Origin of the sequence: Planosporangium mesophilum (genome assembly GCF_016863255.1) — a bacterium.
Lineage (GTDB): Bacteria > Actinomycetota > Actinomycetes > Mycobacteriales > Micromonosporaceae > Planosporangium > Planosporangium mesophilum.
The window spans coordinates 1-56,013 of the sequence record NZ_BOON01000028.1 but is presented as its reverse complement, the minus strand read 5'-3'; the positions used below and the strand labels follow the sequence as shown (position 1 = coordinate 56,013).

At 70.4% G+C, this 56,013-nt stretch carries 52 protein-coding genes and 1 pseudogene (1 of these 53 only partly in view); 32 read left to right on the top strand and 21 right to left on the bottom strand.

Going from position 1 to position 56,013, the window contains the following annotated elements:
- On the top strand, nucleotides 1-1,428 hold the 3' portion of the coding sequence (locus Pme01_RS14750) for a Xaa-Pro dipeptidyl-peptidase (protein WP_168115933.1). It extends 426 nt beyond the left edge of the window; 1,428 of the gene's 1,854 nt are visible here — the last part of the coding sequence; its start codon lies off the left edge, out of view; its stop codon occupies nucleotides 1,426-1,428.
- A 68-nt stretch (nucleotides 1,429-1,496) separates the two neighbouring features.
- Here the strand turns inward: Pme01_RS14750 and Pme01_RS14745 are convergent, their stop codons facing one another.
- Nucleotides 1,497-2,258: a hypothetical protein gene (locus tag Pme01_RS14745; protein WP_239088237.1), complete on the bottom strand. Its 762-nt coding sequence runs from the start codon at nucleotides 2,256-2,258 to the stop codon at nucleotides 1,497-1,499.
- Nucleotides 2,259-2,420: 162 nt separating this feature from the next.
- Between Pme01_RS14745 and Pme01_RS14740 the strand changes: the two genes are divergently transcribed.
- Both Pme01_RS14740 and nudC read left to right on the top strand, forming a co-directional pair.
- On the top strand, nucleotides 2,421-2,813 hold the full coding sequence (locus tag Pme01_RS14740) for a cupin domain-containing protein (RefSeq protein WP_168115934.1): 393 nt from the start codon (nucleotides 2,421-2,423) through the stop codon (nucleotides 2,811-2,813).
- 28 nt (nucleotides 2,814-2,841) lie between these two features.
- Nucleotides 2,842-3,786, top strand: coding sequence for an NAD(+) diphosphatase (gene nudC / locus Pme01_RS14735; protein WP_239088236.1), 945 nt, complete (start codon nucleotides 2,842-2,844; stop codon nucleotides 3,784-3,786).
- 80 nt (nucleotides 3,787-3,866) lie between these two features.
- Here nudC and Pme01_RS14730 read toward each other — a convergent pair whose 3' ends face one another.
- Entirely contained in the window at nucleotides 3,867-4,535 is a 669-nt protein-coding gene (locus tag Pme01_RS14730; RefSeq protein ID WP_168115935.1) for a GOLPH3/VPS74 family protein, read from the bottom strand.
- 692 nt (nucleotides 4,536-5,227) lie between these two features.
- Here Pme01_RS14730 and Pme01_RS14725 point away from each other — a divergent pair.
- The gene (locus Pme01_RS14725; RefSeq protein ID WP_168115936.1) at nucleotides 5,228-6,814 is read left to right on the top strand and encodes a Na+/H+ antiporter; all 1,587 of its coding nucleotides are present in this window, start codon (nucleotides 5,228-5,230) and stop codon (nucleotides 6,812-6,814) included.
- A gap of 125 nt (nucleotides 6,815-6,939) precedes the next feature.
- A pseudogene (locus Pme01_RS14720) lies at nucleotides 6,940-8,285 on the top strand (fused MFS/spermidine synthase).
- Between the two features lie 75 nt (nucleotides 8,286-8,360).
- Here the strand turns inward: Pme01_RS14720 and Pme01_RS31490 are convergent.
- Both Pme01_RS31490 and Pme01_RS14715 read right to left on the bottom strand, forming a co-directional pair.
- Nucleotides 8,361-8,486: a hypothetical protein gene (locus Pme01_RS31490; RefSeq protein WP_275408528.1), complete on the bottom strand. Its 126-nt coding sequence runs from the start codon at nucleotides 8,484-8,486 to the stop codon at nucleotides 8,361-8,363.
- A gap of 443 nt (nucleotides 8,487-8,929) precedes the next feature.
- Nucleotides 8,930-9,628, bottom strand: a complete 699-nt coding sequence (locus Pme01_RS14715) for a TetR/AcrR family transcriptional regulator (protein WP_239088235.1) — start codon at nucleotides 9,626-9,628, stop codon at nucleotides 8,930-8,932.
- A gap of 53 nt (nucleotides 9,629-9,681) precedes the next feature.
- Here Pme01_RS14715 and Pme01_RS14710 point away from each other — a divergent pair, with 53 nt between their 5' ends.
- The 3 genes from Pme01_RS14710 (at nucleotide 9,682) to Pme01_RS14700 (ending at nucleotide 11,335) form a co-directional block, all read left to right on the top strand.
- Complete coding sequence (locus Pme01_RS14710) at nucleotides 9,682-9,975, top strand: DUF4287 domain-containing protein (RefSeq protein ID WP_168115938.1); 294 nt, start codon at nucleotides 9,682-9,684, stop codon at nucleotides 9,973-9,975.
- Nucleotides 9,976-10,137: 162 nt separating this feature from the next.
- On the top strand, nucleotides 10,138-10,911 hold the full coding sequence (locus tag Pme01_RS14705; RefSeq protein WP_168115939.1) for a transposase family protein: 774 nt from the start codon (nucleotides 10,138-10,140) through the stop codon (nucleotides 10,909-10,911).
- Between the two features lie 31 nt (nucleotides 10,912-10,942).
- Nucleotides 10,943-11,335, top strand: coding sequence for an OmpA family protein (locus tag Pme01_RS14700; protein WP_168115940.1), 393 nt, complete (start codon nucleotides 10,943-10,945; stop codon nucleotides 11,333-11,335).
- Nucleotides 11,336-11,428: 93 nt separating this feature from the next.
- On the opposite strand, the gene Pme01_RS14695 is transcribed toward Pme01_RS14700, so the two are convergent.
- Nucleotides 11,429-12,565: a DNA polymerase III subunit beta gene (locus Pme01_RS14695; RefSeq protein ID WP_203935634.1), complete on the bottom strand. Its 1,137-nt coding sequence runs from the start codon at nucleotides 12,563-12,565 to the stop codon at nucleotides 11,429-11,431.
- A gap of 214 nt (nucleotides 12,566-12,779) precedes the next feature.
- On the opposite strand from Pme01_RS14695, the gene Pme01_RS14690 reads away from it, so the two are divergent.
- Genes Pme01_RS14690 through Pme01_RS14670 form a run of 5 tightly spaced genes read left to right on the top strand, consistent with a single transcriptional unit; the run spans nucleotide 12,780 to nucleotide 19,412 of the window.
- Nucleotides 12,780-13,949: a bifunctional glycosyltransferase family 2/GtrA family protein gene (locus Pme01_RS14690; protein ID WP_239088248.1), complete on the top strand. Its 1,170-nt coding sequence runs from the start codon at nucleotides 12,780-12,782 to the stop codon at nucleotides 13,947-13,949.
- On the top strand, nucleotides 13,949-16,117 hold the full coding sequence (locus Pme01_RS14685; protein ID WP_168115943.1) for an ArnT family glycosyltransferase: 2,169 nt from the start codon (nucleotides 13,949-13,951) through the stop codon (nucleotides 16,115-16,117). The genes Pme01_RS14690 and Pme01_RS14685 overlap by 1 nt, the downstream gene beginning before the upstream one ends.
- A 56-nt stretch (nucleotides 16,118-16,173) precedes the next feature.
- Nucleotides 16,174-17,112, top strand: coding sequence for an FAD:protein FMN transferase (locus Pme01_RS14680; protein WP_168115944.1), 939 nt, complete (start codon nucleotides 16,174-16,176; stop codon nucleotides 17,110-17,112).
- Nucleotides 17,113-17,128: 16 nt separating this feature from the next.
- Complete coding sequence (locus Pme01_RS14675; RefSeq protein WP_275408532.1) at nucleotides 17,129-17,875, top strand: response regulator transcription factor; 747 nt, start codon at nucleotides 17,129-17,131, stop codon at nucleotides 17,873-17,875.
- Nucleotides 17,853-19,412, top strand: a complete 1,560-nt coding sequence (locus Pme01_RS14670) for a sensor histidine kinase (protein WP_168115945.1) — start codon at nucleotides 17,853-17,855, stop codon at nucleotides 19,410-19,412. The genes Pme01_RS14675 and Pme01_RS14670 overlap by 23 nt, the downstream gene beginning before the upstream one ends.
- Nucleotides 19,413-19,579: 167 nt before the next feature.
- Here the strand turns inward: Pme01_RS14670 and Pme01_RS14665 are convergent, their stop codons facing one another.
- The 3 genes from Pme01_RS14665 to Pme01_RS14655 form a co-directional block, all read right to left on the bottom strand.
- Nucleotides 19,580-20,266, bottom strand: coding sequence for a YoaK family protein (locus tag Pme01_RS14665; RefSeq protein WP_168115946.1), 687 nt, complete (start codon nucleotides 20,264-20,266; stop codon nucleotides 19,580-19,582).
- Nucleotides 20,267-20,339: 73 nt separating this feature from the next.
- Nucleotides 20,340-20,987 carry an HD domain-containing protein gene (locus Pme01_RS14660; RefSeq protein WP_168115947.1) on the bottom strand — a complete coding sequence of 216 codons (648 nt, stop codon included), beginning with the start codon at nucleotides 20,985-20,987 and terminating at the stop codon, nucleotides 20,340-20,342.
- Nucleotides 20,988-21,033: 46 nt separating this feature from the next.
- Nucleotides 21,034-21,738, bottom strand: coding sequence for an MIP/aquaporin family protein (locus Pme01_RS14655; RefSeq protein WP_168115948.1), 705 nt, complete (start codon nucleotides 21,736-21,738; stop codon nucleotides 21,034-21,036).
- Between the two features lie 248 nt (nucleotides 21,739-21,986).
- On the opposite strand from Pme01_RS14655, the gene Pme01_RS14650 reads away from it, so the two are divergent.
- Nucleotides 21,987-22,448 carry a class F sortase gene (locus Pme01_RS14650; RefSeq protein WP_203935633.1) on the top strand — a complete coding sequence of 154 codons (462 nt, stop codon included), beginning with the start codon at nucleotides 21,987-21,989 and terminating at the stop codon, nucleotides 22,446-22,448.
- Here the strand turns inward: Pme01_RS14650 and Pme01_RS14645 are convergent.
- The 8 genes from Pme01_RS14645 to Pme01_RS14615 form a co-directional block, all read right to left on the bottom strand.
- Nucleotides 22,432-22,992, bottom strand: coding sequence for an NAD(P)H-dependent oxidoreductase (locus tag Pme01_RS14645; protein ID WP_168115949.1), 561 nt, complete (start codon nucleotides 22,990-22,992; stop codon nucleotides 22,432-22,434). The two genes, Pme01_RS14650 and Pme01_RS14645, sit on opposite strands and share 17 nt — an antisense overlap.
- The gene (locus Pme01_RS14640; protein WP_168115950.1) at nucleotides 22,992-23,486 is read right to left on the bottom strand and encodes a flavin reductase family protein; all 495 of its coding nucleotides are present in this window, start codon (nucleotides 23,484-23,486) and stop codon (nucleotides 22,992-22,994) included. Before Pme01_RS14640 ends, Pme01_RS14645 begins: the two co-directional genes overlap by 1 nt.
- Nucleotides 23,483-24,814 (bottom strand): LLM class flavin-dependent oxidoreductase, encoded by a 1,332-nt coding sequence (locus Pme01_RS14635; RefSeq protein WP_168115951.1) that lies wholly within the window; start codon nucleotides 24,812-24,814, stop codon nucleotides 23,483-23,485. Before Pme01_RS14635 ends, Pme01_RS14640 begins: the two co-directional genes overlap by 4 nt.
- Nucleotides 24,811-25,548, bottom strand: a complete 738-nt coding sequence (locus Pme01_RS31005; RefSeq protein ID WP_168115952.1) for an ABC transporter ATP-binding protein — start codon at nucleotides 25,546-25,548, stop codon at nucleotides 24,811-24,813. The genes Pme01_RS14635 and Pme01_RS31005 overlap by 4 nt, the downstream gene beginning before the upstream one ends.
- Nucleotides 25,524-26,375, bottom strand: coding sequence for an ABC transporter permease (locus Pme01_RS31000; protein ID WP_168115953.1), 852 nt, complete (start codon nucleotides 26,373-26,375; stop codon nucleotides 25,524-25,526). Before Pme01_RS31000 ends, Pme01_RS31005 begins: the two co-directional genes overlap by 25 nt.
- A gap of 3 nt (nucleotides 26,376-26,378) precedes the next feature.
- Complete coding sequence (locus Pme01_RS14625; protein WP_203935632.1) at nucleotides 26,379-27,440, bottom strand: ABC transporter substrate-binding protein; 1,062 nt, start codon at nucleotides 27,438-27,440, stop codon at nucleotides 26,379-26,381.
- A gap of 468 nt (nucleotides 27,441-27,908) precedes the next feature.
- Nucleotides 27,909-28,973, bottom strand: a complete 1,065-nt coding sequence (locus tag Pme01_RS31485; RefSeq protein ID WP_275408527.1) for a GH12 family glycosyl hydrolase domain-containing protein — start codon at nucleotides 28,971-28,973, stop codon at nucleotides 27,909-27,911.
- 191 nt (nucleotides 28,974-29,164) lie between these two features.
- The gene (locus Pme01_RS14615; protein WP_168116001.1) at nucleotides 29,165-31,207 is read right to left on the bottom strand and encodes a transglycosylase domain-containing protein; all 2,043 of its coding nucleotides are present in this window, start codon (nucleotides 31,205-31,207) and stop codon (nucleotides 29,165-29,167) included.
- Nucleotides 31,208-31,636: 429 nt separating this feature from the next.
- On the opposite strand from Pme01_RS14615, the gene Pme01_RS14610 reads away from it, so the two are divergent.
- From Pme01_RS14610 to Pme01_RS14590, 5 genes are all read left to right on the top strand, one after another.
- On the top strand, nucleotides 31,637-33,304 hold the full coding sequence (locus Pme01_RS14610; RefSeq protein ID WP_168115955.1) for an ABC transporter substrate-binding protein: 1,668 nt from the start codon (nucleotides 31,637-31,639) through the stop codon (nucleotides 33,302-33,304).
- Nucleotides 33,305-33,382: 78 nt separating this feature from the next.
- Nucleotides 33,383-34,390 carry an ABC transporter permease gene (locus Pme01_RS14605; protein WP_168115956.1) on the top strand — a complete coding sequence of 336 codons (1,008 nt, stop codon included), beginning with the start codon at nucleotides 33,383-33,385 and terminating at the stop codon, nucleotides 34,388-34,390.
- Nucleotides 34,387-35,340, top strand: a complete 954-nt coding sequence (locus Pme01_RS14600; protein ID WP_168115957.1) for an ABC transporter permease — start codon at nucleotides 34,387-34,389, stop codon at nucleotides 35,338-35,340. Before Pme01_RS14605 ends, Pme01_RS14600 begins: the two co-directional genes overlap by 4 nt.
- 5 nt (nucleotides 35,341-35,345) lie before the next feature.
- Complete coding sequence (locus Pme01_RS14595) at nucleotides 35,346-36,332, top strand: ABC transporter ATP-binding protein (protein WP_168115958.1); 987 nt, start codon at nucleotides 35,346-35,348, stop codon at nucleotides 36,330-36,332.
- Nucleotides 36,329-37,423: an ABC transporter ATP-binding protein gene (locus tag Pme01_RS14590; RefSeq protein WP_168115959.1), complete on the top strand. Its 1,095-nt coding sequence runs from the start codon at nucleotides 36,329-36,331 to the stop codon at nucleotides 37,421-37,423. The genes Pme01_RS14595 and Pme01_RS14590 overlap by 4 nt, the downstream gene beginning before the upstream one ends.
- A gap of 55 nt (nucleotides 37,424-37,478) precedes the next feature.
- Here the strand turns inward: Pme01_RS14590 and Pme01_RS14585 are convergent, their stop codons facing one another.
- Both Pme01_RS14585 and Pme01_RS14580 read right to left on the bottom strand, forming a co-directional pair.
- Nucleotides 37,479-40,553 (bottom strand): GH92 family glycosyl hydrolase, encoded by a 3,075-nt coding sequence (locus Pme01_RS14585; protein ID WP_239088234.1) that lies wholly within the window; start codon nucleotides 40,551-40,553, stop codon nucleotides 37,479-37,481.
- Between the two features lie 294 nt (nucleotides 40,554-40,847).
- Complete coding sequence (locus tag Pme01_RS14580) at nucleotides 40,848-41,825, bottom strand: extracellular catalytic domain type 2 short-chain-length polyhydroxyalkanoate depolymerase (RefSeq protein WP_239088233.1); 978 nt, start codon at nucleotides 41,823-41,825, stop codon at nucleotides 40,848-40,850.
- A gap of 187 nt (nucleotides 41,826-42,012) precedes the next feature.
- Here Pme01_RS14580 and Pme01_RS14575 point away from each other — a divergent pair, with 187 nt between their 5' ends.
- The 3 genes from Pme01_RS14575 to Pme01_RS14565 all read left to right on the top strand — a co-directional run bounded on the left by Pme01_RS14575 (nucleotide 42,013) and on the right by Pme01_RS14565 (nucleotide 43,733).
- Nucleotides 42,013-42,222 (top strand): hypothetical protein, encoded by a 210-nt coding sequence (locus tag Pme01_RS14575; protein ID WP_168115961.1) that lies wholly within the window; start codon nucleotides 42,013-42,015, stop codon nucleotides 42,220-42,222.
- A gap of 18 nt (nucleotides 42,223-42,240) precedes the next feature.
- Nucleotides 42,241-42,960: a hypothetical protein gene (locus Pme01_RS14570; RefSeq protein WP_168115962.1), complete on the top strand. Its 720-nt coding sequence runs from the start codon at nucleotides 42,241-42,243 to the stop codon at nucleotides 42,958-42,960.
- A gap of 197 nt (nucleotides 42,961-43,157) precedes the next feature.
- Nucleotides 43,158-43,733 carry a class IV adenylate cyclase gene (locus Pme01_RS14565; RefSeq protein ID WP_239088232.1) on the top strand — a complete coding sequence of 192 codons (576 nt, stop codon included), beginning with the start codon at nucleotides 43,158-43,160 and terminating at the stop codon, nucleotides 43,731-43,733.
- A gap of 27 nt (nucleotides 43,734-43,760) precedes the next feature.
- Here the strand turns inward: Pme01_RS14565 and Pme01_RS14560 are convergent, their stop codons facing one another.
- Nucleotides 43,761-45,191: an NsdA family TPR-like regulatory protein gene (locus Pme01_RS14560; protein ID WP_168115963.1), complete on the bottom strand. Its 1,431-nt coding sequence runs from the start codon at nucleotides 45,189-45,191 to the stop codon at nucleotides 43,761-43,763.
- A 454-nt stretch (nucleotides 45,192-45,645) separates the two neighbouring features.
- Between Pme01_RS14560 and Pme01_RS14555 the strand changes: the two genes are divergently transcribed.
- The 4 genes from Pme01_RS14555 to Pme01_RS14540 all read left to right on the top strand — a co-directional run bounded on the left by Pme01_RS14555 (nucleotide 45,646) and on the right by Pme01_RS14540 (nucleotide 49,335).
- Nucleotides 45,646-46,320 (top strand): GOLPH3/VPS74 family protein, encoded by a 675-nt coding sequence (locus Pme01_RS14555; protein ID WP_168115964.1) that lies wholly within the window; start codon nucleotides 45,646-45,648, stop codon nucleotides 46,318-46,320.
- Between the two features lie 19 nt (nucleotides 46,321-46,339).
- The gene (locus Pme01_RS14550; protein ID WP_168115965.1) at nucleotides 46,340-47,773 is read left to right on the top strand and encodes an APC family permease; all 1,434 of its coding nucleotides are present in this window, start codon (nucleotides 46,340-46,342) and stop codon (nucleotides 47,771-47,773) included.
- 21 nt (nucleotides 47,774-47,794) lie between these two features.
- Entirely contained in the window at nucleotides 47,795-48,688 is an 894-nt protein-coding gene (locus Pme01_RS14545) for an NAD-dependent epimerase/dehydratase family protein (RefSeq protein WP_239088247.1), read from the top strand.
- A 128-nt stretch (nucleotides 48,689-48,816) separates the two neighbouring features.
- Nucleotides 48,817-49,335: a hypothetical protein gene (locus Pme01_RS14540; RefSeq protein WP_168115967.1), complete on the top strand. Its 519-nt coding sequence runs from the start codon at nucleotides 48,817-48,819 to the stop codon at nucleotides 49,333-49,335.
- A 33-nt stretch (nucleotides 49,336-49,368) separates the two neighbouring features.
- Here the strand turns inward: Pme01_RS14540 and Pme01_RS14535 are convergent, their stop codons facing one another.
- Nucleotides 49,369-50,007, bottom strand: a complete 639-nt coding sequence (locus Pme01_RS14535) for a LysE/ArgO family amino acid transporter (protein ID WP_168115968.1) — start codon at nucleotides 50,005-50,007, stop codon at nucleotides 49,369-49,371.
- 72 nt (nucleotides 50,008-50,079) lie between these two features.
- Here Pme01_RS14535 and Pme01_RS14530 point away from each other — a divergent pair, with 72 nt between their 5' ends.
- Nucleotides 50,080-51,030: a LysR family transcriptional regulator ArgP gene (locus Pme01_RS14530; protein WP_168115969.1), complete on the top strand. Its 951-nt coding sequence runs from the start codon at nucleotides 50,080-50,082 to the stop codon at nucleotides 51,028-51,030.
- Nucleotides 51,031-51,108: 78 nt separating this feature from the next.
- Here Pme01_RS14530 and Pme01_RS14525 read toward each other — a convergent pair whose 3' ends face one another.
- Nucleotides 51,109-51,696, bottom strand: a complete 588-nt coding sequence (locus tag Pme01_RS14525; RefSeq protein WP_168115970.1) for a GNAT family N-acetyltransferase — start codon at nucleotides 51,694-51,696, stop codon at nucleotides 51,109-51,111.
- Between the two features lie 181 nt (nucleotides 51,697-51,877).
- On the opposite strand from Pme01_RS14525, the gene Pme01_RS14520 reads away from it, so the two are divergent.
- From Pme01_RS14520 to Pme01_RS14500, 5 genes are all read left to right on the top strand, one after another.
- Nucleotides 51,878-52,822, top strand: a complete 945-nt coding sequence (locus Pme01_RS14520; protein WP_168115971.1) for an XdhC family protein — start codon at nucleotides 51,878-51,880, stop codon at nucleotides 52,820-52,822.
- Nucleotides 52,823-52,981: 159 nt separating this feature from the next.
- Nucleotides 52,982-53,242 (top strand): hypothetical protein, encoded by a 261-nt coding sequence (locus Pme01_RS14515; RefSeq protein WP_168115972.1) that lies wholly within the window; start codon nucleotides 52,982-52,984, stop codon nucleotides 53,240-53,242.
- Between the two features lie 8 nt (nucleotides 53,243-53,250).
- Nucleotides 53,251-54,126 (top strand): AAA family ATPase, encoded by an 876-nt coding sequence (locus tag Pme01_RS14510; protein WP_168115973.1) that lies wholly within the window; start codon nucleotides 53,251-53,253, stop codon nucleotides 54,124-54,126.
- A gap of 22 nt (nucleotides 54,127-54,148) precedes the next feature.
- Nucleotides 54,149-55,279: a vWA domain-containing protein gene (locus Pme01_RS14505; RefSeq protein ID WP_168115974.1), complete on the top strand. Its 1,131-nt coding sequence runs from the start codon at nucleotides 54,149-54,151 to the stop codon at nucleotides 55,277-55,279.
- A 110-nt stretch (nucleotides 55,280-55,389) separates the two neighbouring features.
- Nucleotides 55,390-55,836, top strand: coding sequence for a hypothetical protein (locus Pme01_RS14500; RefSeq protein ID WP_168115975.1), 447 nt, complete (start codon nucleotides 55,390-55,392; stop codon nucleotides 55,834-55,836).
- Nucleotides 55,837-56,013: the final 177 nt, after the last annotated feature.

Below are 56,013 nucleotides of genomic sequence, written 5' to 3'. Positions count from 1 at the left end.
GACAGCCTCGGCACCGGCGGTTCGGACGGCTGCCCCACCTCCGGCGCCCCGAACGAGACGCAGGGGATGAAGGCCGTCGTCGACTGGCTCAACGGGCGGGCGGCCGGCTTCGACCCGGCCGGCCAGCCGGCGCGGGCGCAGTGGTCGACCGGGCGGGTCGGGATGATCGGCGTCTCGTACAACGGCACCCTCGCCAACGCCGTGGCGAGCACCGGCGTGAAGGGCCTGGAGACCATCGTGCCCATCGCGTCGATCTCCAGTTGGTATGACTACTACCGCTCCGACGGGGGTGTGGTCGCACCCGGGACGTTTCAGGGCGAGGACACCGACGTGCTCGCCAAGGCGGTGCTGACCCGGCGCAGCCCGGAGGCGTGCGCCGATGTCATGGCGTCACTCGAGCGCGACCAGGACCGGGAGACCGGTGACTACAGCCGGTTCTGGCGGGACCGCGACTACCTGCGCGACGTCGACAAGGTACGGGCCAGCGTCCTGGTCGTGCACGGGCTCAACGACTGGAACGTCAAGACCCGGCAGTTCGGCCAGTGGTGGGACGCCCTCGCCGCGCGCGGCGTGCCGCGCAAGATCTGGCTGCACCAGGCCGACCACACGGACCCGTTCAACGTACGGCGGACCGTCTGGCTGGAGACCCTGCACAAGTGGTTCGACCACTGGCTGTACCGCATCGATAACGGGATCATGCAGGAGCCGATGGCCGACGTGGAGACCGCGCCGGGTCAGTGGAGCACCCACCGGTCCTGGCCGGTGCCGGGTACCCGACCGGTGCCGATGTTCTTCGGGCCGGCGGCCGACCAGCGCCCCGGCACGCTGACTCAGTGGCCCGCGCTCGGCGGCGGCAGGCAGACCTTCACCGACGACCCGGCCCAGACCGCGGAGCAGCTGACCGACAACGAACTGGCCGCCGACCCCAACCGGTTGGCGTACCTCACCGCGCCGCTCGACCGGACCGTACGCCTCTCCGGTACGCCCCGGGTCACCGTCCGGGCGTCGCTGGACGGCGCCTCGCCGTACCTGACCGCGCTGCTGATCGACTACGGCCCGGGCATGCGGTTCACCGGGCTGCGCCGACTGACCGATGTGGACTGTGTGGCGCCGGGGGTGCCGGAGGACCCGGGATGCTTCGCGCGTCGGGAGTACGTCACGGCGCAGACCCCGTACCAGATCGTCAGCCGGGGATGGCTCGACGTGCGGAACCGGCACTCCGCCGACCGCACCGAGCCGATCGAGCCGGGACGCGCGTACACGTTCAGCTGGCAACTGCAGCCGCAGGACCATGTGTTCGCGCCGGGTCACCGGCTCGGGCTGGTGCTCGTCTCCACCGACCGCGACTTCACGCTGCGGTACCGGGCCGGCACGACGGTCACGACCGAGCTCGGCCTCAGTAACGTCGTGTTGCCGCTCGCCGGTTAGGGCCGGCTCCGGTCAGGCCGGCCCAGCCGACGAGGCGGGCGCCCACCGAGGACGATCGCTCCATCCGCTCAGGCGTCGGCCGGCACCGGCTCATGTTCGGGCTCGGCTGAGTGTTCCGCCCGACGCCGCCGCGGTGCCGGTACGAACCCGCTCGGCGTCCCGGGCTCCGGCTGCTCCGCCGGTACCGGCTCGGCCGGCAGTTCGGCGTCAGGTTCGTCGAGCTCGCCGGTCACCTGCGGCTGGTCGACCCAGAGCGCCCGCAACTGGTTCTGCATGAACGAGGTCAGCCGCGCCCGGTACTCGCGGTCGAACCGCTCCAGGGCCTCGATCTGCTGCTGGAGCCCCTCGCGCCTGGTGGCGAGGCTGCCCACGACGTCGTCGTAGCGTCGCCGGGCCTGCTGCTGCAGCTCCTCGGCGTTCTGCTCGGCGTTGACCGCGATAGCCTCCGCCTGGGCCCGCGCCTGCGCCGTGATGCCTTCGGCGTTCCGCTGCGCCTCCTCGACCCGCGTCTGGGCCTCCCGGATCGCCCGCTCGGCCGCGGCACGGGCCTCGGCGAGCGCCGTCTCCGCCTCGCGCCGGACGTTCTGCGCGTGCGTGTCGGCGTCCCGGGCGATCTGCTCCGCGGCCGCCAGCGCATCCGCGCGGATCTTGTCCGCCTGCTGGTGCGCGATGCGGACATGCTCCTCGGCCGTGCGCTGGGCCATGGTCAGCACGTGCAGAGCCTGGTTCGTCGGCGGGGCACCCAGAGGGTCCTCGGCGGCTGCGAGTTCGGGAGTCGTGAGTCCGTTGAGCACCACTTTGGCGCGACCCTTCATCTGGTTGTCGGTCACGAAAGGCCTCCGTAGGTTCGGGCTCCCCCCGGCGAGGACTCCGGCCATGGTCGGCGGCATGTTACCAAGCTGCGACGGAGAAACGCGAGATCGATTTCCGGTGATCGAACGACCGCGACACGTCACTTGCCGCGATGAGTGCCGTCCGGGAAGATTCGGGACATGTCAGAGCCGGTCCGGGTCATTGCCGCAGGCGAGCTTGCCGACGCCGATCCCACCCCCGGGATGCGCCGCCAACGCGCCATCGACGTGACCGGGCTGTGGTCCGGGCTCGTCCACACCGAGCCCGGCGCCACCTCGGGCTGGCATCACCACGGCGACCACGAGACCAGCCTGTACGTCGTGTCCGGGGCGATGCGACTCGAGTTCGGAACGGGCGGCCAGGAGGTGGTCGACGCCGGACCGGGCGATTTCATCCACGTACCGGCGGGTGTCGTGCACCGCGAGTCGAACCCGACGCAGCAGGTCGCCACCGCGGTCATCGCCCGCGCGGGCACCGGGACACCCACGGTCAACGTGGAAGGCCCCGACGCTGCCGTAGCGGGGGAGCGATAGGGGCGGCGGGTGGGGCAGGATCTGCGGCATGACGTTCGACGGCATGGCTCTTGAGGGCTCGGCTCTTGAGGGCTTGGCGTACAGCGCGACACCGCACGACCGGATGCCCGGCCGCCGCGGTGATCCGGGGTGGGTCGCCGACCAGCTGGTCCGCCCCGACTCGCGGGTGATTCCACTGTGGCGTGACCGCTGCCTGCTGGCGTCGGGCGGGGGACCGGTGACGCTCACCGGTCCGGTGGGGAAGGCCGCATCGACGGCGGCGGTACAGGTCGCCCTGCTGGGCATGGACGGTCCGACCGCCGTCTTCGCCGCCGACCTGGACCATCCCGACGAGGCCGAGGCCCTGCGGCTCTGCGACGCGACCGGCGCCGCCGACCTGCGTACCCTGACTGCCGCGCTGCCGGCTCCGGTCGCCGCGACCCTGGCGTACGCGCGGGGCCTGCTCTACTGGAACCGGCATGCCCGGTTCTGCGGTTCGTGCGGCGGGCCCACCGACAGCGTCGACGCCGGCCACGTACGGCTGTGCGTCAACCCGGACTGCGGCCGGGAGCTGTTTCCCCGTATCGAGCCGGCGGTCATCGTCCTGGTGGAGAGCCCCGCTGCCGAGCCCCGCTGTCTGCTCGCCCGCCATCGCGGTGCCGGTCCGGACGGGTTCTCGCTGCTGGCGGGCTTCGTCGAGATCGGGGAGAGCCTGGAGGGCGCGGTACGGCGAGAGCTTGCCGAGGAGGCGGGGGTCGCGGTGGGAAAGGTGACCTACCGGGGGTCGCAGGGGTGGCCCTTCCCGGCCGGCCTCATGGTGGGGTTCGTCGCCCGCGCCCTCGACGAGCGGATCGACGCCGACGGCACGGAACTGCAGGAGGCGCGCTGGTTCACCCGGGCCGAGATCCTCGACCGCATCACCGCCGGTCCGGGATCGGGTCCCGTCGACTCCATCGGTGGCTGGCTGCTGCGCTCCTGGGCCGGCGTGAACTGACCACGGCTAGGGCCGGCCGAGCGGCGTTCCCGTCTTCGTCAGTGAGCGTACGACGTTCCCGATCGACGACTCGCCCGTCGTCAGGTGTTGGTCGCGGTCGTGGCGATTGCCGCGGAGGTGATGACAACCGCGACGGCCGCCTGCATCTCCCCGATCGCCTTGCGCACCGCCGTGCTCGCCCAGTCGCCCTCGGCGATCACGCCGAGACGCTTGCGTACCTCCTTGGCGGGCCGGTCGGGGAAGGCGCGCTCCAGACCGACCGCCTTGATGAGCGCGCACAGGGCGGCGGTACGCGCGTCGACCGGGCCGGTGCCGGCCAGGGCCGCTTCCACCCGGTGCCGTGCGTCGGCCTCGACGGCCGGCTCGCCGCCGGTGGTGGACGGGTAGCGGGTACGCGGGAAGACCCAGAGCACCTTGTCCTCGTCCCGGCGCAGGACACCCGCGTCGACCAGGCGGCCGAGCAGCTGCTGCCGCAGCCCGCCGTCGAGACGGTTCACCCAGTCCTCAGGTTTGCGGCGCTTGGCGTCGGCGGCGATCGTCGCGAGCGCGGCGTCGGCGATCGGCTCTCCGGTCGGCAACGGATCGGTGACGACCACTCGCTTGTCCACCACGCCCACCCGACCGGCGAGCGCCAGCTCGACGAGCAGCGCCCCGGCCAGGCCGAGGTCGAGGGACGACGTATCGATCACGGCCGAACCGGCGTCGTCGTAAGCCAACAGGAGCAGTTCATCGGCGAGGGTGACTGTCATCAGGCCACGGTAACCGGCCCTCGCACTCCCGGCCGGCCGTGGTGAATTCGCGTCCGGCCGCCACCGGCAGGCTGTCATCGGCCGGTTGACGGGACGGCCAGGCCGACGGCGGGAGCCTGGACAAGTGACGGAGTCTCCTCGTCGTGAGGCGTTATCCGGATGGCCGCACGGGTAGCCGCAGAGTGACCCCGACGGGAGCGCCGCTATGACCGATCCCTGCCCCGGCCGACGACCGGCGTTCATGAGCCACCGAGACCGGGCTGCTCGCAGACGATCAGGACTGAGCTGACTGCGGAAGCCGTCTCGGCGCGGTACCCGACACCGCGCCGGACCTCGGTGGCGATGCCCCGGTCCGGCGTCGGCGGCCACGGAGGAGGGCGTTGACCTTCCCGGCCAGGGCCGGCTCGCGCGGACCGATCACGACAGCACGCAGCGATGCCGCGCCGTAGGCCGAGCCGCGTCCCGCGGCGGCGAACGGTCCGAGGGACCCGGAGCGAATCCGTAGCTGGGACGCCGTGGTCCGACCCGGGCACGCAGGTCGTCGTCGGGTCGTCACCGGTTGGTGGGTGCGGGCGCCGGTGCGGGAGTCCCGGACGGCCGGCGGTCACGTCGGTTTCCGCTCGGATCCGGTCTCCCGCGCCGGCGGAGTCGGTACACAAGGGCTGCTCGTCGCTCGTCGCGAGGAGGACATGATGCCCGGCTTGAAACTGCTGATCGTGTTGGGCTTGGCCGTGCTGGTGTGCGGAGCGCTCTCGCAATGGTCGGGGCTCGCCCTTCCGGTGCTGCTGCTGGCCTGTGGCGTGCTGCTGGGATTCGCGCCGTCCCTGCGCGACGTGGGGTTGCCACCCGAGGTGATGCTGCTGCTGTTCCTGCCGGCGTTGCTGTACTGGGAGAGCCTGAACACCTCGGTACGGGAGATCCGGGCCAACCTGCGCACGATCGTGCCGCTGTCCACCGTGCTGGTCATCGTCACCGCCGGGACCGTGGCCACGGTGACGCACGCCCTCGGCCTACCCTGGGGGCCGGCCTGGGTGCTCGGCGCGGCGGTCGCCCCGACGGACGCCACCGCCGTGTCGGCGCTGGCCCGCAGGTTACCCCGGCGACTGGTGACCGTGATCCGCGCGGAGAGTCTGGTCAACGACGGTACCGCCCTGGTCATCTACTCCCTCGCCGTCAGTATCACGGTCCACCAGTCGCGGGTCGGGCCGTTCGAAGTCGCCTGGCGGTTCGTGCTCGCCTACGCCGGCGGGGTTGCCGCCGGGCTGCTGACCGCCTGGGCCACCCTGCGGGTCCGCCGGCTGCTCGACGCCCCGCTGCTGGAGAACACCGTCAGCCTGCTGACCCCGTTCTCCGCGTTCCTGATCGCCGAGCTGGTGCACGCCTCCGGGGTCCTCGCCGTCGTCGTCTGCGGGCTCGTCCTGAGCCAGCTCGGGCCGCGGGCCATCCGCGCCGACACCCGCCAGCAGTCGTTCGCGTTCTGGCGGCTGTCGACGTTCGCGCTCAACGCCGCGCTGTTCGTCCTGGTCGGCCTGCAGTTGCAGGTCACTGCGCGGACCCTGATGCCGTTCATCCGGCCGACCGCGTACGCCGCCGTCGTGGTCGTACCGGTACTGCTGATCGTTATCCGGTTCGCCTGGCTGTACAGCGTGCCGTACCTGACCCGGCTGTGCGGCTGGTGCAGCGGCCGTCGGTTCGACTCGATCGGGTTGCGGCCGCGCATGGTCATCGCCGCCGCCGGGTTCCGTGGCGCGGTCTCGATGGCCGCCGCGCTCGCCGTGCCCGAGCGGCTGGCCTCAGGCGCCGAGTTCCCGGGCCGGCGCACGATCGTGTTCGTCACCGCCGGCGTCATCGTGTTCACGCTCGTGGTCCAGGGGCTGGCGCTGCCGCTGGTCGTCCGCTGGGCGCGGCTCCCCGAGGAGACCGAGATCGACGAAGAGCTGCGGGCGGCCGAAGTCGCCGCGACCGAAGACGCCCTCGCCCGGATGGACGGGAGCGGCTCCGACCTCGGTGTCGACCGCAGCGTGGTCGACCGGATGCGGCGGGAGTACGAAAAGCACCTGGCGGTACTCCGGGCGCACCGGCACGAGGACGACGACAACCCCGGACGCCGCGCCGAGCAGGACTTCCGCAAGCTGCGCCTGGCGCTGATCGGCCGCAAGCGCGACGCCGTCGTCAAGCTGCGCGACGAGCACCGCATCGACGACACCGTCCTGCGTCAGATCCAGGACCAACTCGACGCCGAAGAGCTTCGCCTGTCGCGCCGCGACCTCTCGGAGTGACCGGGACCCTCGCCGGACGGCCCTTGCCGGCGGGGGAGGGGGACCCCAGTTCCGGCCCAGCGCGATCACCGGGACCATGGCGGCGCTGCGCGAGGCGGCTGGAGCGGGCCGCTTAGCATGCGGGGATGTTGGCTGGGCGAAGTGTGCTCCCGGACCGGCTCGCCGGGGCGTTGGTGTTCCTGACCAGCGGTGCGGTCCTGGTCCTCGAGATCGTGGGGCTGCGGCTGGTCGCGCCGTACGTCGGCACGTCGGCGTGACGCTGCAGACCTCCAGCGCGGTCATCGGGGTGGCGCTCGCGGCCATCGCGTACGGGGCATGGTGCGGCGGGTTCCTGGCCGACCGCCTGGACGCGTCCCGGTTGCTGGTACCGGCGCTGCTGCTGGCCGCGGGCGCGACGGCGCTCACGCTGCCCGTGGTGCGGTGGGCGGGGGAGTTCCTGCGGGGCGCCGCGGCGTCCGGCGTCCTGCTGCTGGCGATGCTGGCGCTGTTCGTACCGGCGGCGCTGCTGGCGGCGGTGACGCCCCTGGTGATCAAGCTGCAGCTGTCCGACCTGAGCCGGACCGGTACGGTCGTCGGCCGGCTGTCGGGCGTCGGCACGGTCGGCGGGATCACCGCGACCCTCGCGACGGGTTTCGTGTTCGTCGCCGCGCTGCCCAACACCGTGATCGTGCTCGGCCTGGCCGGGTTGCTGGCGGCCGCAGGGATCGGGATGGCCGTCTACCTCGGCGCGGGTAGGGCCACCCTGGGCCGGCTCGGCGGCTGTGCGGCCATGCTCGGCGTGGCGGGCGCCGGTCTGACCGCGGTCGCGCCCGCGGCGTGCGACGTGGAGACGGCGTACCACTGTGCCCGGATCGCCGCCGATCCGGCGCGCGAGGGCGGCCGTACCCTCTGGCTGAACGCGGCCGAGCATTCCTATGTGGACATCAACGACCCGACGTACCTGAAGTTCGAGTACGTCCAGACCATCGGTTCGCTGCTCGACGTCGTGGCACCGGCCGGTACGCCGGTCGACACCCTGCACCTCGGCGCGGGTGGACTGACGCTACCGGGTTACCTCGCCGCCACCCGCCCCGATTCACGCTCGCGCGTCCTCGAGATCGACGGGCGGCTGCTGGCGCTGGACCGCGCCACGCTACCCGTACCGGCGGACCTCGAGACCTGGACCGGCGACGCCCGGCTCGGGGTGGGCGCCGAGCCGGCCGGCGCCTGGTCGGTGGTGGTGGGCGACGCGTTCGTCGACCTGGCGGTGCCGTGGCACCTGACGACCCGCGAGTTCGTGACGCAGGTACGCCGGGTGCTGCGCCCCGGTGGGGTGTACGCGCTGAACGTGATCGATGCTCCCCGCGGCGGGTTCGTACGGGCCGAGGCGGCCACCCTCAGGTCCGTGTTCGGGCACGTCGCGGTGGTCGCCGCCGGGGCCAGGCCGCTCACCGACGACTACGCACCGGTCGACCAGCTCCTCGGCCGCTGATCTGACGCGGTCCGGCCTGGATGCCCACCAACGCGTCGACCGACAGCTGTAACGGACCCCGACGAAGGATCGCCATCACCACCTGGCCGTCCGGTCCGGGCACCGTTCCGACCGGACGAAACCGAAGCTCTCGTACAACGCCGCAGCCGCGCTCACGTCCTTGGCCCGCAGTCCGACCCGCACCGGAGCCTCGTCACTCATGGCCACGACCGTACCGAACGCCCCACCGGGCGAACACCATTCAACCTGGCCTTTCAAGATCTGTATGTGCGACGGCCACGGGAAGAGTGGCCGATCCCCGACAGGAGCCGTGTTCGCTAAACCTTCAGTCGTAGGTTGAATGCGCGAAATGCATTCGGCGCTGGAGAAAGTCGACCAGGAGACATCGGTGGCAAGGGAGACCCGCTGTGCGTGAACTAGTCGAGATACCGGTCTCGGGATACGTCTCACATGATATTGATTTTCCAGCGCTACTGAAGCGCCAGAGTCAGGGACTGAGCCATTTCCAACCTCGGTGGCGGGCGCCTTCGAGACGCTGGAGTACGAGGATGGCCCGGGTGAGCGCGGTGGCTTTCCGCGGTATGTCGGTGAAGCGTGTCTCGGAGTGACAAGGGGTGCGCCGCGCCGTCACGGCGGTGGCATGTTCAGTCGCCACTCGAAGGGCGACGACGGCGGAAGACTCCGGCCCGCGCGGCCGCAACGGCTGAGTCGGCTGCGAGTTCAGCCGCCTCGCTCGTCACCGCCTCGGCTGTGACCAGGAGGCGGTAGTAGAGCGGTGCCCCCACGTGCTTGATGACCTCGTCGGCATCGGTGTCGGTCGGTAGCTCGCCGCGTCCGATCGCACGCTCGACCATCGGACGGACCTGGGCAAACCGTCCGGCCCAGAAGCCGTGGAGGAAGTCCCGTACTTCCGAGGACTCGGTGGCGCCGCTGAACAGCCCCCGTACCACCGCACCGCCGTCGTGGCCGGTGATGGTGGTGGCGATGGTGCGGGCGAACGAACGCAGGTCTTCGGCAAGGTCGCCGGTGTCCGGAACCGAGATCTTGGTCTCGGCGAGAGTGGCGATGGCATCCATCAGTAGGTTCGGTTTGGTGGCCCACCGTCGGTAGACGGTGGTCTTGTGGACACCGGCCCGCTGGGCGACGCTCTCGACGCTCATTCCGGCGTACCCGCGCTGTGCCAGTTCCTGCAGGGTGGCCGTGAGCACGGCGGCGCGGACGCGGGCGGTGCGCCCGCCTGGCCGCTGAGTGGCATCGTCGATCATCGATGGTCCCCTTCGCCTCGCATGCAGAGGCAGCAAAGGCAACAGGTAGTTGCAATAGCGGTGAGCTGGTGTCAACATTAGCGCAACAGTAGGTTGCATTAGGCACCGCTAATTGCGAGAAGGAATGTCACATGTCGTTCCAGGCATACCTCGACACAATCGAGGGTAAAACCGGACAGACGCCGCGCCAGTTACTCGAGCTTGCCCGCGGCAAGGGGTTTGACGCGCCGAACATCAAGGCAGCCGAGGTCGTGGCCTGGCTTAAGGAGGACTACGGGCTCGGGCGCGGCCACGCGATGGCGTTCTGGCATGTGCTGAGGAACGGTCCCACCATAAGCGACAAGCACGTGGGATCCAGCGGTAGCCACCGCGACGACTCCCAGACCCTCTGGCTCGACGGCAAGGCCACCCGCCCAGCGAACTGAGCGACGCTACGGCCCTGGGTCAAAGCAATTGAGACGGTCAGCCTCTTTTGTCGTAATGATGCTGGTCATGGTTGTGGTGGCGCAGGCAAGTGATCGACGTGAGGGGAGGCTCCCGGTAAGACAGCGGTCGACCAAGACCTGATGCCCCAACCGGGAGCCTCGTTGCTGTCCTACCCTGCCGCGATTCCGCTGTCCAGCCGCACCCTGACCCAGCTAGCCGACATCATCAGTAGCCACCGCCGCGAACGCCGATCCCGCTGGCGGCGCCTGTCGCCTGGCCGGCAAGCCCTGCTCGCCCTCGCGCACCTGCGCAACGGCGACACCTACACCCTGCTCGCCGCCGGCTTCGCCATCGGCACGGCCACCGCCTGGCGCTACGTGCGCGAGGTCGTCGACCTGCTCGCCGCGCTCGCCCCGGACCTGCACGCCGCGGCCACCCACACACAGCGGCTGGCGTACGCGATCCTCGACGGCACGCTGATCCCGATCGACCGGGTCGCCGACCAGCGGCCCTACTACTCCGGCAAACACAAGCGCCACGGCGTCAATGTCCAGGTCTTATCCGATCCCGCCGGCCGGCTGGTCTGGGCGTCGCCAGCCCTGCCCGGCGCCGTACACGACCTGACCGCCGCCCGTGTTCACGGCCTGATCGGCGCCCTGACCGACTGCGGGGTGATGACGCTGGCGGACAAGGGCTATCAGGGGGCCGGTGCCACGATCCGGACCCCGTTCAAGCGCCACCATCCACGGCCGCGACTGTCCCACAGGCAGAAGGCGGCCAGCCGTTCCCACGCCAGGCCGCGCGCGCTCGGCGAACGCGCCGTGGCCACCCTCAAGGGCTGGAAGATCCTGACCAAACTGCGTTGCTGCCCCCGCCGCGCCACCGTGATCGTGCAGGCCATCCTCGTCCTGCATGACATCGAGGCGAACCGCTAACCACGATGGAAAAGGCTCACTGCAAGATCTGGTGCAGACCGAGGTGATCGCGCCCCTGGCCGACGCGGAGATGGTGCCGGAGGCCGGTAAATTCTGCGTTGTTTCGGTCATCGGACATTCGGATCGGGTCGATACCCCGGGCCTGACATCGGAGCAGCGCAGGGCGGACGAGCTGTCCGTCAGCCAGCTTCGCGCGGAGAGCACGCAGGCCTTTCTCTTCGCGGAGCTCTTCGACCTTGTCCAAGCTGCGGGTGGCAACTCCCCGGTCGATCTCGCGTCGATGCAGAACGGTGCGATCCTGACAGTCGCGGCCGGCGCCGCGGACCTGAAGCACGTCGTTCCCGCAAGCGAGAGCGAGCGGGAGGAGAATAGGCGGGTCGTCTTCCTGGTTGCGACATTCGCTCCGGAGACGCCGGTGGTGTGACCGGTGTCCTCGTTCATCAGAGGCAGTCCCGGTCGCCCCAGTTCCTTCGCCGCCTCCGGCCGCCATTTCAGCCGGAGTTCGCGGTAGGACCGGCTACCCCTCGTCGGAGGAGCTCGCGGGTCGCATGGGGACGACGAGGTACCGGAGGTGGACGGCCGGCGCCGCGCCGGCCCCGGCGGTGAACTCCGTCGCGCGCATGCCGGCCTGGACTCGCAGCTGGACGGTGTGCCCGGAAAAGGCCCGCAGCGCGTCTGACAGGAGTCGCGGCTGGTAGAAGCGGGTGACGTGATCGCCTCGAACGGCCGCCTTCACCGTCTCCTCCGATTCGCCGCTGAGCACGTCACTGGCCCGGACCCGCAGCGCGCCGTCGATGGCCTCGACTTCCACCCGACCGGGCGCACCCGCGTACCGCGACGCCCGGTCGACGGCGCCCGCGAGGACATCCGCTCCGACGTCGATGGCGCACTCGGGAACCACATCGAGCAGTCGGTCCAGCTGAGCATCCGGGAACGGAGCGCCGAGCGTGGAGGTGACGACGCTGCCACCGTCCCAGGCCAGCCCGAAGAGGTCGCCGTCGGCGTGCACCACGACCATGTCGGCCCGTCCCGCCTGCTTGGCGGCCTCGGCGAAGACCGTCGCCGGCACCAGAGCGTCCACGGCACCGGTACCGGCCGGTTGCCAGCACACCGACGCCGACGCCAACCGGTACCGGCCGGTGGCCAACAGCGACACGTGGCCGTCGTGGGACCGTAGCCGGACACCGGTGAAGATGGGCAGGGCGTGTTCGCGCGAGGCCGCACCCGCCACCGGCACCGCCGCCGCACGGAGCTCCGCCCCGGAGATGGCTCCCACCGCCGTCGGTAGCCTGGTCGGTGCCGGATAGGCATCGCCCACGCGCGGCAGCGCGAACCGTGCTCCGGGCATCCGTACGGCCAGGCGAGGGCCCTCCGCTGTCAGCCGCACCTCCGGCGCGTCCAGGGCCGCCATGGTGTCGGTCAGACCCCGCCGCGAGACCACGATCTCGCCCGGCTCGTGCGTCGTCGCCACCACCCGCAGCCGAACGGTCAACTCGCCGTCGGAGGAGACGAGCAGCAGTCCGTTGTCGTCGGCGCGCAGCAGCACCCCCGCATGCGTCGGCCGTGCTGACCGTACGGGCAGCAGCCGCGACATCCGGGCAGCCGCCTCTGCCAACGGTTCGGTCGGGGCGGTCACGTCGACAATGCGGGTCACGTCAGCGAGCCTAGCCACCGGGTACGACATTCACTGTTGTCAGCGGAACCGGTACCCCTTTCGTTTCACAGGTCCCGCACAGCTCGGCCACACGACGGGGACAGCTCCGCACGACACGGTTTCGTGCGTGACCACTTCGACGCTTCGACCGGGCGCCGGTGACCAACCCCTCGCCGTAACCGTTCCGGACCACCGAGCGCGCCCGGTGCTCGACGTGGTGATCCCCGTCCACAACGAGCAGACCGACCTGGAGCCGTGCGTACGCCGGCTCCACACCTATCTCGCGACGCACTTCCCGTACCCGTTCCACATCACGATCGCCGACAACGCCAGCACCGACGGCACGCTCGAGACAGCCCGACGACTCGACGCCGAGCTGGCCGAGGTGTCCTCGGTCCACCTGCCCCAGAAGGGCCGCGGCCGGGCGCTGCGGGCGGTGTGGTCGGCGTCGTCGGCACCGGTACTGGCGTACATGGACGTCGACCTGTCCACCGACCTCGCCGCGCTGCTGCCCTTGGTCGCGCCCCTGATCTCCGGCCATTCCGATCTGGCCATCGGTACCCGACTGTCGCGCGGCTCCCGGGTGGTGCGCGGTACCAAGCGGCAGCTCATCTCGGTCGGCTACAACCTGCTCCTGCGCGGCACCCTCGCCGCCCGGTTCTCCGACGCCCAGTGCGGGTTCAAGGCGATCCGGGCCGAGGTGGCCGGGCGGCTGCTGCCGCTGGTCGAGGACACCGGCTGGTTCTTCGACACCGAGCTGCTGGTCCTCGCCGAGCGCAGCGGCCTGCGCATCCACGAGGTACCCGTCGACTGGGTCGACGACCCGGACAGCCGCGTCGACATCGTCGCGACGGCCGTCGCGGACCTCAAGGGGATCGCCCGGCTGGGCCGGGCGCTGCTGACCGGCGCGCTGCCCGTCGCGGACCTGCGGCGACAGCTCGGACGCCGGGCGCTGGAACCCCTCACCCCGGGTGTACCGGTGGGGCTGCCGCGCCAGCTGGCCCGCTTCGCCGTCATCGGGGTCGCCAGCACGCTGGCGTACGTCCTGCTCTTCGCCGTCCTGCGGGGCGCCGTCGGTGCGCAGCCGGCGAACCTGATCGCCCTGCTCGCGACGGCGGTGGCCAACACCGCAGCCAACCGGCGGCTCACCTTCGGAGTGACCGGCCGCGACGGCGTGGGCCGCCACCAGGCACAGGGCCTCGTTGTCTTCACGCTGGGGCTGGCCCTGACCAGCGGCGGCCTCGCCGTCCTGCATGCCGTTACCGCCGCGCCCGCCCGCCTACTCGAGATCGGCGTGCTGGTACTGGCCAACCTCGCCGCCACCGTCCTGCGTTTCCTGCTGCTGCGCGGGTGGGTGTTCCGCGCCGGCCGTACCGCCCGTTGATGAGGAGATCTCCTGTGACCACCGCGACCCTGCCCGCTCCGGCCGACGCGCCGACGGACCCGCCTCGACCGGCAGTCGGTACCCGCCCGGCCGCCTGGGTACGCCCGGCGCTGCTCGTCCTGCTCGCCGGCACCGCACTGCTGTACCTGTGGGGCCTGGGCGCCTCCGGCAACGCCAACAGCTTCTACGCCGCGGCGGCTCAGGCCGGCACGATGAGCTGGAAGGCGATGTTCTTCGGTTCGCTCGACCCGTCCAACTTCATCACGGTTGACAAGCCCCCGGCCGCGATGTGGGTGATGGCGCTGTCGGGACGGATCTTCGGCTTCTCCAGCTGGAGCATGCTCGCCCCGCAGGCGCTCGAAGGCGTCGCCGCGGTCGCGCTGCTGTACGCCACCGTCCGGCGCTGGTCGGGACCGGTGGCGGGGCTGCTGGCCGGTGCCGCGCTGGCGCTCACCCCGGTCGCCGCGCTGATGTTCCGGTTCAACAACCCCGACGCCCTGCTGGTCCTGCTGCTGGTCGCCGGCGCGTACGGGGTGGTCCGGGCGACTGAGCGGGCCGGTACCCGCTGGCTGCTGTTCGCCGGGGCCTGCGTCGGGTTCGGCTTCCTCACCAAGATGCTCCAGGCGTTCCTGGTACTCCCGGCGTTCGCGCTGGTGTACCTGGTCGCCGCGCCCACGGGTCTGGGCCGGCGCCTGTTGCAGCTGCTCGCCGCCGGCGCGGCCATGGTGGTCTCCGCCGGCTGGTGGGTCGCCACCGTCGAGCTGTGGCCCGCCTCGGCGCGCCCGTACATCGGCGGGTCGACCACCAACAGCGTGCTGGAGCTCGCCCTCGGCTACAACGGCCTGGGCCGCATCTTCGGCGGCGAGGGCAGGCGGCCGGGCGGCGGCATGCGCGGTGACTTCGCAGGCGCCATGCCCGGCGGGGCGATACCCGCCGGCGGTGCCATGCCCGGCGGCGGTGCCATGCCCGGCGGCGGCTTCGGCGGCGGCACCGGGATCACCCGGCTGTTCGGCCCGTCGTTCGGTACCGAGATCTCCTGGCTGCTGCCCGCCGCGCTGATCGCGCTCGTCGCGGGGTTGTGGCTGACCCGCCGGGCACCGCGCACCGACCGTACCCGCGCCGCCCTGCTGCTGTGGGGCGGCTGGCTGCTGGTCACCGGGCTGGTGTTCAGCTACATGCAGGGCATCATCCACCCGTACTACGGCGTCGCCCTCGCCCCGGCGATCACCGCGCTGGTCGCGATCGGCGGCCGGGAACTGTGGCGACGGCGCGAGAACGTGCTCTGCCGGGCCACCCTCGCCGCGATGGTCGTCGTCACGGCGGCCTGGAGCTTCCTGCTGCTGGGTCGCACACCGACCTGGTACCCGTGGCTGCGCTACGCCGTCGTCCTCGTCGCCGTCGTGGCGGCGATCGGCCTGATCGCGGGGGCGCGGCTGAACCGGCGGATCGCCGTCGGGTGCGCCGTGGTGGCGGTCCTCGCCGGGATCACCGCACCGGCGGCGTACGCGCTCGAAACCGTCGCCACCCCGCACCGCGGCGCCATCCCCGCCGCCGGCCCGGCCGGCAGGGCCGGATTCGGAGGCCTTGTCAGCGGCGTGGATGGTCGCGGGCGGGACATGCCGGGCCGGCCCGGCGGCGCGCCCGGTAACGCCCCGGCCGGCCGCGGCCAACGCATGGCGGGCGGCCCCGGTAACGCCCCGGGCGGTCCCGGTAACGCACCGGACGGCCCCGGTAACGCACCGGGCGGCCCCGGTAACGCACCGGACGGTCCCGGTAACACCGCCGGTCCCGGTGGGCCCGCTGGCCTCGGTGGCCCCGGCGGCGACCGCGCCGCCGACCCCGCGATGATCTCGCTGCTGAAGGCCACCACCAACCGCTGGGCCGCCGCGACCGTGGGTTCGCAGTCGGCGGCGACGCTGCAACTGTCCAGCGGCAGGGCCGTGATGTCTATCGGCGGATTCAGCGGCGGTGACCCGGCGCCGACCCTCGCCCAGTTCCAGCGGTACGTCGCCGATGGCAGCGTCCGGTACTTCGTCGCGGCCGGCGGCATGGGGGGCCGCGCGGGTGGTGGCGGCGGGATCACGTCCTGGGTCCAGTCGCACTTCACGGCCACGACCGTCGGCGGCCAGACCGTGTACGACCTCACCGAGCCGGCCTCGTCGAACTGACCGGACCGTCCACCGTCCACAACAGAGGCTCGAAGCCCGATCGAGAGGGGACAGTCATGCCCGTGGTCGAAGCCCTGCCCGTCGGACCGGACACCACCCGGTGGGCGGTCTGGGGTACCACCGCGCACCTCGTCGTCACCGACCCCGCGCAGCTGCCGACTGCGGGCAGGCTGGCCCGCCGGTACCTGGCCGAGGTGGACGAGGCGTGCAGCCGGTTGCGCGGCGATTCCGAGATCCACCGGGTGCAGCGCGCCGCCGGCCGTACGGTCCGGGTCAGCGGGCTGTTGGCCGAGTTCGTCGCGGTCGCGCTGCACGCGGCCGAGGTCACCGACGGCGACGTCGACCCCACGGTCGGCGCCGCGATGGTACGGCTCGACCACCATCGCGACCTGTCGCGCCTCCCCACCTGCGGGGGCTGGCGGGTACCCGAACGCCCCACTCCCGGCTGGCGCCGGGTACACCTGGACGGGCGTGCGCTGACCGTACCGGTCGGTGTGCTGCTCGACCTCGGCGCGACCGCGAAGGCGCACGCCGTCGACCGGTGCGCCCGAGCGGTCGCCACGGAGTGCGGTACGGGTGTCCTGATCGGCCTCGGCGGTGACATCGCCACCGCCGGGCCGGCACCGGAGGGCGGTTGGCGGGTTCGGGTACCCGGCGACCCGGCCGGTACGGTCACGCTGCCGGCCGGCGCGGCGCTGGCGACCTCCGGCACCACCGGCCGGTCACACCGCATCCTCGACCCGCGTACCGGCCGACCGGCGCCCGAGACGTGGCGCACCGTGTCGGTCACCGGCGACACCTCCGTCCAGGCCAGCACCCTGACGACCGCCGCGATGGTGCGCGGAGTGGACGCGCACCCCTGGCTGGCCGGGCTGGGCGCGCCGGCGCGACTGGTCAGCGTCGACGGGCAGGTCATCACCCTGGGTGGCTGGCCGGCGGTCGCACAGCCGGTTCACAGGAATCCCCCACGTACGGCACAGGCGGCACCACGATGATGGAGCCATGGCGCTCATGAGCATCACGCCGGGTGACGGCACGCAGCCCAGGCCCGAGCTGCGCCGCGCCGACGGCCGGCCGGTCCGGGTCCTGGTGGTCGACGACGAGTCGACCCTGGCCGAGCTGCTGTCGATGGCGCTGCGGCTGGAGGGCTGGGAGATCCGCACCGCCGGTGACGGGTTCAGCGCGGTGCAGACCTTCAGCGGGTTCTCACCCGACGCGGTGGTGCTGGACATGATGCTGCCCGACATGACCGGTCTGGAGGTCCTGCGCCGGCTGCGCGCCCACACGCCCGAGATTCCCGTACTCTTCCTGACCGCCAAGGACGCGGTGGAGGACCGGATCGCGGGCCTGACCGCCGGCGGCGACGACTACGTCACCAAGCCCTTCAGTCTGGAGGAGGTGGTGGCCCGGCTGCGTGGCCTGCTCCGGCGTACCAGTGTGACCGCGAAGGCCGACGGTACGCAGCTCACCGTCGGGGACCTCACCCTCGACGAGGACAGCCACGAGGTGCGCCGCGCCGGCGAGCCCATCGCGCTGACCGCCACGGAGTACGAGCTGCTGCGTTTTCTCATGCGCAATCCGAAGCGGGTGCTCAGCAAGGCCCAGATCCTCGACCGGGTCTGGAACTACGACTTCGGCGGCCAGGCCAACGTGGTGGAGCTGTACATCTCGTACCTGCGCAAGAAGATCGACGCCGGCCGCGAACCGATGATCCACACGATGCGGGGAGCGGGCTATGTCCTCAAGCCCGCTGCCTGACGTCGCGCGTACGCGGGGGCGGTGGCGCCTCGGTCCCTGGTCGCTGCGCGCCCAGCTGATCGTGGCGCTGGTGGCGCTCGTGGCCGCCGTCTGCGCGAGCATCGGCGTGGTGACGACCCAGGCGGTGTACCACTTCCAGGTCGGCCAGCTCGACTCCCGGCTGGGCGAGGCGGCCAGACGGACGAGAACGTTCGGTGCACACCCACCGGACCGGCTGCCGGGCGCCCCTCCGCCGCTCGGCCCGCTGACCGGGGCGCCCGGCCTGGGGGCCGGTACCCTCGCCGCACGCCTCGTCGACGGCCAGGTCGAACAGGCGGGCCGGCTGGACCGGTCCGACGGTGCCCGTCAGGAGCTGTCCGCCGACCAGTACCCGGTGCTCACCGGCCTGCCGGTGAACGGCCGGCCCTACACCCGCAGCCTGGGCGACTTCGGGGACTACCGGCTCATCGCCTCCCGGACCGCCGACGGCGAGGTGCTGGTCACCGGACTGTCGCTGACCGACGTCAAAGCGACCCGGTACTGGCTCATCGTGGTGGAGACCGGCGTCGGGCTCGGCGCCGCGCTGCTCGCTGCCCTGCTGGGCACGCTGATCGTGCGTCGCACGCTGCGCCCGCTGCACCGGGTCGCCGCCACCGCGGCGCGCGTGTCCGAGCTGCCGCTGGACCGCGGCGAGGTCGCGCTGTCGGTACGGGTGCCGGACGCCGACCCGCGCACAGAGGTCGGCCAGGTCGGCGCCGCGCTCAACCGCATGCTCGGCCACGTCGCCGCCGCGCTCACGGCCCGGCAGGCCAGCGAGACCAGGGTGCGTCACTTCGTCGCCGACGCCAGTCACGAGCTGCGCACCCCGCTCGCGGCGATCCGCGGCTACGCCGAGCTCACCGGCCGGTACCGCGACTCCGTACCGCCCGACGTCGCGCACGCCATGCGCCGGGTGCACTCCGAGACGGCCCGGATGACGACCCTCGTCGAAGACCTGCTGCTGCTGGCCCGGCTCGACTCCGGCCGGCCCCTGGACCGCAAACCCGTCGACCTGACCCGCCTCGTGATCGACGCGGTCAGCGACGCGCATATCGCCGCCCCCGACCACACCTGGCGGTTGGACCTGCCCGACGAGCCTGTCACCGTCACCGGCGACCCCGCCCGGCTGCACCAGGTCCTGGCCAACCTGCTCGCCAACGCCCGCACGCACACCCCTCCGGGTACCACCGTCGTCACCAGCCTGACCCTGAACGGCGACGAGGTGGCGCTCGCCGTCGTCGACGACGGCCCCGGCGTCCCCGCCGACCTGCTGCCCGAGGTGTTCGACCGGTTCGCCCGGGGCGACACCTCCCGCTCCCGCGCGGCCGGGAGTACCGGCCTGGGCCTGGCGATCGTGGCCGCCGTCGTGGAGGCCCACCACGGCCGCGTCGCGGTGACCAGCAGCCCGGGCCGGAGCGCGTTCACGGTGCGACTGCCGTGCCGGGGCGCCGCCGGAGCGCCGGCCGGCGACGGCGCGAACGGCATCGTCCTGCCCGAGGTCCGGATCGCCGCGCCGTAGCGCGGAACGGGTCAGGGGTGCAGGACGGCTTTGATGACGCCGTTTTCGCGGTTGTCGAATTGCCGGTACAGCTGGGGTGCGTCGTCGAGGGCGGCGTGGTGGGTGACGAGGGTGGCGGGCCACCTCGTGCACCCCGACGGTGCGGACGTCTTCGTAGACAACGGCTTTCATGGGTCCTCCATCCGGCGGCGGGCCGACAGCGCGGCGAACACGACGGCAGCGGCGACCAGCACCGCCGGCAGGGCCGGCGCCCAGAGCGGCGCGATCCGCAGCATCAGGGCGCCGACCGTGGCGCCGCACAGCAGCGCCGCCAACCGGGCCGCGCCGCCCGCGGTGGTGGCGAACCGGTACGGCTCGCTGGTGAGGGTGCGGACAATGCTGGTCAGCGTGCCGGTCAGATAGGTGGTGGAGGCGCCCCGTATCCCGGAGCTGACCGTGACCACACTCTGCACCCCCATCGCCATCGACGCCACCGCGAGCAGCAGCCAGGCAGTGCCTCCTCCGGGCCTGCCGTCGGTGGCCAGCCATCCGGCCGTCACGCCGGCCAGCAGCGCCAACTCGATCGCCGCGATCAGACTGGTTCGCCGGTGCCAACCCACCCTGCCGTGACCCAGCCCGGCGCTGCCTGCGGCGACGCCGAGAATGTAGCCGGCGACGGCCGTCGTGGCACTGATCGCCAACCGGCCATCCGGGGTCGCGATGCCACGACCCAGTTGCACCAGGTTGCCGGTGATGACGCTGGCGAACGGGCCGCCGAGCCGCGACACGCACACCGCGTCCAGGCAGCCCGCGGCCGCGGCGAGGACCGCAAGGAGGCGTACGACCAGCCGCTCGGGCAGGACCGCGTGGGCCATGGTTCCCCCTACATGATCACCGAGAGCGAGGCGCTGTGGCACCCCAAACTCTCGGTGATTACGGGAAGGGGGTCTACTCCCGCCAGTCCGAGTTCTCGATGATGTCCACGAAGTTGGTTCGCTCGTAGCCGGGGATGAATCGTTCGAGCACGTCCGCCTTGACGTTTCCGAACGTGGTCTCCGGTCGGGGCGCGATGCCTTCGGTGAACGCCTGGAGGATGTTGCGCTTGAAGTTCGGGCGGGGGTGCAGAGCGACGATCTCGGCCCGCTCGGCGTCGCTGACGTCGTGATACCCGATGCCGAGCACGTCGTACTCCACACCGGCGGTGACCAGCGCGACCTCGGGCTCCATGAACTCCGGGATGCCGGGCGTGGTGTGCAACGCGATGGCTGTCCACACACGGCGGATGCTGTCCTCGGGTACGCCGTGGCCCTGCAGGAAGCGGCGCGCTTCGTCGGCGCTGTCGACCTCGAAGCGCCGGCCGCTACCGCGAAACCGCTCGTTCAGGCCGAGATCGTGGAACATCGCCCCGAGGTACAGCAGTTCAGGATCCCAGCTGAGCCCGCGGTTGAGGCCCTGCAGGCTGCCGAACCAGAAGACCCGGCGGGAATGGTGGTACACCAGGTCTGTGGTGGAAGCGCGGACCAGCTTGGTGGCTTCGCGTGCCAGCTTGGTGTCGGGGACGGTCACCCCGGCGGCGGTCTGTCCGTTGGCGGGCATCTGCGCTCCTCCCGTCGAGTTACCCCTGGTTCCTGTGCAATGAGGATCATTTGTCGTCGGGGTTCAGCGCGCGGAAGGCGAATCCCGCCAGGACGCCGGCGACCACCTGGGCCAGCAGGTAGACCCAGATCGTCGACCAGGCGAAGATGCCCAGGACGACGGCGGCGAGAGTGACCGCCGGGTTGATCGCGGCGCCGGAGAGGCCGCCGATGGTGATGGCGGCCACCATGAGGGTGAAGCCGACCGCCAGGCCGTAGAAGGAGTTGTTCGGGTTGTCCCTGCTCGTGGCCACGTTGAGCACGACGAAGCAGAGCGCGAAGGTGAACAGAAGCTCCACGACGAACACCGCTCCGAGCGCGCGACCGGACAGTGGCCGAGGCGTGGCGTGTGCCGGGATGACAACGCGTACGACCAGCGCGGCGACCACGCCGGCCACCAGCTGCGCCACCCAGTACCCGATGGCGTCACCCAGATCGATCCGGCGGCGGACCAGCGCTGCCAGGGTCACGGCGGGGTTGTAGTGCCCGCCGGAGATGTGCCCACCGGCGTAGACCATGACCATCAGGATCGAGCCGACCGCCAGCGGTGCGAGCGGGGTTCCGATGTACGCGGTGGCGCCCACCGTGAAGACGAGGAAGAACGTTCCGATCGCCTCGATGACGTACTTCCGCCCGGCCACCGCTACGCGACTCGCAACGCCTCTTCGTGCCGCAGTGATGTCGATCCCGTACCGGGCAGCCACACTGCTCATCGGGATCCCCTTCCGGCGCGCCTCGCCGCCGCTGTTGTGGGACGTACGTATCAACCCGCCCCCGGCGAGCTCCGTTTCCTACCCGGCACAGCCCGGATACACGTTCAGCAGACGATCCCGACGTCTTCCAGCCGCTTTCGTCGCGCGCCGGGCTTCCGCCGCCGGAATCGCGAACTCATCCCGGTCCGGATGGATAGCTCGCCGCGTCACGGGTACCGCTGCTACCACCGACGCCCCCGGTGAAGCCGTTGTCCCGATCGGTGCCGGTGCGGATGTCGATCCCGGCGCTCGACGTGGCGTCGTCGTTGGTGCCGTTGGGGCTGACCGCCGACCAGACCCTCGAGGTGCCACCGGTCGAGGACCCTATGCAGGCCGGCTGGTACTCCCTGGGCCCGACCCCGGGCGAGACCGGCGTTGCGGTGATCGTCGGGCACGTCGACGGCTACCACGAGCCGGGCATCTTCTACCAGCTGTACCAACTCAAGCGCGGCGACCAGGTCCTCATCACCCGGCAGGACGGCGGTACCGCCCGGTTCGCCGTCTACCGCACCGCACAGGTGGACAAGACCGACTTCCCCACCGACCAGGTCTACGCCGCCACCAGCCGACCGGAGCTACGCCTGATCACCTGCGGCGGCAACTTCGACCGACGGTCGGGCAACTACACCGACAACATCATCGTCTTCGCCGCTCTCACCGTGCCGCACTGACCCGCGACAGCAGGTCGGCCACCTCGCCCGCGTGCCAGGCGGCCCACTCCGCGGCCACCTCGGCCGGCGCCGCCAGCCTCGACTCGAGTACGGCCGGTGGTCGGCTCGGCACGTCGGCCCCCAGCTCGGCCAGCAGGTCGCGCAGGGCCGCCGTCACCGAAGCCAGGTGGTCCGCGGACGCGGCGACCGTGACCGGTAGGGCGACCACGCCGGACAGGTCGCCCTGCCGGAACTGGTCCAGGAAGATCTTCAGCAGGCCGGTGTAGGTGCCCTTGTACGTCGGTGTCGCGACGACCAGCAGCCCGGCGGCGCTCACCGGTGCGAACGGGTCGTCCAGCGGTGCGACCGCCCGGGCCGGCCGGGGCCCGAAGGTCACCCCGACCAGCTCGGCCAGCTCCAGGACCCTGGGCCGCCCCAACGGCGTGTCGGCCATCCGGGGGCGGCCGCTCAACTCGGCGACGACCGCGTCGGCGAGTGCCCGGGTACGCGAGCCGGCGCGCGGATTGCCGATCAGCTCGACGACCGAGACCGTGGGTGTGGTCATCATCGATTCCCTTCCCGGACCCGCAGGTACCGGCCCATGTGGTAGAGCAGCGGCGCCACGTCGTCGGCGAGGTGTTCGCCGTCGACCAGCTCCGCGAGCACGATGGCGTGGTCACCGGCCTCGATGCGCTCGACGACGCGGCAGACCAGGACGGCGAGCGCACCGTCGAGGACCGGCAGGCCGTACCGGCCGGTGCGCCAGCGCGTCGGCCCGGCGAACCGGTCGATGCCTCTGGCCGCGAACGTACGGGCCAGCTGCTCCTGGCCGTCGGCGAGTACGTGCACCGCGACGTGGCCGGCGACCGACACCGTGGGCCAGCTCGACGAGGTGCGGTTCAGGCAGAACGAGACCAGGGGCGGTTGCAGCGACACCGACGTGAACGAGGTGGCGGTGAAGCCGACAGGGGAGTCTCCCGCCGCGGTGATCACGACGACGCCGGCCGCGTGCCGGCGCAGCAGGGATCGGAACAGGTCGGGCTGGATCGCCACGGTCATCGGTACGCTCCCACAAGCTGGCCGGCCGGCCGGGCCAGGCCGTAGTGCTCGCGCAGGGTGCGGCCGGTGTACTCGGTGCGGAACAGCCCGCGCCGCTGCAGGATCGGCACCACGTGGTCGACGAAGTCCTCCAGGCCGCGCGGCAGGACCGGCGGCATGATGTTGAAACCGTCGGCGGCGCCGGCGTTGAACCAGTGCTCGATGGCGTCGGCCACCTGCTCCGGCGTACCGGCGAAGGTGCGGTGCCCGCGCCCGCCACCGAGGCGCCCGATGAGCTGCCGGACCGTGAGTCGTTCCCGGCGGGCGAGCGTCACGATGAGGGTGTACCGACTCTTCGCGCCCTCGATCTCGTCCTCGTCGGGCAGGTCGGCCGGTAGCTCACGGTCGAGGTGAAGGTCGTCGGGGGACAGCCGCAGCGTCTCCGCGAGCTGACGCTTGGCGTACTCCGGCCGGATCAGCCGGTCCAGCTCCTCCTCCAGCGCCAGCGCCTCGGCTTCGGTGGCCCCGATTGCCGGCACGATCCCGGGCAGGATCTTGATGGTGCCCGGGTCCCGGCCCGTGGCTGCGGCCCGCGCCTTCAGGTCGGCGTAGAACGCCTGCGCGTCGGCCAGGGTCTGCTGGGCGGTGAAGACGGCCTCGGCGTAGCGGGCGGCGAAGTCCTTGCCGTCCTCGCTGGACCCCGCCTGTACCAGCAGCGGCCGGCCCTGCGGTGACCGGGACACGTCGAGCGCGCCGGCGACCCGGTAGAACTCACCGACGTGGGCGGCGGGATGGATGCGGTCGTCGTCGCCCCACGCGCCGGACTCCTTGTCGGCGAGGATCGCGTCGTCGTCCCAGCTGTCCCACAGCTTGATCGCCACGTCCACGAACTCGGCGGCGCGCGCGTACCGCTGCCGGTGCGCCGGCAGGTCGTCGAGGTTGAAGTTGCGGGCGGCGTCGAGACCGGCGGTGGTGACGATGTTCCAGCCGGCCCGGCCCCCGCTGATGTGGTCCAGCGAGCCGAACCGGCGGGCCAGGTTGTACGGCTCGTTGTACGTGGTCGACGCGGTGGCGATCAGTCCGATGTGGTTGGTGACCCCGGCGAGCGCGGTGAGCAGTACGGTCGGCTCGAGGGTGGCCGCCGGACGGCGCCCGATCCGGCCGTGCCACAGCACGGGGGAGTCGGCGAGGAACAGCGAGTCGAGCTTGCCGCGCTCGGCGACGCGGGCGAGGTGCTGGAAGTGCGCGACGCTGGTGGCGGCGTACGGGTCGCTCTCCGGCAGCCGCCAGGCGGCCTCGTGGTGGCCGGCCTCCATCAGGAACGCGTTGAGGTGCAGTGTCCGGCTCATACGGTGATCTCCTCCTCCACCCCGAGGGCGGTCAGCAGTTGGTAGCGGTACTCCAGGAACCGCGGATCCCGGTGGGACCGCGGCTGCGGCAGGTCGATGGGCTGGTCCACGGCGATCCGGCCGTCCACGAGGACCAGCACCCGGTCGGCGAGGACGATCGCCTCGTCGACGTCGTGCGTCACCAGCAGCACGGCCGGCCCGTGACGCTGGCACAGCTCGCGGAGCAGGCCGTGCATGCGGATGCGGGTGAGAGCGTCGAGCGCGCCGAAGGGCTCGTCGGCGAGCAGGAGTTCCGGCTCGCGTACCAGGGACCGGGCCAGCGCGGCCCGCTGCTGCTCGCCACCGGACAGCTCGACGGGCCAGGCCCGTTCCCGACCGGCGAGGCCGACCTCGGCCAGCGCGGCGCGGCCCCGGTCGGCGGCGTCGCGGCCGCCGAGTCCGAGCAGCACGTTGTCGAGTACGCGCTGCCATGGCAGCAGGCGGGAGTCCTGGAACACCACCGACACCCGGCCGGGTACCTCGATCGAGCCGGACCCGGCGACGTCGTAGTCGAGCCCCGCGAGGGCTCGCAGCAGGGTGCTCTTGCCGGAGCCGCTGCGCCCCAGCAGCGCCACGAACTGCCCGGGCGCGATGTCGAGGTCGAGACTGTCCAGGACGGTACGGTCGCCGAAGCGGCGCACCAGCCCGGACACCCGTACCGCTGGGCGGGTCAGCTGCTGAGTGTCCGTCGCCACGACAGGACCCTCCTCTCCACGAAGCGCAGGGCCGCGTCGGAGATGAAGCCGAAGAGGCCGTACACGATGAGGCCGACGACGATCACGTCGGTCTGGGCGTAGTTCTGGGCCTGGAACATCAGGTAGCCGATGCCGCTGGTGGCGTTGATCTGCTCGAGGACCACCAGCGAGATCCAGGAACTGGTGACCGCGAGCCGCAGGCCGACGAACAGGCCCGGTAGCGCACCGGGCAGCACCACCGCGCGGATGAAGCGTGACCGGCTCAGGCCGACGGTCTCGGCCAGCTCCACGTACCGGCTGTCGATGGAGGTCAGGCCGGCGTACGTCTGGACGTAGAGCGTGACCGCGACGACGAGCGCGATGATGACGACCTTGAACGCCTCGCCGATGCCGAGCCACAGGATCATCAGCGGGATCAGGCCGAGCGTCGGCACGGCGCGCTGGACCTGCAGCCAGCCGTCCACGAGGGCCTCGCCCAGGCGGCTCAGGCCCGCGGCGAGCGCGAGGGAGACTCCGGCCAGCGCGCCGAACGTGAAGCCGAGCGCCGCGCGGCCCAGTGACACGGCGAGGCTGTCCTGCAGGGTGCCGGCCTCGACGAGCCGGCTGACGGTGTCCGCCACGGTCCAGGGAGCCGGCAGTACGCGCGGATCGAGGAGGCCGGCCGCCGAGGCGGCGAGCCATACACCGAGGATCAGCAGCGGGCCGAGCACCCGCCCGTACGGGATGGGGCGGCCGAGGCCGAGGCGGCGCCGGCGCGGCGCGACGGTGACAGGCGCCTGCAAAGCCGCCTGTAAAGCCGCCTGAGGGGGTGCAAGGACGTCGGTCATGGCCTACTCCTGATAGCTCGCGGGGGCGGCGTCGGCCGCCACCGTCTCGAAGCGACGGTCGAACAGATCGGCCGCCTTGACCTTCGGGATGAAGCCCCCGGCGGTGAGCAGGTCGGCGGTCTCCTGCTCCCAGGCGATGGCCCTGTCCCAGCGACGCGGGTAGGTGGGCCGGGGCGTGCTTGCCGCGGCCCGCTGCGCGTCGGCCGGGCTCAGCTGCTGGTCCTTGACGTAGTACAGGTCGGCCCAGGCCTCCCGGTTCTCCCAGGCCCACACGGTGCCGCGCACCCAGTACGGGATGAACGCCCGTACCGCCGCCGCCTTGGCCGGGTCGTGCAGCACCTCGGCCGGTGACCAGAGGACGGTCAGGTAGTCCACCGCGTGCATGTCGATCGCCTTGGCGCCGTCGCCGCTGAACTGGTTGAGGTACTTGGTGAGGCTCGGCTCCGCGAGCGGCGCGACGTCGACCTGCCGGCTCTGCAGCGCGGTGTAGAACTGGTTGCTGGTCAGGGCGACCAGCGTCACGTCGCGCTTGTCGAGGCCGAGCTCCTTGAGCGTGCGCAGCACCACGACGCCCTGCGCCTGCCCCTGGGAGAAGGCGATCTTCTTGCCCTTGAGGTCGGGCCGCGAGGAGATCGACGAGCCGGGCGCGGTGGCGAACCTGTAGATGGGCACCGGCACCGTCTGCACTGCGACGATCTTCGCGTCGTACTGGATCGCTCGGGCCTGAATCGGCGGTACCCCGGCGTTGCTGGCCAGGTCGATGGAGCGGGCCCGGAAGCCCTGGATGATGTCGGGACCGGCGGACAGGTTCGGCCAGTCTTTGACCCGGAACGGCAACTTGTCCAGCAGCCCCGCGCCTTCGAACTGCTTCTGGCTGGTGTGGATGGATATGGACAGGGCCGTCTGAGGGTCGACGGAGGTGGGCAGGGGAGCGGCGGCGGCCAGGTGCGTCGATGGTTCGTCACGGGCGCAGGCGGCCAGTCCGGCGGCGACGGCGGCGCCGGACAGCGCGCCGAGGAACGCGCGCCGGCCCAGGACCGGAGTGGACGAGAGCGGTAACGGCACAGAGATCTCCTGTGGGGTAGAGCCGCGGGCATGCGGGATCCGCGGGCGCCAGCGGATCGTGGGTACGCGGATGCGCGTGCGCCTGCGTGAAGAGACGACCATGGACGGGGTCGATGAGAGAGAAGCCGGACGCGAATCCGGCGAGTGCTCAGCGTCGGCGAATCAACGGTGAAGATCGGCGCTGGCTTCGGGCGGCCGGGCGGGAGTCGCCCCGGGTCCGCGCGGCATCAACAGGTGCTGCTGCACACCCGCTGGTAGTCGACGAAGCGGCGCTGGATGAGGCGCTGACTTCTAGCCATGGCATCAATGTACGGCCTGGAAGCCGGGGGCGACAGGACCCTGTGAGCCATGTCATCTTTTCCTATCTGGTTAATAGGAAATAACGGCGAGGTCGAGGACTCGTCGATGTAGAGCCGGTGCGTGCCGAACAGGGGGTGTCCACCGTGGCTCGGTGGACACCCCTGTCGGTTATCGGAGAGTGAGCCGCTGGCCGGGCACGATCAGGTCCGGGTCGGCGCCGACGACGTGGCGGTTGAGCCAGTACAGCCTCCGCCAACCGCCCGTGACGTGTTCGCGCGCGGCGATGCCCGACAGTGTGTCGCCGGGCTGCACCACGTACGTGTGGCCGTCGCCCCTGGTGGGAGAGGGCTGCGGCGCCGGCTGGCGGGTCGGCGTCACCGGCGCCGAGGGGGTGGCGGGCGTTACCGGCGTGGCTGCCGCCGACGTCGGCGCGGGCGCCGGGGGCTGTTCCGGCCGGTTCCGCTGCGCCGCACCGCCGCCGTTGACGTCGGCGGTGAACGAGTTGACGGCGAGGCCCGTGCCGCCCACCCACGGCTCGAAACCCGTCTGGATGCTGGTCAGGTACCACGAGTCGGTGAGGTTGCTGTGGGTCTTGACGTCGTTGATGAAGTCCATGACGTTGAAGTTCCAGCTGGTCATGGGTGACCGCGCGGCGTAGGTGACGACCCTGCGGTTGGGGCCGTCGCCGGCCCAGACCTCCCAGCTGCGGCCGGCGACGGTCGCGGTGCCTGCCGGTGTGCCGGCCGGGGAGATGGGGCCCTGCCGGTTGAACCAGATCATCAGCTCCAGCTTGTTCTCGCCGTCCTTTCTGGACGACGGGTCGAGCCAGATGTCGTACGCGGCGTTGTAGACGCCACTGGTGGGGTAGGAGAAGCTGGCGCTGCTCGTCGCACTGCTGATCTGACTGACCTGCATGGGGAGGTTGGTGCCGGGGGAGCAGTTGCCGTAGTGGCAGCCGAGGTAGATGGCCGTGTACGACAGCGGCGCACCGTTGGTGGCCTTCTTGTTGTCCGCCTTCGTGATCGTGAATCCGCTGTTCGTCGTGGTGAAGCACTGCGGGGTGTCGGCACCCCAGACGTTGTTCATGGCCACGTAACGGTCCACGGTGGTCGTGCCGTACTTGTCGCAGACCTGGGTGTCGGCGCTCGCCGGACCGGCGGTGGCGACGACGGCGACGGCCGTGCTTGCGAGTAGCAGGCCGGCAGCCCCAAGGCCGCGGAATGGACGTGACATTGTGCTCCCTTGGTGCGGGGGGTTGAGCAAAAAGGGAGCGCTCCCGAAATAGAGGATATGGCACGTTCACATGCTCGAACAAACAGAGATGCTGCTTTGTTACTGTTGCTTTAGCCACCATCGGTGTCGGTTTCAAGGCGAGAGCCGGTGTCGGCTCTCGCCGACACCGGCTCTCCGGAGAAGAGCGGACCCTACCCGCGCCCGCCGAAAGCGATCTCGTTGCTCGGCACGGGGAAATCCTGGTACGGCTGCCCGTTCAAGGCCGTGGCCAGCGTCGTCGCCACCGCCCTGTTGACCCGGGCCGAGACGCTGCCGCCGACGTGGTCTTGCGGATTCTCCGGGTTGGTGGCGATCCCGGCCGCCGCGAGCTGCGGGGTGAACCCGACGAACGTCTCTGTCGCGCTGCCGTCCGAACTCCCGGTCTTGCCGGCGACCGGCCGGCCGCCGAGGATCGCGGAGACCTCCGGCGCGGTACCACCGTCGCATCTGTTGTATGCGGACTCCTGGCCGACCGGGCACCGGGCCGCGTCGGCGGCCGCGGCGGCCACGTCGGCACTGACCGCCCGGCGGCAGGTGGGATCGGCCGCCGCCACCCGGTGCCCGGACGCGTCGGTGATCGACGCGACCGGCAGCGGCGCGCAGTACGTGCCGCCCGCGGCGACCGTCGCGTACGCGTTGGCCAGGTCGAGCGGCGTCGTGTCCGAGACGCCGAGCGTGAACGCGCCCCACGAGTCCGGATTCGCCGCGAGCGCCGCGTCGCTCGGCGACCGGAAGGTGATGCCCAGGCGCTGCGCCATGGCCACCGCGTTCTGCGGGCCGACCTGCTGCTCCAGCCACACGAAGTACGTGTTGACCGAGCGCCCGTACCCGCCCCACATGGTCCGCTGGCCGTCCATCCAGGCCGGGTTGGCGTCGACCGGGCACCAGTACCCGTCGCAACTGCCGTCCCCGCTGGCCGGCCACTTCGTCACGAACGGGGACTGCGCGTCGAAGGTGGTGTTCAACGGAGTGCCGGACGAGAGCGCGGCCAGCATCGTGAACAGCTTGAACGTGGAGCCCGCCTGGTAGCCGTTCACCCCGCCACCGCCCGCCACCAGTTGGTTGACGGTGTTCGGATAGCTCTGCCCGTTCGGATTGGCATCGAGGCTGTAGTGCCGGTTGACCGCCATCGCCGTCACCCGGCCGGTGCCGGGCTGGACGACGGCCATCGGCAGTACGCGCGGACTGTCGTATCCGTAGACGGACAGGGACTGCTCCTGGGCCGTGGCCTGGATGCTCGGGTCCAGCGACGTGACGATGGTGTATCCGCCCGCGTTGAGCGCCCGCTCCCGGTCGGCCACGGTGGCACCGAACTGGGGCTGGGCCTTCCACCATTGGTGGAAGTAGTCGCAGAAGAAGCCCCAGTCGTTGTGCGCGGCGGGCACCGCGGTGCAGTTGTTGGGCTGCTGTTGCGGGTGCAGCGCCAACGGTTCGGCCTTGGCCGTCGCGGCCTCGCCCGTGGAGACGTCCTTCATCTTCGCCATCGCGTCGAGGACGTACGAGCGGCGGGCGAGCGCCCCGGCGCGGTCCCCGCTGATCGGGTCGTACGCATCCGGCGACTGGACCAGGCCGGCGAGCAGCGCGGATTCGCCGAGGCCGAGTTGGCTGGGCGGCTTGCCGAAGTACGTGTGGCTCGCCGCGTCGATGCCGTACGCGCCGTGGCCGAAGTAGGCGATGTTGAGGTACCGGTCGAGAATATCCTGTTTGGACAGCTTCCTCTCCAGCGCCGTCGCGTACCGCATCTCCTGTACCTTGCGCAGCGGCGTGCCGGCGGTGGCGGCCTGGCGCTGCTGCGGGGTCAGCGCGGGGTCGTTCTTGAGCACGTTGCGCACGTACTGCATCGTCAGCGTCGAGCCGCCCTGCCCGGCCTGGCCGGTGCGGACGTTGGAGACCAGCGCCCGCGCCATGCCTTTGACGTCGACGCCGTGGTGTTGGTAGAACCGCGTGTCCTCGGCCGCGACGATGGCCTGTTGCATCACGGGGGCGATGTCCGCCAGGCCGACATTGCGGCGATTCTGGTCGTAGAAGGTGGTGATCAGCGTCTTGCCGTCGTTGGCGTAGACGTACGACGCCTGCTGGCTCGGGGGTGCCTGCAGACTTCGGGGCAGGGAGACCAGCCAGCCGCCGGCCAACCCGACCAGGGTGGTGCTCGGTAACACCGCTGTGACCAGCAGCCCGCCCACCAGACCACACATGATGAGCAGCAACGCTATGGGTCTGAGACGCACCGGGTCATCTTGGCCGCCCGGATGGCCTGTCGTCCAATACAACAGCAGACTGACAGCAGTTTCTCAGTTTTGAATCGGGATCTTCGTCAAAAAAGGGGCAAAACCTATCGTTCCTGGATGCCGTCCCCTTCCGCTGGTGTACTTCTGGCCCCATGACGGCGATTCCGTACGGACTGTTGCCGGTCGCGACGGCGGCCACCGCGGTACCGGCGGTGCTCCCGTGGGACCTATCGGCCTGGGTGTCTGACTTTGTGACACCGGTGGCCCTCCGGAAGGCAATGATTGTCACGGATTGGACCCAAAGCCTTGTCAGTCGTTCCCCTCGATGCGTCAGGCGGGATTAAATGGCCGCTACTTGACGGCGCCCTGGACGGGGTCGCGTATGAGGGGTGAGGAATGCAGGCACGAAGGCTGAGAGCGACGGTCGTCGTCGCCGCCGTCGGCGCTCTTCTGGTCGGCGCAGCCGGCTGCAGCAAGAGCGAGCGCGGTTCGAACTCGGGCAAGACCGGCGGCACGTTCGTCTTCGCCGGCGCCGGCGACCCGAAGAACTTCGACCCGATCTTCAACGACGACGGCGAATCCTTCCGACCGGCCCGCCAGATGTACGACACGCTCATCCAGCACAAGGCGGGCACCGCCGAGCTGGCACCGGCCCTGGCTGAGAAGTGGGAGAGCGACCCGACCGGCAAGGTGTGGACGTTCAACCTGCGTAAGGGAGTCAAGTTCCACGACGGTACCGACTTCAACGCCGCCGCCGTCTGCTTCAACTTCGACCGCTGGTTCAACATGAAGGGCGCCGCCGCCCAGAGCCAGATGATCTACTACGGCGACGTATTCGGCGGCTTCGCCAAGAATGAGGGCGACACCACCGGCGAGCCGATCTACGACAAGTGCGAGGCGAAGGACGACGGCACGGCGGTCGTCACGCTCAAGAAGTACAAGGGCGCGTTCCCGGGCGCGTTCGCGCTGACCTCGTTCTCCATGTCCAGCCCCAAGGCGCTCCAGCAGTACAACGCCGACCAGGTGAAGCAGCAGGGTGACTCGTTCGAGTACAACGAGTACGCCAACGCCCACCCGACCGGCACCGGCGCGTTCACCTTCGGCGGCTGGGACAAGGCCAACAACACGATCACGCTGAACCGGAACCCCGACTACTGGGGCGAGAAGGCCAAGGTCGACAAGCTCGTCATCAAGATCATCAAGGACGAGACGGCCCGCAAGCAGGAGCTGCGCGCCGGTACCGTCGACGGCATCGACTTCCCGGCGCCCGCCGACGCGAAGGCGATGCAGGGCGAGGGCTTCAACGTGCTGCCGCGGCCCGCGTTCAACATCCTCTACCTGGGCATCAACCAGAAGAACAATCCGGCGCTGAAGGACCTGCGGGTACGCCAGGCGCTGGCGTACGCCATCAACCGCGAGCAGTTGGTGCAGACCAAGGCCCCCAAGGGCGCCGAGGTGGCCAAGGAGTTCATGCCGAAGACAGTCCTCGGGTACGCCGACGACGTCCAGGAGTACAAGTACGACCCGGCGAAGGCCAAGAGCCTGCTCGCCGAGGCCGGCGCGACCAACCTGACGCTCAACTTCTACTACCCGCCGGACGTCACCCGGCCGTACATGCCCAACCCGCAGGAGATCTTCACGGTTATCTCCAACGACCTGCAGGCGGTCGGCATCAAGGTCAACGGTGTGCCGCGGCCGTGGAACGGCGGCTACAAGGACGACGTGCAGAAGCTCGGCAAGCACGACGTGCACATCCTCGGCTGGACCGGCGACTACAACGACCCGGGCAACTTCGCGGGCACGTTCTTCGGCCGGGGCAAGGCGGAGTTCGGTGACGAGTCGATGACCGAGATGTTCGACGTCCTCGCCAAGGCCGACGCCGAGCCCGACCAGGCCAAGAAGAAGGCCGCCTGGCAGCAGGCCAACAAGGACATCATGGCCAAGTTCCTCCCGGCTATCCCGGTCTGGCACTCGCCGCCGTCCATCGTGGTCGGCAAGAACATCAAGGGTCTGGTCGCCAGCCCACTCACCGACGAGCGCTTCAACACCGTTTCCAAGAGCTAACCGACGATAGACGGCCGGCCCGGGGTCGAGGACATCCTCGACCCCGGGCCGGCCGGACGTAAGGATGGGTGGTCGGAGATGTTGCGGGTCGTGGTCCGCCGTCTGCTGCAGATGGTGGTCACCCTCATCGCGCTGTCGGCGCTGATCTTCGTCTGGCTCCGGAGTCTTCCCGGCGGCCCGGTGGAGGCGCTCCTCGGCGAGCGCGCCACCCCCGAGCGCCGCGCGCTGCTGACCAAGGCGCTGGGGTACGACCAGCCGATCTGGGTGCAGTACGGCAAGTTCCTCGAGCGGGTCGTCACCGGCAACTTCGGCAACTCGATCCGCAGCGGTGACAGCGTCGCCGCCACGATCGGACGGGCGTTCCCGGCCACCATCGAACTGTCCGTCGCGGCGCTCATCATCGCGGTGGGCATCGGTATCCCGCTCGGCTACCTGGCCGCCCGCCACCGGGGCCGCATCCTCGACAACGTCATCGTCGTCGGCACGTTGCTGGGCATCGCGATCCCGATCTTCTTCCTGGGCTACCTGCTCAAGGATCAGCTCACTCAGGGCCTGCACTGGTTCCCACCGTCCGGCCGGCAGTCGGTCGGTATCGACGCCACCCGCGTCACCGGCTTCTTCGTCCTCGACGGCCTGCTCACCCGCGAGTTCGACGCGGCGGCCGACGCCCTCTGGCATCTCATCCTGCCGGCGGTCACGCTCGCGACCATCCCCCTCGCGGTCATCACCCGGATCACCCGCGGCAGCGTGCTCGAGGTGCTGGGCGAGGACTACGTCCGTACCGCGGAGGCGAAGGGCCTGCGTACCAGGACGATCCGCGGCCGGCACGTCCTGCGTAACGCGCTGCTGCCGGTCACCACGACGATCGGTCTGCAGACCGGCGCGCTGCTCGGCGGTGCCATCCTCACCGAGCGGGTGTACAACTGGGGCGGCCTCGGCTCGTTGATCTCGGACTCCATCACCGGCAGTCGGGACTATCCGGTGCTGCAGGCGCTCATCCTGCTCGCGGCGTTCGTCTTCGTAGTGATCAACCTGATCGTCGACCTGTCGTACGCCCTGATCGACCCGAGGGTGCGTGTCGGATGAAGCCAGTGACCCAGCACAAGATCGAGAAGCTGGAGCGGCTCGCCGCCAGTACGGCCGAGCCCGGCGGCGTCAGCCTGCTGCGCGACGCGTCCCGCCGGCTGGCGCGCAACCCGGTGGCCATCGTGGGCGCCGTGATCGTGCTGCTGTTCATCCTGGTCGCGGCGCTCGCGCCGGTGATCGCGCCGCACGATCCCGTCGCCCGGTACGCGGAGCTGACCCGCGAACTGACCGTGGACAACATCCCGGGCGCCCAAGCCGGGTTCCCGTTCGGCTCCGACCCGCTCGGCCGGGATTTCCTGTCCCGCCTGGTCTACGGGTCGCGCCAGACCCTCTTCGTGGGCGTCGTCGCGACCGCCCTCGGCCTCGCCGTCGGGATCGCGCTCGGCACGTCGGCCGGCGCGTTCCCCGGGCGGCTGGGCAAGTGGCTGGACCTGGGCATCATGCGGGTGACGGACGTGATGCTCGCGCTGCCGAGCCTGCTGCTGGCCGTCACCCTGGTCGCGGTCGTGGCCCGGCCGAGCCAGTGGACGGTCATCGTCGCCGTTGCCCTGGTCAACGTGCCCATTTTCGCCCGGCTGCTGCGCGGCTCCATGCTGGCGCAGCGGGAGAGCGACCACGTGCTCGCGGCCCGGGCGCTCGGCGTCCGGCAGGGCGCGATCGTGCTGCGGCACATCCTGCCGAACTCGGTCGGACCGGTGATCGTGCAGGCCACGCTGACCTTCGGTACCGCCATCATCGAGGCGGCCGCGCTGTCCTTCCTCGGCCTCGGCGACCCGGACATCAACCGGGCGGAGTGGGGCCAGATGCTCGGCGTCGACGGTGTCCGCTACCTCGAGGTACGCCCTGAACTCGCGTACTACCCGGCCATCGCCATCATCATCGTCGCGCTCGGCTTCACCCTGCTCGGCGAGGCGATGCGCGAGGCCCTCGACCCCAAGAACCGTCGGTGAGAACGATGCCACTGCTTGACGTACAGGATCTCAGCGTCGTCTTCAAGCGCCGCGGTGAGCAGCCGTTCGCGGCCGTCGACGGCGTCAGCTTCAGCGTCGAGGCCGGGCAGACCGTCGGCCTGGTCGGCGAGTCCGGCTGCGGCAAGAGCGTCACCAGCCTCGCGATCATGGGGCTGCTGCCCAAGCGCGGCAACTCCGTTTCCGGCCAGGTGCTCTTCGACGGGCTCGACCTGCTGGGGCTGTCCGACAACGAGATGCGGGACCGGCGCGGCCGGGACATCGGCATGATCTTCCAGGACCCGCTGTCGTCGCTGAACCCGGTCGTCCCGATCGGCGTCCAGGTCGCCGAGGTGCTCCAGCGCCACCAGGGCCAGGACAGGCGCGAGTCCACCCGCAACGCCCGGGAACTGCTCGACGCCGTCGGCATCCCGGACCCGGACCGGCGGCTCAAGGAGTACCCGCACCAGATCTCCGGCGGGATGCGCCAGCGAGCCCTCATCGCCATGGCGCTCGCCTGCAAACCGCGGCTGCTCATCGCCGACGAGCCGACCACCGCGCTCGACGTGACCATCCAGGCGCAGATCCTCACGCTGCTCAAGGAGCTCGTCAACGGGACCGGCAGCGCGCTCATCATGATCACGCACGATCTCGGGGTGGTCGCCGGCCTGTGCGACACCGTCAACGTGCTGTACGCCGGCAAGGTGGTGGAGACCACCGAACGGCACCGCCTGTTCGCGGCGCCTCGCCACCCGTACACGAATGGTCTGATGAACTCGATCCCGCGCCTGGACCTGCCGCGGGGAACGCCCCTGACGCCGATCCGGGGCTCGGTCAACGACAACATCCCGTGGCGGGAGGGGTGCGCGTTCGCCCCGCGCTGCGACAACGTGCTCGACGTGTGCCTGGAGGGCACCCCGCCGCTGGTCGACGACGGCTACGCCGCACTGCGCTGCAACAACCCGGTATCCCACGCTCAGGAGGTGGCGTCGTGACGGCGCGGGCTCTGGTCGAGGTCCGCGACCTCAAGGTGCACTTCCCGATCAAGAGCGGCGTACTGTTCGACCGGACGGTCGGGTACGTGTACGCCGTGGACGGGGTCTCACTGTCGATCCCCAAGGGCGGCACCTACGGCCTGGTCGGCGAGTCGGGCTGCGGCAAGTCGACCCTCGGGCGCGGGCTGCTGCGGCTGACCGAGCCGACCGACGGCGAGATCATCTTCGACGGGCAGGACATCCGGGCGCTGAGCGGCGAGGCGATGCGCCGCCAGCGCCGGCGGATGCAGATGGTGTTCCAGGACCCCCTGTCCAGTCTGGACCCCCGGCAGAGCGTCGAGTCGCTGCTCGTCGAGGGGCTCAAGGCGCACGGGCTGGCCAAGGACAAGGCGGCGACCTCGCGGCGGCTGCGCGAGGTGCTCGACTCGGTGGGGTTGCCGGCGAGCGCGCTGCGGAAGTACCCGCACGAGTTCTCCGGCGGGCAGCGGCAGCGGATCGGGATCGCCCGCGCGCTGATCCTGGGGCCCGAGCTGATCGTCGCGGACGAGCCGGTCTCGGCGCTGGACGTGTCGATCCAGGCGCAGGTCGTCAACCTGCTGGAGGACCTGCAGTCTTCGCTGGAGTTGACCTATCTGGTGATCGCGCACGACCTCGCCGTGGTGCGGCACATCGCCGACACGGTCGGGGTGATGTACCTGGGGGTGTTGGCGGAGGAGGCCGGTGCGGACGAGCTGTACGCGGAGCCGCTGCACCCGTACACGAAGGCGCTGATGTCGGCGGTGCCGGTGCCCAACCCGACGGTCGAGGACCGGCGCGAGCGGATCCTGCTCGCCGGTGACCTGCCGTCGCCGGCCAACCCGCCGGGTGGGTGCCGGTTCCACACCCGCTGCCCGTGGGCGCAGCCGACCCGGTGCCGGGACGAGCGACCGGCGTTGCGGGAGGTACGGCCGGGCCACCGGGTCGCGTGCCACTGGGCCGAGGAGATCGCGGAGGGGCGGATCCGGCCGCATGAGGTCGAGGCGGAGCTGGTACACCCGGAGACCGGGCCGGCGGAGCTGCCGGACGAGCTGACGCCGCAGGCGATCCTCTGATGGTCGGGGCTGACGGGCCGGCTCGGTCACCCGAGCCGACCCCCGGCGTCCATCCTCACGCCGGCAACGCCCACTGCTGTGCCGCGGTGCCGTTGCAGTCATAGATCTGCAGTTGTGTGCCGTCCGCGCTGGTGGCGTTCGGCACGTCGAGGCAGCGCCCCGACTGCGGGTTGACCAGGCTGCCATTCGCACCGGCCTGCCAGGCCTGGGCACCGCTGCCGTTGCAGTCCCACAGCTGTACCAACGTGCCGTTGGCGGTACCGCTGTTGGACACGTCGAGGCAGCGACCCAGCGCGGAGATGTTGCCGTTCGCACCGAGGGTCCACACCTGCGCATCGGTGCCGTTGCAGGACCACAGCTGCACCTTGGTTCCGGCGGTCGGGTTGCCGTTGGCGACGTCTACACACTTACCGGCGAGCCCGCTGATCTGGCCGATGCGGCTGCCGCCGGTGTCGGCGTACACCTCAACTTCATAGATGCGGGTGGCCGTGTCCGTGGTGTTGGTCGGCGTGGTGACCGTCAATCGCACGTAGCGCGCGGTGCGGGGGGTGACGGCGTTGACCGTCCGGCTGGCGCGGGACCCGGTCACGGTCACCGCCGTGTTCCAGGCCGAGCCGTCGGTGCTGGTGTCGATGGTGAAGGTGCGGGTGTTCCAGTTGGTGTTCTCCGCGCCGAGTCCCGCGTGCTTGATGACGAAGGCGGACACGGTCTGCGCGGAGCCGAGGTCGACCTGCCAGATGGCGGGGCTTGTGCTGGTGCACCACTTGCTGTTGTTGGCCAGTGCGGCGTCGACGGCTTTGTCGGCGGTCTCGGTGCTGGCGCACGCCGCGGATGCGGTCGTCGGGCGACCGCGGGCGAGGTTGGTGCCGAAGGCCGGTGCGGCCGGCGGTGGTGCGGCGCCGTCGGTGAACGACGGCGGCACGTCCGAGGCGCCCGTTCCCCAGGAGCTCGGTGCGCCACCCATCGTGTACGCCAGGTTTCCGCCTGCGGCGAGGTCGGGGTATCGCACGTAATTGTGCGAGGTTCCGGCGCCGTTGACGGTCAGAGCCTGTACGTACGTGCCGGAGCCGCTGGAGGTGATGGTGACGTTGCCCGCGGCGCGCTGGATCAGAATCGATGGGAAGGACGGCCCGTGCAACGCCAGGGTGTCGGCGCCGGGCGTCGCCGGGTACATCCCGAGCGCCGACCAGACGTACCAGGCTGAGGTGGCGCCCAGGTCGTCGTTACCGGGTAGACCGCCGGGTCCGGTGTTGAAGCCCTGTGCCATCACCTTGTGCACTGCGTCCGCGGTACCGGCCGGGTTGCCGGCGAAGTTGTAGACCCAGGGAACTCCGTGTTCGGGCTCGTTGCCGATGTAGAAGTACGGTGTGGTGAGGCCGCCGTTGACCTGCGTGAAGTGGTGGTTGAGCCGCTGGATGGCGGTCTGCCGGCCACCCATGAGGTTGATCAACCCGGCGAGGTTGTAGGTGACCATCCAGGTGTACTGGGCCGGGTTGCCCTCGGTGTACCCGGAGTTGCCGGCCGGGTTCACCGGCCAGGCCCAGCTGCCGTCGCTGTTTCGTGGGCTGACGTAGGAGGCGTCGGGGTTCCAGGTGTTCTGCCACCACTGGGCACGCTGCATGTAGGTGGAGTAGAGGGAGCTGTTGCCGAGCGCCCTGGCGAACTGCGCGATGGCGAAGTCGGAGGCGGAGTACTCCAGCGAGTCCGACGGGTCCGCGGTGATGACGTGCGCGGACAGGTAACCGCTCTCACGACCGCGGATCGGGCTGCCCTGGGTCGTGCCCCCATTGGACGACTTGTCCATCAGGCTCAGCGCGGCGGCGGTATCGAAGTTGCGGACCCCGAACTGGTATGCGCTGTCAACGATGATCGGTCCGGGGTCGCCGGTCATGACGAAGTCCTCGTTGGTCTGCTGCGACCACTTGGGCAGCAGGCCGCCCTGCTGGCCGTCGAGGACCATCGACTTGACCACGTCGGTCATGACGTCCGGGGCGACGAACGCCACCAGAGCCGCCCAGGACCGGTAGATGTCCCAGCCGGAGTAGTTCTGGTACACGGTCATCCCGCTCGCCGTGTGTACCGCGTTGTCGAAGCCGCGGTACTGGCCGTTGACGTCGCTGGACACGTTGGGGCTGGAGAAGGCGTGGTAGAGCGCGGTGTAGAACTTCTGCAAGTCGGCCGTCGCCCCGCCGCTGACCTGGATGCGGTTGAGCATGGTGTTCCAGGCGGTGTCCGCCTTCGTGCGTACGCCGGTGAAGTCGAAGCCCGAGTTCTCGGCGGCCAGGTTCTGCTGCGCGTTGGCGATGCTGACGTACGACAGCGCGATGGTGAACTGGACCACCGCGTTGGCGCTGGTGTCGAATGTCAGGTACGCGCCGGTGTTCGTCCCGCTGGTACTACTCGAACCGGCCGAGACCGTGCCGCCGCTCCAGGTGCCATTCGTGGTCGGGGCGCGGTCGAACTGCATCGCGAAGTAGATCGGGTAGGTCTTCGACGAGCCGCAGAATCCGCCCGCGGTCACCTGACCGGTGACGGTCGAGCCGCTGACCGACACCGACCCGCTGCGGCTGCCCGTGGCGCTGCGGCTGGTGTTGACGAGCACCTGCGCGCTGGTGGTGCCGGGGTAGGTCAGCCGGGCCATGCCGGTTCGGGTGGTCGCGGTCAGTTCCACGCTGGTGGAGTACTTGTCCAGCCGGGTCTTGTAGTACCCGGGTGCCGCGGTTTCGTTGACCTTGGTGTACCCGGAGGCGTAGCTGGTCCAGCTTGTTCCCGGCGAGGCCGACACCGCGCCTGTGACCGGCAGGATGTTGATGTCCTCGTTGTTGGCACAGCCCGCGCCGTCGAAATGGGTCAGGCTGAAGTCCTCGATGCTGGTGTCGGAGTAGCGGTAACCGGACGGCGAGGCGGTCGGCGTGTCCGGGCTGAACTGCACCATTCCGAACGGCAGCACGGCTCCGGGGTAGGTGCTGCCGCCCGCGCCGCCGGGGACCGGGTTGGGTGCGTTGCTGTCGTCGGTGCCGACGAAGGGGTTGACGTACTGGGTCGGGTTCGTCGAAGCCGCGTGCGCCGGCTGTTCGACCAGCACACCGACGGCAGCCGCCAGTACGGCGACCAGTGCGGTGGCGAGCACTCCGGACCGGGGTGCTCGGCGGCCGGCCGAGCGCGGTTCAGGGGGACGGTGCGCCCGACCGGGACGCGTGGTGACGTCGTGGGCCATATCTCCTCGCAGGTCTTGGGAGTGTGGATCCCCCGGCGACCAAGCCCCCCTCCTGGGACGGGGTGAGCCATGCACTCAGGAACGGGACGGACAACGTCGTCACATATAGATAGCCGACCATATTAAGGATTATTAACAATGTCGATGCGCTGGCCAAGATCCTTCTCGGGATGAGGCAACCGGGACGGCCCTTGACGACCTACCGGCTCAGCCGCCGAGCGCCTTGACCATGTTCATGATGGTCTCGAGCTGGAGGCCGCCGTGGATCGGGTAGTTGCTGTAGCCGAGGTACCCCCACCAGTCCCAGCAGCCGTTCGGGTTGACGCCGCTGGCGGTGGCCTGCGGGTACAGCACGATCATGTTGTTGGTGTCGGCGTACTGGTTGAGGTTGGCCTTGTCGACGAAGGCCGTGCCGACGGCGCTGTAGCCCTGGCCGCAGCCATGCAGGGCGACCATCAGCCGGCAGCTCGCACCGGACGCGCACGACGACGGCACGTACGCAAAGCCGCTGTTGTCCATGCTCAGCCCCGGCGCGTACCCGTTGACGGCATGCGCGTTCTGGTCGAACCGGATCAGCGTGCCCGTCAGGGACCCGGTGTTGCGTGCGTTGACCGACCCGAACAGCTTGCGCAGGAGCGCGTTCTGTGGATCCGTGCCGCAGTTGTTCAGGTACGGCGACGCGGTGACCGTGCAGGAGTTCGGTCCGTACGGCGTCACCCAGGCGTGCCCGGCGGCGCTGCCCGAGTCGTACTGCACGCTGGCGCCGAAGTACTGGTAGTAGCGGACGAGGTCGTCGGTGACGCTCTTCTTGATGCTGCTGTCCGACCCGCCGTGGAACACGTACACCGGCTGGCCGGAGAGGTTGCCGGTCGGGTCGATCCAGCCGTAGCCCGCCCACAGCGACGTGTCGTACTCGAGGGTGCCGAGGTTGGTCGAGTAGACGTTGTCCATGCAGCCGTTGACCGCCTGGGCGGCGTTGTTCTGCGCGCAGTAGTACGGGCCGGCGCTGAAGATGCCCGCTCCCTTGATCCGGCTGGAGTACGCGACCTGGAGCTGGGTCGCCATGTAACCGCCGGAGGAGACGCCGGAGACATACACCCGGGAGATGTTGTAGGCGCGCAGCGAGCCGGAGACGGTGGCCGCCTGCGCCGGCGCTGGTGACAGGAGCAGCAGTGGTATTGCCACCAGCACCGCCCCACAAATACGTATCAGTTTCCGCATCGTGCCTCCCTTTGGCGTCGGCCACTCGGCGTATCGATGACGGTAGGAGTCCGCGGTCAAGGGGGCCATGGGTGCTCGCGATACAGTTATGCGACTCGATATGTCAAGGGGCGATACAGTTCCCGTCCGGCCGGAGTCGACCCCGGAACGGTTGAAAGGCGGAGAAGGCAACTTCCAGAAGAGCTGGGAGTACGGCGCGAAGCAGCTCGGCGAGGCGGTACTCGAAACCACCGAGGTGGTCAAGGTCGTCCATCAGGCGTACTCCGGGGTCGACGGTGCGATCGCCGGCGCGGTGTCCACGTTGCAGCAGCCGTTGGGCATGATCGATCAGGCCGTGAGCCAGCTCAACCGGCGCGGATAGCCGACCTCGGAGGTTTCGATGACACCTACGGATCCGATCCGGCCGGGCGCGGCGCTGACCGACCCGAATCTGCGCGAGGCGCTGGCGGAGCGGCTGACCCGGTTGGAGGCCGCGGCGGCGACCGGCGGCCGTAAGGAGAAACAGTCGCTCGAAGACGCTCGCGACACCTGGTCGCTGCTGGCCGCTTTTCCGTGGCAGCGCCTCAACTACCGGTACGGCCGGTGGCAGTCCGCGCAAACGTTCTGGAAGGCGGCCATCACGCTCGGGCTCTGGGAGTCGTACCACTGGGAACGGACCACCGAGTCGTTTCAGGTACTGGACCCGTACACCGGGGCTCGGCTGGGCGAGTTCTACCCGCAGTCAGAGTTGAAGCGCCGGGTGGGCAGGCCGTACACGGAGACGGACCTGCTCCAGATGCCGGGCGGGACGCTTGAGTTCGCCGGCGACCCGGCGTCGATCGGCGTGTATCGACTGGTGGGCGGGGACGTGGACACGATCAGCTTGTCCTGGTGTCCCTGGTTGAACAACGTGACGCTTCGCAAGGGCATCGCGATGCTGCGGGCCGGCAACGCCGACCGGCTGCCGCCGCCGTACCAGTTCGTCGATCTCGATCTGCTGGACAAGTACCGCGCGTGGTTCGCGGACGAACCGGACAAACCCCAGCGCAAGGCGCCTTATGCGTCGGAAGTGAATCCCTACCGACCGGGCGGCTACCCACGGTTCGGCCGACCCAGGTAGGGGAGACAAGAGATGGGATCCACCACGGCGTACCCGAACCTGGTGCGGGCTCGGGCAAAAGAACAAGTTGCGAGCCCAGTCACTCTAACTCGCGCCGCCGATCACTGTTGTATTGGCGCGGCACCAACCATGATCGACCACGATGTTCGCGCGAGTCGCCGCTCACTGCCGACCGGCGCGGGCTAGGCTCCCCGCTCGTGCGTACCGACGAAGCGTCCGCCATCCACGAGATCGAAGTGAAGTACCACGTGAGCGACGGGCAGGCGCTCATGACGGCGCTTGAGCAGCGAGGAATCACGCTGTCACCACCTGTGCGCCAGGACGACCAGGCGTATGCGCCGGCAAGCTGGCGCTACGGCATGTCGAAGATCGGGGTGCCGTTCGCGCGGCTGCGTACCGAAGATGGCCGGCACCTGTTCACGCTGAAACGGCCAGTCGACAACGAACTGGCGTGCCTGGAGCACGAGACCTTCGTCGCTGATCGCGAGCAGATGCACAGCGCGCTTCTGGCCATGGGATTTGCTCCCACAGTGCGCATTGCCAAGATCCGCCGTACCGCCTGCTGGGGCGAGGTCTCGCTCTGTCTTGATGCGGTGGACGGCATCGGCGCGTTTGTTGAGCTCGAACGGCTGATCGGCGCTGAGGAGTCGGGTGAAGAAGTCCAGCACCGCCTGGACCTGTTGGTCCGGTCGCTCGGGGTGAGGATGGAGCGGACGACTGAAACGTATGACTCCCTGGTCCGTGCCGCCATGCTGGCAGCGTCCGGCTGCTAGAAAAGTGCTCCGGCGCTGGTGAGGGCCCTATGAAACCGCCAGTTCAAGTCGCTCGCGGAACTCACGCACGTTCGGCCGGTCCACGTACGGCTGGGAGTCGGCAAGCATTTCTCGCAGCCTTGTCGTCACCCGCTTGGATGCTGCCACGGCGGCAGCGAGATCGATAGCGGCCTCGCCGTTACGGCAGGCTTCATCAGGCTCCGCCATCAGGAAGCGGACGCGTGCGAGCGCGATTTGATCGAACACTTTGGACCGGACGAAACCATCCCCACGGTGTGCCAAGGCGTACTGCGCGTACCGCTCCGAGTCGTTGGCCAGGCTGCCCACGGCTACATCCAGGTCACGGAACGTGCCGGCAGCGACGTACGCCAGCTCGGAGTCGCTGGTGTACGGCCAGTACTCGGCGACTGCCGGATCGGGCTCGTCGTCACGAGCCTTGTCGTAGAGGTCGAACGAGAGGCTGACGGCGGCGCGAATCTCGGCCAGGTACCCTAGCCCCATCGGTGACAGCATGTTCGCCTTGAGACTCCACAGCATCGCGCGTACCGCGTTGAACCGCCGACGGTCGGAGGGAACCCGATCGAGAGCTAGCTCGATGAGTCGCAGCCCGGTGTCGGGGTGGCCTAGGGCGCGCATCTGGTGCGCCATGTCCGCGAGGATGCCGGAGGCGCGCAGCGCAGTGCGTTCGTCGCCTACCTCGTGCGCGGCTTGCAGGCCATAAAGGAAGTATCGCTGCGCGGGCCCGTCCATGTCGGCGTCGAAGGACATCCAGCCCACCAGGCCGGACAGGTTCGCGATTGCTGCGAGCAGGCGCTTGCCGACTGCCTCGCCGTAGCTTGCGTGTCGGGCCAGATCAACTGCGTACTTCAGTTGACCGACCGCGGCCTCGCGGCTGAGGCCGCCCCCAACCTCGGCATCGCTCGCGGCGAACTGCCGAGTCGCTTGCTCGATGCCCTCGACTGTTGATATCCCGATCCGTGCCGTCGCCTCGGCTGCGTGCGCCAGCGGTCCAGCCGTGTTCGTATTCAGCCACCGCACGATCGGGTCGGCCAGCGCTGCGCCTGTCGCCACCCTGATCGAGCCGGCCAGCATCTCGCGTCTGGTCAGCATGTCGCTCCTCAGGAAGACCCCCAGGTCCTCCAGAGTACGAGCGGCGACCCACGCTTGTAGATGAGCAGGAACTTGGCACGCGCCCTCGCGCAGCTCAGGCCAGATCACGGGCACCGGAATGGGGACACCCCAGGCCTCGCTCAAGACGGCGGCGACCACATCCGGGTACTGGCACGTACGGCCTAGGAGCCAGCGTTTGACGCTGACGTGGTCGTAGCTGAGCTTCACATGGTGCATGCGCCAGCCCCGGTCATTGACCGACAGCGCGAAGCGTTCCAGTGAAGGGAAACCTGCTCCCTCAATCAGCGCGGCGAGGCAGGGATTCGCGGCGGCCTTGGACAACCGCATACCGGTACTCCCGGATGATCATGGCGTCGAAGCGGGCAAGCGTAACGGCGATTACCGAGCAGCGTAGTCCTTAGCGGACGCGGACGGGGCAGGGTGCACCTTTCGTGCACCCCCTGCTGACGCTTTCGTGGCCTGTCGATGCACTGCGTCATCGCGGTTGGCTGAAATCAGGCACCGGGACGGCCGGGAGTCTGCTCGGGAAGACCCCCAGGTCGCCTGGCAGTGCGTCGCCCCGGTGCCCCGAACTTTCCGGGCGGTACCGCTCCAGCTGTGGTTTATGCGCACCGGTTCAAACAGGGATCGGTCGCAGCTACCGCCTGATTGCGCGATGGAAGTCAAGCTATGGAGGTGCGCAGGGATGAGGCGGCAGGCGGCAATGCCGTTAGTGGGGGCCGACCGGCGGGGTAGCCGTGCTGTCCGGGCAGTCGATCCGGTAGCGGTTAGAGGAAACGAGGTGACACGTTCCTCGGGCCCGCATGAACGGCCGGAACGGCTGCGCCTCGCCGACGACTTCTGGCTCATCGCCCACCACGACCGCTCCGGCCGCCCCCGGCTCAACCCGCTCGCCCTCGGCCTCGGCCTGGCCGGCGCCTTGCTGGGGGAACTGGCGACAACCGGCCACCTCACCATCCACGACCGGCACGTCCACGTCACCGACGACACCCCGCCGGCCGACGCGACCTCACACGGAATCCTGGAGCAGATCGCCACGAAGTCGCGGGCTCACCCCGTACCCGTGTGGTTGAAGTTCCTCGCCGGGAGCGCGACGGAAACGGTGACCACCCGCCTGGTCCGCGCCGGTCTGGTCCAGCGGGAGCAGCAGCGGCGCCGCCTGGGAAGGATCAACGTGGTGCACCGCCCAACCGACCGCAACCAGGCGTGCTGGCGTTCAGTCCGCCTCAGGCACGCCCTGGCCGGCCGCTACGGCGGGACGCCATGGGACGACATGTTCCTGGCCGGCCTGGCGGACGCCACCGGGCTCCTGCCAAAGGTGCTGGGCGACGACCACCCGGCCGGGCGCGCCTACGTCGCGCGGTGGCTGCCCCGGTCCGATCCACCGGCACTGTACGAGCTGGCCATCGCGGTCGAGACGCTCGTCGGCGACGCGGTTCTCGGCGCCCGCACCTGAACCCGGATCTGGAGACCTCATGACGCTCGCGCTCGGCCGGCTCGGTACCGCGCATGTGATCGTCTTCGTGCTGACCGCCGCGGCGCCCCTCGCGGTCGTCGCCGGTGTCGTGCCGGTCGGCTGGGCGGTCACCGGCATCGTCGGCCTGCCCCTCGCCTTCGTGCTGGTCGCCATCGTGCTCGGCCTGTTCTGCGTGGGCTACGTGGCGATGGCGCGGCGGGTGCGCAACGCAGGCGTGTTCTACAGCTACGTCGCCAGGGGAGTGGGCCGGCCGGTCGGCGTCGGCGCCGCGCTGGTGGCGCTCGCCGCGTACGGCGCGATACAGGTGTGCACGTACGGTGCGATCGGCCCGGCCACCGCCGGCCTGCTGCGCGACACGCTCGGTGTACCCCTGCCGTGGTGGCTGTGCTCGCTGGCCGCCTGGGCGTTCGTCGCCACGATGGGCGTGCTGCGCATCGACCTCAACGGCCGGATCCTGGCCGGGTTCCTCGTCGCGGAGATCGTGCTGCTGGTCGTCCTGGTCGGCGTCGACCTGACGCACCCGTACGGCGGGCAGCTCAGCGTCGCCACGCTGACCCCGCAGAGCCTCACCGGCGCCGGCATGGGGGTCGCGTTCGCGATCGTGGCGACCGCGTTCATCGGCTTCGAGGGCGCCCCGGTCTTCAGTGAGGAGACCCACCGGCGCAGCGTCCCGGCCGCGACGTACCTGGCGCTGCCGTTGATGACCGTTCTGTACGCGGGGTCGGCGTGGGCGATGTCGGTGGCGATCGGGCCGGCCAACCTGCACGCCGCCGCCCGACGGCACGGTACCGACCTGCCGTTCGTGGCGGGTCATGTCGGCGGCGGCTTGATTGTCGACATTGGACAGACGTTGTTCGTTAGCTCCCTGATCGCCGCGGCGCTGTCGTACCACAACACCGTCGCCAGGTACGCCTTCGCGCTCGGCCGGGAACGCGTCCTGCCCGCCTGGCTGGGCCGCACCAGCGCCCGCACCGGCACGCCGAAGTACGCCTCGCTCGCGCAGAGCGCCATCGGCCTGGCCGTCATCGCCGGCTACGCCGCCAGCGGCGCCGACCCGCTCGTCCGGCTGTTCTACTGGCTGAGTATCTCCGGGGCGTTCGGCGTCCTGCTGCTTGTGGCGGCCACGTCGGTGTCGGTCGTCGGGTTTCTCGGTGCGCACCCGGCGGGGGAGAGCCGCTGGCAGCGGATCGTCGCGCCGTCGCTGGCCTCGGCCGGGCTCGCGGTCATCGCGTACCTGATCCTGGCTCATTGTGACCAACTGCTGGGCGTGCCCGCCGGCTCGCCGCTGTGCTGGGCGTTCCCCGCGAGCTACGCCGTGCTCGCCCTGACCGGCGTCGGCTGGGCGCTGTACCTACGCCGCGCCCGCCCGCACGTGTACGCCGCGATCGGCCTCGGCGCGCCCACTCCGGCCGCGCACCTCGCCACTGTCTAGGAGGGACGACCCGTGAGCAGGATGCTGGTCACCGGCGCGGCCGGATTTCTCGGCTCGCACCTGGTCGACGCGCTGCTCATCCACGGTTTCGAGGTGGTCGGCCTCGACCGGGACCCGGTCGCGGCCAACCTCGACGGTGCCCGGCACTACCGACAGTTCACGTACGTGCGCGCCGATCTCGGCGAGGACGAGCTGGGGGAGGCGGTGACCGGCTGCGACACGGTGTTCCACTTCGCCGCCCCGCCGGTTCGGCAGGCCAACCTGTTCACCGAGCACATGATGGCCACCAGCCGGCTGCTGGACGCCTGCGAGGAGGCGTCTGTACGCCGGCTGGTGTTCGCCTCCTGCGCCGGCGTCTACGGCCGGCCCGGCCCCAACCGGGAGACCGACCCGGTGCAGCCGACCACCGGGTACGGCCTGGCCAAGCAGGTCGCCGAGCAGCTCTGCCTGTGCCGGGCCATCCCCGCCGAAGCCGCGATGTCCGTGGTCGCGCTGCGCTACGGCGAGGTGTACGGCCCTCGCCAGCAGCCCGCGGCGCTGATCCCGCGGATCGTGCGCGCCGCCCGTACCCGGACGCCGGTCGACCTGTCCGGGCAGGCCGGCCACCGTCAACCGCTGTACGTGACCGACGCCGTCCGCGCCGCGCTCGCCGCCGCGACGGTGAACGTCCGCGAGGCGGTGTTCAACGTCGCCGGCCGCCACACCGTCACGCTCGACGAACTGCTCGACGTGGTCCACGACGTCACCGGCCTGAGTGTCCCCTTCACGGTCGCCGGTCCGCAGCCGGAGAGCGTCGACGTGACCGTCGACCTGTTCAACGCGTACTTCCTGCTCGGCCACCACCCCCGCATCAGCCTGCCCGACGGGCTGCGCCGGTACTGGCTGGCCACACGTACCGTCTCAGCTGGTGCGTGAGGGGTGGTTCCGGCGTCCGCCCGCCATCGATAATATTTATGATCTTCGTCCCCACGGTGTCAGCCGGTGGCCGGTGTCATCGCGCCTGGGCGAATGACCATGAGATGAGCTGCGGGAGGTGGTCTGCCATGGTCCGACCGCGCTGGATGCTCTGGCTTGCGGGCGTGGCGGTGCTGGGCGGCTGCACCGCCGGCCCGACTCCCGCGGATCAGGGCGTGCTGCCTAACGGGGAGAGCCTGGGTGAGCTGCGCCAGCAGGCGCACGAAGCCCTGGACCGTTACGACCAGGCCGTCATCGCCGCTGCTGGTTGGGGCCCGGTCAGCGGGTCACCGCGGCCATGGGGCTCCCCGCCGGGCATCGCCATCGAATCGGCAGCCGGGTCCAGGTCCGGCACCCAGTTGACCGTCACCTTCACCGGTGCTCGAGGGCCGGCAACCCAGTCCTGCGGCGCCGACTACCACGCCGAGCCGGTCGAGTCGGCCAACGCGGTCGTGGTCATCGTCATCGCGCAGCCCCACTCCTACGCCGAGACGTGCCTCCTCGTGGGCTACACGCGGATGGCCGCTCTGAACCTGGCTCGGCCGCTGGGCCAGCGGGCCGTCCTTGAAGTACGGCAAGGGCAACCGGTCCCGGTGACCCCCGGCTAACCGCGGGTGCGGGGTACCGAGACCTCGATGGGGTCAGGCGCCGGCCAGCATCGACACCGCGAGTACCGTCATCACGGCGGCGATGACGCTGTCGAGGACGCGCCAGGCCCGGGGGCGCGCGAAGACCGGGCGGAGCAGGGCCGCGCCGAAACCGAGCGCGCCGAACCACACGGTGCTGGCGATGGCTGCGCCCACGGCGAACCACCAGCGCTCGGCGCCGTGGCTGCCGGCGATCGACCCGAGCAGGACGACGGTGTCGAGGTAGACGTGCGGGTTCAGCCAGGTCAGCGCCAGCGTGGTGGCGAGGATGGCGGCCAGGCCCACGGCCGGGAACGCCCGCCCGGACTGTTCAGTGGGTACGAGGGCCGTGTCCCCGGCGGGTCGCAGCGCCCGCCGGGCGGCGAGGGCGGCGTACCCGAGCAGGAACAGGCCTCCGACGACCCGCACCGCGGTCACCGTCCACGGGGCAGCCTTCAGGGCGGCACCGGCGCCGGCCACACCCGCCGCGATGAGGACGATGTCGGAGAGCGCGCATACCGTCACCACCGTCAGGACGTGCTCGCCCCGCAGGCCCTGCCGCAGGACGAACGCATTCTGCGCGCCGATCGCCACGATGAGGGACAGTCCGAGTCCGAGTCCGGACAGGGTCGCGAGCAGAGCGGGAGAAGTCACACGGTGACGGTAGGGCAGTAATGTACCCGTACTCCAGCTAATGATTCTTCAGTTGCGTTAGCGTTTCTTACTATGCAGTTCAACCTCGACCAGCTCCGGGCGCTCAGTGCCACCGTCTCCGAGGGCACCCTCGAGGCCGCGGCGCGGGCGCTGAACCTCACCCCGTCAGCGGTCAGCCAGCGGCTGCGCGCCCTGGAGGCGGCCGCCGGCCAGGTGCTGCTCGTGCGCAGCAAGCCGGTACGGGTCACGCCCCCCGGTGAAGCCGTGCTGCGCCTGGCCCGGCAGGTCGACGTCCTGCTCGCCGATACCGCCCGGGAGCTCGGCGGTACCGATGGTGCCGCCGACAGCCGGCCTCCCACCCTGCCGGTCGCGGTGAACGCCGACTCCCTGACCACCTGGGTGCTGCCGGCCGTGGCACCGCTGGCCGACAGCCTCTGCCTGGACCTGTACCGCGAGGACCAGACCCGTACCAGTGCCCTGCTGCGCGACGGTACCGTCGTCGCCGCGGTCACCGCGGACGCCGAGCCGGTACCCGGCTGCAGTTCGACCCGGCTGGGTGCGATGCGGTACCGGCCGATGGCCGCGCCCGCCGTGGTCGAGCGCTGGTTCCCCGACGGGGCCACCGCGACCGCCCTGGCCACAGCCCCGGTCGTCGTCTTCGACCGCGCCGATGACCTTCAGTACGGGTACCTGCGCAGCCGCGCGCGACGAGGCGCCCGGCTCGAACCGCCGGCGCACCACGTGCCGTCGTCGGCGGACTACCTCACCGCGGTGCTGCTCGGGATGGGCTGGGGGATGCTGCCCGACCTGCAGTCCGAGCGGCACGTGCGGGCGGGGGAGCTGGTGGAGCTCGATCCGCGCGGGCACGTCGACGTCGTCCTGTACTGGCAGCAGTGGAAGCTCCGCTCGCCGTCGCTGGACCGGCTGACGGAGGCGATCCTGGCCGCCGCCCGGGAGCGCCTCGACCAACGGCCGGTGCCGGGACCGGTCCTCATTGGACACCGCCCGATCGCCACCCCGTGAACCTCGAAGTATCCGTCCATCACCGTCGCGCGGTGCGGATCACCGGACCGGGCCAGGGCGACCAGGTCTACCCGTCGATCACGCCCCGCGGTACGCCGGCCACTCCTCGGCGAGCATCGCGAAGTCCAGTTCGGTGCTCCACTCGCCCTTGAAGAACTCGTTGTGCACCAGGCGGGCTTCCTGCCGCATCCCCAGCCGCTGCGCCAACTTCGCCGAGGGCCCGTTGCGCTCGTCGATCCGCGCGATGACGCGGTGCAGGCCGAGCCCGTCGAAGCCCAGGCCCAGCAGCGCGTGCGCCGCCTCGGTGGCGTACCCCTGGCCGCCGAAGTCGGGGTTCACGACCCATCCGATCTCCCCGCCACGATGCAGTCGGCTGTGCCAGAACAGCACCACGTCACCGACCAGTTCACCGGTCCCGGCCAGCTCGACGCCGAGGGTCAGCGCCTGGCCCTCATCGGTGAGCTCGGTGTTCGCCCACAGCGAGGCGAGCCGCTCGTTGATGACCTCGCGGGTCATCGGCTCGAAGGGTACGTAGCGGCAGACGTCGGGCCTACTGCGGTAGGCGAGCAGCGCGTCGACGTCGCCGACGGTCAACGGGCGCAGCAACAGCCGGCTGGTCCGGACCGGATAGACGGGGCGAAGCGCGGACTGCTGATCAGCTGACATGCCGATCATTGTGGCAGCCGGGCGGCAGGCCTGGATCAGGACTTCGAAACGGTACGGGAGCCCGCCGGGTCATACTGCGCTTCCCGCAGCTGGCACTCCATTGCGAACACGACGGCATCAGGAGAGGCCACACCGGAAACGACCGATTCTCATCGATTCTTTTCGGGTTTAGGCTGGCCAGATGTACGAGATCGCGCTGAGCGTTGCGGCGTGCCTGCGCGCGGGTACCCGGGTGGACGTCGCGTGGGTGGTCGAGGCCAGGGGACTGGGCGCCCGGGACCTGGGTGAGGCGCTGGCGATCACACCGGGCGGCGGCCGGGTCGGCGCCGTCCTGGCGGGCTCGCTCAACGACCAGCTCGTGGACCTGTCCGAACAGGGCTCAGGCGGTCGCATCGTCGACCTGCGCGTCGGGGACCTGGACGCCGAGTTGGCAGGATTGGCCTGCGGCGGCGACGCGCGCTGCCTGCTCGTACCGGCAGCCGACCTGCCCGCCGGACTGTGGGAGCGGCTGCGCCGGCGTGACCCGGTCGGCCTGGTGACCCGCCTCGACGGCGATCGGGTGCTGGACATCGTGATGTACGGCCCGGAGACGATCGCCGATGCGGGGGAGGACGCGGCGCGGTTGTTCGGCCGGGGCGTCAGCGGTTCGTCCGTCGCGCCGGACACGGTGGTGTCGGTCTTCCGACCGGTACCGCAGCTGGTCATCATCGGAGCCGGTGCGGTCGCCGACGCCCTGCGGAGCGCGGCCGACCTCCTCGGTTGGCACACCCAGGTGATCACGCAGGTCAGCAGCGCAACCGGGGTCATCGCCGGGCTCGCCGCACTGGACAAGGTGGTGGTCACCAGCCACGACGTCGAGCTCGCCGGCCCCGCGTTGGCCGCGGCGCTGGCCGGCGAGGTGGGCTACATCGGGGCCCTCGGCTCGCGCCGGACCCAGCGGTCCCGGGCGGACTGGCTCGCGTACCGCGGAATCACCGACCTGGAGCGCGTTCACGGACCGGCGGGTCTGGACATCGGTGCCAACACGCCGCCGGAGATCGCCGTATCGATTCTCGCCGAGGCGTTGGCGGTGGGTTCGAAGGCCTCCGCGGGCTCGTTGCGCGAGAAGTCCGGGACGATTCACTGACCGGCTCCGGCCGGCTCCCCGACCGGCCGGCGGGCGTGGGGTGTTCGTTTTCGCCGCGACCACGTGTTAAGCGAAGTCTTAATCTGCTGTCGCGCCAGCGGCCCGTGCCGCCTACGGTCGATACCTGAGGTCGACAGTGGCCGGAGAGGACGGTTGGCCATGACTCACCAGCCGGATGACGCGGTCGGCGTGCTGCGCGCGGTGTGGGCCGCCGGCGGGCAGCGGTCCGAGGACCTGGACGAGGCGACCGGCGCGACGAAGCCCTGCCGAAACATGAAGGACGTCAGCTTCGACGGGATGGCCGAGCCCGGCAGCGACCTCCGCGAGGCCTGGCGCGAACGGCTCCGAAGCGAGGGCAAGCTCCACTCGTCGGGCGGCAGCATCCGCGACCTGGTGCTCGGTCCCGCCGAGGAATCCTGACCGATCGGATGGACCGTCCGGAGACCGTACCCCAGCTGACCCAGCTCCTGCGCGACGGTGGCTACCTGGCCGACCGGGGGCTGTCGACCGCGCTGTTCGTCGCGTTGTCGCTCGGGCGTCCGATCCTGATCGAGGGAGAGGTCGGCGTCGGCAAGACCGAGGTCGCGAAGGTGCTCGCGGCGGTCTTCGGCCGGCGCCTGATCCGCTTGCAGTGCTACGAGGGCATCGACACCAATCAGGCACTGTACGAGTGGGACTACGCCCGCCAGATGCTGGCCATCCGCGCCCTGTCCGTCCGTGAACTGGACAGCGACGAGGCGGTCGACAAGCTGTTCGGCCCGAAGTTCCTCCTCGAACGGCCGCTGCTGGAGGCCGTGCGCGCCGGCGACCGGGCGGTCCTGCTCATCGACGAGGTCGACCGGGCCGACGACGAGTTCGAGGCGTTCCTGCTGGAGGTCCTCGCCGACTTCCAGATCACCGTTCCCGAGGTGGGCACGATCAGGGCCGAGACGCCGCCGCTGGTCGTGCTGACCTCGAACCGTACCCGTGAGCTGCACGACGCGCTGAAGCGGCGCTGCCTGTACGCCTGGGTGGGGTACCCGAGCGCCGAGCGCGAGGTCGAGATCGTCCTGGTACGCGAGCCGGGGGTGTCCGAGGCACTGACGCGCACGGTGGTGGCCGCGGTCAACCGGCTGCGCGGCCTCGAGCTGGCCAAGCCGCCGGGCGTCGCGGAGACGATCGACTGGGTACGCACCCTCGACGTGCTCGGAGCCACCGAGCTGGACGCCGCGACGATCGACGACACGCTGGGCGCGGTCGTGAAGGAGCGCGACGACCTGGAGCTGGTACGTGCCAACCTGGACGGGATCGCCTCGGGTGGCTGAGTCTCGGGTGACTGAGCCTCGGGTGGCTGACGACGCGCCGCTGGTCGGTGTCCTGGTCGACTTCGCCGCTCACCTGCGCCGGGCGGGCCTGGCCATCGGCTCCGGCGACGTGCTCACCTACTGCGCGGCCCTGGCGCCCCTCGACCCGACCGACCTGCTGGACCTGTACTGGGCCGGGCGCACCACCATGGTGACCCGCCACGACCAGCTCCCGGTCTACGACCGGGTGTTCCGGCAGTTCTTCCTGGACGAGGGGGAGGCGCTGCCGGAGCCGGTGAGGCTCGCCCTGCGCGCCGGTGCCGAGACCCGGTCGGTGCTGCAGGTACCCGCGACCGAGCCCGGTACCGAAGACCGCAACGAGCAACAGGCGCAGCTCGGCCTGGTCGGCTCGGACGCGGAAGTGCTGCGGCACAAGGCCTTCGCGGCGTGTACCCCCGAGGAGCTGGCCGGGCTGCGACGCATCGTCGCGCGCCTGCGGCTGGCCCCACCCCGCCGGCGGACCCGGCGTACGGCCGCCGCCCGCGACGGCCGTACGCCCGACCCGCGCCGCACCGTACGCGCGATGATGCGCGACCACGGCGAACTCTCGACACTGCACTGGCGTCGGCGTCGGCTGCGGCAACGACCGCTGATCCTGATCGTGGACGTCTCCGGCTCGATGGCCGACTACTCCCGCAGCCTGCTCCAGTTCGCCTACTCGGCCCGGCGCGCCACCGCACGGGTCGAGGCGTTCTGCTTCGGTACCCGGCTCACCCGCATCACCAGGGCGTTGGAACGCCGCCGGGTCGACGATGCGCTTGCGCAGGCCGCCAGGGCCGTCTTCGACTGGGAGGGCGGGACCAGGATCGGTGCCTCGCTGGACGAGTTCGTACGGGACTGGGGCCGGCGCGGCGTGTGCCGCGGCGGGATCGTCGTGATCTGCTCCGACGGGCTCGACCGGGGCGACCCGCAGATGCTGGCCACGGCGACGGAGCGGCTGGCGCGGCTGAGCCACCGGGTGGTCTGGCTCAACCCGCACAAGGGCGGCAACCGGACCTTCCAGCCCAGCACGCTGGGGATGATGGTCGTGGCGCCGTACGTCGACACGTTGCTGTCCGGGCACAACCTGCACAGCCTCGAAGAGTTCGCGGCGCTGCTGCCCGAGCTGAGTTAGGAGCTGGCCGTGAAATGGAGCGTGTCTCTCGTGGCCGAGGGTGACCGCGTGGTCAGTAACGCGGAGGTCGGCGCCGTCAGCGAAGCCGAAGACGAACTGGACTACCCGGAATGATCAGGTTGGGTTCGCTGGCCGGGTACCCCTTCGAGGGGCCCCGACTGCTCGGCGGCTGGACGCCGCCGGCGAAGCCTGCGGTCTACGCGATCCTGTACAAGCTGGATCCCGAGGCCAGGGCCGAGACGTACGCGGTGATCTATGTCGGCCACGCCGACGACCTGTCGAGAGAACGGTTCCCGTTCAACCACCCGCGCGCACAGTGCTGGATCCGGCGGTCGGGCAACCGGTGGCGGCTGTACATCTGCACGTACGAGGTGCCCGGCGGCCTGCGCTCGCACCGGGAGCAGATCGTCCACGAGCTCGGCGCGGTCTACCACCCGGGCTGCAACGAGCAGCACTACCAGCGGTCCTGGAAGGACCAGTGGATCGGCGAGTACCGGGCACCGACGACCGGGCCGCTCACCACCGGACGTGACCCCGGCGATCCGACGGCCCGGTGATGCCGGGGGCGGCTACCGGGATCGTCGGTAGTGCTCCGGCCTTCAGGCCGGGGGTGAAGCGGGCTGTCCGGCGTAGCGGGATGGGGAAAGTCGATCCGCCGCCAAGGCGGATAGGTGTCGGGACGTGCGGGTGCGTGAGTGTCTTGTCGTACGCCTGTGGCACGGTTTCTGGTGTGC

Bases quoted from the DNA above. Each gene is read 5' to 3' on its own strand.
- Pme01_RS14740 (WP_168115934.1), top strand. From the start codon at position 2,421: ATGTCAGAGCCGGTCCGGGTCATTGCCGCAGGCGAGCTTGCCGACGCC.
- nudC (WP_239088236.1), top strand. From the start codon at position 2,842: ATGACGTTCGACGGCATGGCTCTTGAGGGCTCGGCTCTTGAGGGCTTG.
- Pme01_RS14730 (WP_168115935.1), bottom strand. From the start codon at position 4,535: ATGACAGTCACCCTCGCCGATGAACTGCTCCTGTTGGCTTACGACGAC.
- Pme01_RS14725 (WP_168115936.1), top strand. From the start codon at position 5,228: ATGCCCGGCTTGAAACTGCTGATCGTGTTGGGCTTGGCCGTGCTGGTG.
- Pme01_RS31490 (WP_275408528.1), bottom strand. From the start codon at position 8,486: ATGAGTGACGAGGCTCCGGTGCGGGTCGGACTGCGGGCCAAGGACGTG.
- Pme01_RS14715 (WP_239088235.1), bottom strand. From the start codon at position 9,628: ATGTTGACACCAGCTCACCGCTATTGCAACTACCTGTTGCCTTTGCTG.
- Pme01_RS14710 (WP_168115938.1), top strand. From the start codon at position 9,682: ATGTCGTTCCAGGCATACCTCGACACAATCGAGGGTAAAACCGGACAG.
- Pme01_RS14685 (WP_168115943.1), top strand. From the start codon at position 13,949: ATGAGGAGATCTCCTGTGACCACCGCGACCCTGCCCGCTCCGGCCGAC.
- Pme01_RS14680 (WP_168115944.1), top strand. From the start codon at position 16,174: ATGCCCGTGGTCGAAGCCCTGCCCGTCGGACCGGACACCACCCGGTGG.
- Pme01_RS14675 (WP_275408532.1), top strand. From the start codon at position 17,129: ATGAGCATCACGCCGGGTGACGGCACGCAGCCCAGGCCCGAGCTGCGC.
- Pme01_RS14670 (WP_168115945.1), top strand. From the start codon at position 17,853: ATGTCCTCAAGCCCGCTGCCTGACGTCGCGCGTACGCGGGGGCGGTGG.
- Pme01_RS14665 (WP_168115946.1), bottom strand. From the start codon at position 20,266: ATGGCCCACGCGGTCCTGCCCGAGCGGCTGGTCGTACGCCTCCTTGCG.
- Pme01_RS14660 (WP_168115947.1), bottom strand. From the start codon at position 20,987: ATGCCCGCCAACGGACAGACCGCCGCCGGGGTGACCGTCCCCGACACC.
- Pme01_RS14655 (WP_168115948.1), bottom strand. From the start codon at position 21,738: ATGAGCAGTGTGGCTGCCCGGTACGGGATCGACATCACTGCGGCACGA.
- Pme01_RS14645 (WP_168115949.1), bottom strand. From the start codon at position 22,992: ATGACCACACCCACGGTCTCGGTCGTCGAGCTGATCGGCAATCCGCGC.
- Pme01_RS14640 (WP_168115950.1), bottom strand. From the start codon at position 23,486: ATGACCGTGGCGATCCAGCCCGACCTGTTCCGATCCCTGCTGCGCCGG.
- Pme01_RS14635 (WP_168115951.1), bottom strand. From the start codon at position 24,814: ATGAGCCGGACACTGCACCTCAACGCGTTCCTGATGGAGGCCGGCCAC.
- Pme01_RS31000 (WP_168115953.1), bottom strand. From the start codon at position 26,375: ATGACCGACGTCCTTGCACCCCCTCAGGCGGCTTTACAGGCGGCTTTG.
- Pme01_RS31485 (WP_275408527.1), bottom strand. From the start codon at position 28,973: ATGTCACGTCCATTCCGCGGCCTTGGGGCTGCCGGCCTGCTACTCGCA.
- Pme01_RS14615 (WP_168116001.1), bottom strand. From the start codon at position 31,207: ATGTGTGGTCTGGTGGGCGGGCTGCTGGTCACAGCGGTGTTACCGAGC.
- Pme01_RS14610 (WP_168115955.1), top strand. From the start codon at position 31,637: ATGCAGGCACGAAGGCTGAGAGCGACGGTCGTCGTCGCCGCCGTCGGC.
- Pme01_RS14605 (WP_168115956.1), top strand. From the start codon at position 33,383: ATGTTGCGGGTCGTGGTCCGCCGTCTGCTGCAGATGGTGGTCACCCTC.
- Pme01_RS14600 (WP_168115957.1), top strand. From the start codon at position 34,387: ATGAAGCCAGTGACCCAGCACAAGATCGAGAAGCTGGAGCGGCTCGCC.
- Pme01_RS14595 (WP_168115958.1), top strand. From the start codon at position 35,346: ATGCCACTGCTTGACGTACAGGATCTCAGCGTCGTCTTCAAGCGCCGC.
- Pme01_RS14570 (WP_168115962.1), top strand. From the start codon at position 42,241: ATGACACCTACGGATCCGATCCGGCCGGGCGCGGCGCTGACCGACCCG.
- Pme01_RS14560 (WP_168115963.1), bottom strand. From the start codon at position 45,191: ATGCGGTTGTCCAAGGCCGCCGCGAATCCCTGCCTCGCCGCGCTGATT.
- Pme01_RS14550 (WP_168115965.1), top strand. From the start codon at position 46,340: ATGACGCTCGCGCTCGGCCGGCTCGGTACCGCGCATGTGATCGTCTTC.
- Pme01_RS14545 (WP_239088247.1), top strand. From the start codon at position 47,795: ATGCTGGTCACCGGCGCGGCCGGATTTCTCGGCTCGCACCTGGTCGAC.
- Pme01_RS14540 (WP_168115967.1), top strand. From the start codon at position 48,817: ATGGTCCGACCGCGCTGGATGCTCTGGCTTGCGGGCGTGGCGGTGCTG.
- Pme01_RS14530 (WP_168115969.1), top strand. From the start codon at position 50,080: ATGCAGTTCAACCTCGACCAGCTCCGGGCGCTCAGTGCCACCGTCTCC.
- Pme01_RS14525 (WP_168115970.1), bottom strand. From the start codon at position 51,696: ATGTCAGCTGATCAGCAGTCCGCGCTTCGCCCCGTCTATCCGGTCCGG.
- Pme01_RS14520 (WP_168115971.1), top strand. From the start codon at position 51,878: ATGTACGAGATCGCGCTGAGCGTTGCGGCGTGCCTGCGCGCGGGTACC.
- Pme01_RS14515 (WP_168115972.1), top strand. From the start codon at position 52,982: ATGACTCACCAGCCGGATGACGCGGTCGGCGTGCTGCGCGCGGTGTGG.
- Pme01_RS14510 (WP_168115973.1), top strand. From the start codon at position 53,251: ATGGACCGTCCGGAGACCGTACCCCAGCTGACCCAGCTCCTGCGCGAC.
- Pme01_RS14500 (WP_168115975.1), top strand. From the start codon at position 55,390: ATGATCAGGTTGGGTTCGCTGGCCGGGTACCCCTTCGAGGGGCCCCGA.